Genomic DNA, 57320 nt, shown 5'->3' on the forward strand with positions numbered 1-57320 from the left:
GTCCACCGCACTCTCGCCAGGTATGCGATACTTGCGACCAGATCCATCCTCGCGGAGCAGCTCGAACTTCTCATACTTTGTCCGATGAGAACCCAACGAGACGAGTCCAGCTTTCTCCAGCTCGTCCAATGCTCGCTTTACGCGCTGCCGGCGAGCGCGGGGTCGCCCGCAGCTCGCTTCGTCGAAGGTCGGTTATCGGCCTCACACCCCTGTAGTCGCTCTGCGCGACTGATCCGCTACCCCGTGGGGGCGTGTCAGCCGCCGTGTTCCGACGACGCGCCTTCCCATCCGTTCGGGGGTTTGGAGGGACACCCGTGCTGAATACGTGCTGAAGTCCGGACTGCGGCACGCACCCACGCCGGGAATGGCCTGGTCACAGGCGCTCTTGCCAGCTCGTGAGCCCAGCCCTCCGGAGGCGGGAGCGCAGGTTCGAATCCTGCCGGGGGCACCAGCGCAGACCACGAGAGCGGCCCCTCACCTGGACCACACCCAGGCGAGGGGCCGATTTCGTCGTGTCCGGTGGCGACGTCGGCGGTCCCGCTTCTTGATCGCATGCGGCGGTTTGCCACTACACTCCGCCGCTCGATCTTGTGAAGACGCTCGATCGGACGAAGTCGGGGGGATCGACGATGGGACGGGGTGTGCCCGCGGTGAGGGTGGCTGCTGCGACCGCTGCGGCGGCCGTGCTGACGCTGATGACGCCGGCGTCGGCGGGCGCGCAGGAGAAGCTCACGTGCGAAACCAGGTATCCGAACAGCTCGACCATGGAGATGACGTGCAGCTTCCCCGGGCAGTACGCCGTGAGGGGGTTTGCGCACTTCGCCGCGAACAGCGAGCCTGAACTCCTCGAGGTCTGGGACGAGTACCGGGACGGCAAAGGCGTCACCGTCTACGTCCGCGGATCGGACGGCAAGTCGTTCGGCAAGCTCCGAGATGCCTCCGGGAGCAGCGGCACGCACGGGCACGTCTACGTCCCAGAAGGCCGCATCTACTACCTGCAGATGTGCCTCGACGGTGGCATCTGCGGCAGGGGCGACACCGGGAAGGCGTAGTCGACGCGGCGGTGGTCGAGCCGGGCATGCGCCCGGGTCCGGCGCCGTCTCCGGCTGGAGGCCGACGTTCAGGAAAGCCACATTCATGAAGCCCAGGTATGTGAATGTGGCTTTCCTGAAGCGGGCTCGCCCCGCTGCTGGTCGACCCGCGGGACGCGCTGCGGCAGGCGGTGGCCGGGCTGTCGGACGAGGCCTTCGAGCGGCCGTCGGGCTGCGCGGGCTGGCTCGTGCGGGACCTGGTGTGCCACCTCGTCATCGACGCCCAGGACGTCCTGATCACCCTCGCCACCCCCACCGACGCCGAGCCCACCCGCGACGCGGTGACCTGCTGGGAGGTCGTCGACACCCCGGCGGGCGACGACCCGCTCTCCGCGCTGACCGTGCGCCTCGCCGCCGCGTACGGGGAGCCGGAGCTGCTCGTGTTCCGCCTGGACGACGTGGGGTCCGCGGCCGGGCGCGCCGCACGGCTCGCCGACCCCGCCTGCCGGGTCGCCACGAAGGACCAGGTGCTCACCGTCGGCGACTACCTGTCCGCGTACGTGCTGGAGTGGACGCTGCACCACCTCGACCTGGTCACGCACTTGCCGGGGGTGGCGGGCCCCGCCCCGACGCGCTCGCCCACTCCCGGTCGACGCCGGATGCGCTCGCCGGAGCCCCGTTCCCCGCGACCTTCTCCGACGCCGACGCGCTGCGGGTCGGCACGGGGCGACGGGCCGCGACCGAGGCCGAGCGGAACGCGCTCGGCGCGCGGGCGGCGGCGCTCCCGCTCGTCCTGACCTGAGCCGGAGGAAATTCTCCCGGCCCGTGTCGATCCCGGCCGCTCCCGTTCGACCTCGAAGGTGAGAGGGTCCGCACGGGGCCCGCCGACGGCGAGGGGAACGACCGTGAAGTACATGCTGATCATGCGCGCGACCGACGAGAGCTACGCCGCGTTCGCCGAGATCGACTTCGAGACGGCCATCGAGAAGATGGGCCGGTTCAACCACGAGCTGATCCAGGCCGGCGTCCTCGTCGCCGCCGAGGGGCTCGACGACGCCAAGGACGGCGTGGTGGTCGACTACTCGGCGGACCCGCCCGTGGTGACCGACGGGCCGTACGGCGAGACCAAGGAGCTGTTCGGCGGGTTCTGGATCCTCGACGTCGCCTCCAAGGAGGAGGCTGTCGAGTGGGCCAAGCGGGTGCCGATGAGCGGTCCCGGGATGAAGACCGAGATCCGCCGGGTGGCCAGCATCGACGAGTTCCCGCAGGACAACGAGTGGATCCAGAAGGAGCGGGCGTGGCGGGAGGCCACCGGCCAGCTGTGAGCGGCAGCGGGCGGGGCGCCGTCGAGGCGGTGTGGCGGATCGAGTCCGCCCGGATCGTCGGCGCCCTCGCCCGCTACACCGGCGAATTCGCGCTCGCCGAGGACCTCGCCCAGGAGGCGCTGGCGGAGGCGCTCGTCACGTGGCCGCGCGACGGCGTCCCGCAGAACCCGGCGGGCTGGCTGCTCACCGTGGGCCGCCGCCGCGCCATCGACGGGTTCCGCCGCCGCGCCGCGCTCGACGACCGGTACGCCGCGCTCGCCCGCGAGCTCGCCGAGGCGGGACCGGCGTCCGACGCCGACCTGCTCCGCGATCCCGACCAGATCGACGACGACGTGCTGGCGCTGGCGTTCACCGCCTGCCACCCGGTGCTCTCCCGCGAGGCGCAGGTGGCGCTGACGCTGCGGGTGATCGGCGGCCTCACCAGCGACGAGATCGCGCGGGCCTTCCTCGTGCCGACGGCCACGGTGCAGGCGCGGATCACCCGCGCGAAGAAGACCATCGCCGCGGCGCGGGTGCGCTTCGAGGTGCCGCCGCCGCACGAGCGGCGCGAGCGGCTGGGTTCGGTGCTCAGCGTCGTCTACGTGATCTTCACGGAGGGTTCGACCGCGACGTCCGGGCCGGAGCTGATCCGCACCGACCTCGCCCACGAGGCGATCCGGCTGGCGCGGATCCTCGCCCGCCTCATGCCGGACGAGCCGGAGGTCCTCGGCCTGCTCGCGCTCGTGGAGCTCACCGCGGCGCGGTTCCCGGCCCGCACCGGCCCGAACGGCGAGGTGGTGCTGCTCGAGCAGCAGGACCGCCGCCGGTGGGACCGGGCCGCCATCCGCCGCGGGCGGGCGGCGCTCGCCCGCGCCGAGCGGGTCGGGCGCGGGCTCGGCGCCTACGGGCTGCAGGCCGCCATCGCCGAGTGCCACGCCACGGCGCCGTCGGTCGCCGAGACGGACTGGGAGCGCATCGTCCTGCTCTACGACGCGCTCGCCCGCATCGCGCCGTCCCCCGTCGTCGAGCTCAACCGCGCCGTCGCGGTCTCGATGGTCGAGGGCCCGGCCGCGGGGCTGCGCATCGTCGACGACCTGGCTGCCGGGGGCGCGCTCGCCCGCTCCCACCTCCTGCCGGGCGTGCGCGGGGAGCTGCTCGCCCGCCTCGGCCGCGTCGACCAGGCGCGGGCGGAGCTGGCGCGCGCCGCGGAGCTGTGCGGGAACGCGAAGGAGCGGGAGCTGCTGGAGCGCAAGCGGGAGGCGCTGCTCGAAGGTCGGACCGCCTCCTCCTGAGGTCGCAAGCGCGACTGGGTACCCGCGCCGGATGTGCGCGGGGCCCGTGCGGGACAGGCTCGGGGCATGACTTCGAAGGCCTCGCGCGTGCTCGCGGCGTTCGCCGCGGCGTGCGCCGTCGGGGTGCTCACCACCGGGTGCGGCGCCGCGGCCACCACCGCTCCCGCACCGGACGTCCCCGCCCCGCGCACCGCGGAGCTCACCGCGGCGGACGTCGACACCTGGTTGGACGGGCTGGTACCCGCCGCGCTCGAACGGTCCGGGATCCCCGGCGCCGCGGTCGCGGTCGTGCACGACGGGCAGGTCCTCACCGCCCGCGGCTACGGCTGGGCCGACACGGGCTCCGACGGGGGCGAGCCGCGGCCCGTCGACCCGGACCGGACGCTGTTCCGCGTCGGGTCGATCTCCAAGGTGTTCGTGGCGACCGCCGTCATGCAGCTGGTGGAGCAGGGCCGGATCGACCTGGACGCCGACGTCGAGCGTTACCTCGACTTCCCGCTGCCCCGCGCGTTCGCGCAACCCGTCACGATGCGCCACCTGCTCACGCACACGGCCGGGTTCGAGGAGCGGATCAAAGGCCTGATCGCGCTCGACGGGCCGGGCCCCGACCTGCGCGAGACCGTGGCCGTCGACCCGCCGGAGCAGGTGTTCGCGCCGGGCACCGTGCCCGCGTACTCGAACTACGGCTACGCGCTCGCCGGCTACGTCGTCGAGCGCGTGAGCGGCGTGCCGTTCGACGCCTACGTCGAACAGAACGTGATCCGGCGGGCCGGCATGACGTCGTCGACGTTCGCGCAGCCGCTTCCGGCGGAGCTCGCCGACCGGCTGGCCCGCGGGTACGCGTCCAGCTCGAGCCCGCCCGAGCCCTTCGAGGTGGTCGGGACCGCCCCCGCGGGCGCGCTGTCGGCCACGGCGACGGACATGGCGCGGTTCATGCTGGCGCAGCTGGGCGAGCTCGGTCCCGAGCACGACCTGCTCTCGCCCGACACGCGCGCGACGATGTGGCGGCCCGGGCTCGACGCGGCCGCGCTCGGCACGCTGGCCGCCGGCCCTCGCATGGCGCTCGGCCTGTTCGACGAGAGCCGGGGCGGGCTGCGCATCCTCGGCCACGGCGGGGACACCAACTACTTCCACTCGCACCTGCAGCTCTTCCCGGACGAGCGGACCGGCGTGTTCGTCACGCTCAACGGCACCGGCACCACCGCGGTGGAGACCCTCACGCTGCGGCGCTCGCTGCTGGAGGGCTTCGCCGACCGGTACTTCCCGTCGACCGCGCCCGAGCCGCCGACGGCACCCACGGCCGCGGGCCACGCCGCGATGGCCGAGGGCAGCTACGAGAGCGCGCGGGCCCCGTTCAGCACGTTCCTGCGCACGCTGGGGCTGCTCGGCCAGACCACGGTCGCCGCGCGCCCGGACGGGACGGTGCTGATCTCGCCCGCCCCCGGCGACCTGGACCCGGCCGTGTACCGGGAGGTCGAGCCGTGGGTCTGGCAGGAGGTCGGGGGTGAGCGGAGGATCGCGATGCGCCCCGACGGCGACCGGGTCGGGGCCATCGGGTTCGAGTCGGCGTTCACGCTCCTGCGCGCCCAGCCCGACCGCGACGCGCGCATCGTGCTGCCGGTGCTCATCGGCTCGGCGGCCGTGCTGCTCCTCGCGCTGCTGGCCTGGCCGATCGGCGCGATCGTCCGCCGCCGCTACCGGGTCCCGCCGCCCCCGCCGGTGAACCGGCTCGCGCGCACGCCGACCCGGGTCGCGGTGGCCGCGGCGGTGTTCGCGCTCGCGGGCTGGGCGGCGGTCGTCGTCACCATCGCGGGCCTGCAGGACGTGCCGGTCGCGCTGCTGCGCGCCCTGCAGGCGGCCCAGTGGGTGGCGCTGCTCGGCCTGGTCCCGGCGGCGGCCCTGCTCGTCGGCACGATCCGGCACCGCGCGGGCGCGCTGCGGGTGATCGGTAGCGTGTGCGTGCTGCTGGCGCTGGCGGGAACCGCCTGGTTCGCGCAGGCCTACGGCCTCCTCGCGCCCGACGTGTCCTACTGACTGGTGACCCGGATGACCCCGCTGGCGCCCGACCCGCCGCCCGGTTGGCCCGACCGGTTCGCGGCCCGGGCCGACGCCCGGCTCACGGCCGTGGGCCTGACCACCCCGCTGCGGCGGGACTGCGCGCTGGCCGTGGCGCTGTGCCTCGTCGAGACCGGGCTGGTGCTGCTGCTGTTGTTCGCCGACCAGGGGCAGGCCGCCGGGCTCTCCCTCGAACCGCCCCAGCTGACGGCGGCGCTCGTCGGGACGGGCGCCCAGACGCTCGTGCTGTGCATCCGGCGCCGCCGGCCGGTGCTGTGCATCGGGCTCGTCGCGGCGCTGCAGATCGCGCTGTTCGCCGCGCTGCCACCCGTCGCGGCGGTGCGCGGCGTCGCCCCGGTGATCGCCGCGTACGGCTGCGGCGCGCTGCTGCCCGCCCGCCGGGCGACCCGGGTCGTCGCCTGCGCCGTGGCCGCCGAGAGCGTCGGGCTCCTGGTCGCGACCGCCGTCCGGCTCGGCGTGGGGAGCGAGCAGGTGGGGTCGGTCGTCACGCCGGTCGCCGGGCAGCTGCTGTCCGGGGCGCTGACCTACGCCGGCGGCGCGCTGCTCGGCGCCTACATCGCCACCCGCAGGCAGTACGTCGAGCTGGTGCGGGTGCGCGCCGCGGAGGCGGTCGAGGCGCAGCGGGCCAGGGCCGACGCCGCCATCGGGCAGGAGCGCTCCCGGATGGCCCGCGAACTGCACGACATCGCCGCGCACCACCTGTCGGGGATGGTCGTGCAGTCGGCGGTGGTCGAGCGGCTCATCGACCGCGACCCGCAGGCGGCGAAGGAGGCGGCGGCCTGGATCAGGGCGCAGGGCAAGGAGACGCTGCACAACCTGCGCCTCGTCGTCGGCGCCCTGCGCGGGCCCGCGCACGGCGACGACGGCGAGCTGGGCGAGGGCGGGGCGCCCGTCCCCGGCCTCGCCGTCCTCGACCGCCTCGTGCAGGCGGCGCGCGACCTCGGAACCCCCGTCGAGCTGGTGCGCGACGACGGGCTGCCCGCCCTCCCGCCGATCGCCGACGTGAGCTTCTACCGGGTCGCCCAGGAGGCGCTCGCCAACGTCCGCGAGCACGCCCCCGGCGCGTCGGCGCGGGTCGTGCTGCGCCGCGACGGGTCCGCGGTCGTCCTCGAGGTCGAGAACTCCGCGGTCGGCTCCCGCCCGGACGGGGACGGCCGACGCCCCGGGCGCGGGTTCGGCCTGGCCGGGATGCGGGAGCGGGCCCAGCTGATCGGGGCGGCGTTTGAAGCGGGGCCGGCGCCGTCGGGCGGGTGGCGCGTGTCGCTGTCGCTGGAACAGCAGACCGCGTCCCCGCGCGCGGGGGCCGACGGGCGTGGTCCGACACTGGCGCCGTGATCAGAGTCGTGCTGGCCGACGACCAGTCCGTGGTCCGGGCCGGGTTCCGCGTCATCCTCGAGCTCGCGGGCGGCATCGAGGTCGTCGGCGAGTGCGGCGACGGCCCGTCGGCCGTGCGGCTCGCCCGCGACCTGTCCCCCGACGTCGTGTGCATGGACGTGCGGATGCCCGGTGGGGACGGGCTCGCCGCCACCCGCGAGATCACCGCGGGCGACCCGAACGGGTCCGGGCCCGCCGTGCTCGTGGTGACCACGTTCGACCTCGACGAGTACGTCTTCGGCGCCCTGGAGGCCGGGGCCAGCGGCTTCGTGCTGAAGGACTCCGAGCCCGACGACCTCGTCGACGCCGTCCGGCGGCTCGCCCGCGGGCAGGGCCTCGTCGACCAGGCCGTCACGCGGCGGGTGATCGCCGAGTTCGCCCGGCGCAAGCCCGCCCGGGCGCCCGTCGCCGAGGCGGAGCAGCTCACCGCGCGCGAGACCGACATCGTCCGGCTCCTCGCGCAGGGCATGTCCAACGCCGAGATCGCCCGCGAGCTCGTGATCGAGACGACCACGGTGAAGTCCCACCTCACGCGGGCGATGGCCAAGCTCGGCGTGCGGGACCGGCTGCAGCTCGTGGTCTGGGCCTACCGCAACGGGATGGCGGCGTAGGGACCCGGCGTGCCCGGCCACGAGCGCCGCCAGGAGTTGGGCGGGCTTCCTAGACTGGGGGCGTCGGTCTGCGAGACGCCCCGAGGTCGACGACGATGAAGATCCAGCTCCACAACCCGAGGCGCGAGGTCGAGATCCCAGGTCCGCTGCGGGCGAGTGACCTGTGCAAGCAGCTCGGGCTCAACCGCGAGTCCGTGCTCCTCATCCGTGGCGACGAGCTCGTCACGGGCGACGCCCTCCTCGAGGAGGGCGACACCGTCGAGGCGCGGCCGGTGATCTCGGGAGGCTGAGCGACGCGGTGAAGTGCCATCGTTGCGAGCAACAGGCCGCCGTCGAGGTGCGGCACGCCCGTGCCGCCTACTGCCCCGGCTGCTTCGTGCAGCGCTGCCGGGAGCAGGTGAGCCGGGCGATCAGCGAGCACCGCATGATCCGCCCCGGTGAGCGGGTGCTGGTCGCGGTCTCCGGGGGCAAGGACTCCCTGGCCGTGTGGGATCTGCTGCTGGACCTGGGGTACCAGGCGGACGGCGTGTACCTGGGCCTGGGCATCGGTGGCTACAGCGACCGCTCCGGCGCGTGCGCGCGGGCGTTCGCCGAACGGCGCGGGGCCCGGCTCCTCGAGGTCGATCTGGCCGACGAGGCCGGCTTCACGATCCCGCAGGCGGCCGCGACGCGACGCATCCCGTGCTCGGCGTGCGGCCTGTCCAAACGGCACCTGCTCAACGAGGTCGCGCTCGAACACGGCTTCGACGTGCTCGTCACCGGGCACAACCTCGACGACGAGGCCGCGGTGCTGTTCGGGAACACCGTGACCTGGAACCTGCCGTACCTGGCCCGGCAGCGCCCGGCCCTGCCCGAGTCGCCGGGGTTCGCCCGCCGGGTCAAGCCCCTGATCAGGCTGACCGAACGCGAGACGGCGGCCTACTGCGTCATCCGGCGCATCGACTACATCGTCGAGGAGTGCCCGCTCGCCGCCGGCAACCGCCACCTCGTCTACAAGGAGCTGCTCAACTCGCTGGAGGAGCGGTCCCCAGGGGCGAAGGCGGCCTTCCTCAACGGGTTCTCCGAGCGGCTGATGCCGCTGCTGGACGACCTGGCCGCGCGGGAACGCGAGGCCGTCGGCACCTGCTCCCGCTGCGGTTCGCCGACGACCGCGCACGTGTGCGCGTTCTGCCGGCTGCGCGACCAGGCCACGCGACCACCGCGTCGGCGGCGCACGACCCGGCGCGGCACCCGGCCGGCGCGGACCGGGGGCGGCGAGGTCGACCCACGGGTGAGCCTGCGCCCCTGAGCCGAGCGGCCCCCTACTCGGCCGAGCGGGCCGCGCCGCGTCAGCGGACCTCTTCGGGGCGCAGGCGTTCCAGGAGCTCGACCGCGGGCGCCGACGGCCGGGGCGGGTGCACGACGTGGACCTCGCGGACCGGGGAGCGCCCGCGCAGGTCCCGCAGGACCACCCCCGGGTGCCCCACCACCAGGCTCGCCGGCACGAAGGACACGCCCAACCCCGCCGCGACGAGCGCGAGGGTGACCTCGTAGTCCCGCGTCTCGTAGGCGACGTGCAACGGGCCGAGGCTCTCCAGGCAGATCCGGTTCGGCATCCCGGGCGCCCCGGACACCCAGTCCTCGTCGGCGAGGTCGGCGAGCGCGATCTCCGGGGCGGATGCGAGCCGGTGGTCGCGCGGCAGCACCAGGCGCAGCGGGTCCCGCAGGAGGAGCCTGCGCCGCAGGCCGCGCGCGGGCGGCAGGGACACGCCCGGGTACCGGTGCGTGAGGAGCAGGTCCAGCTCCCGGGCGGCGACCAGCCCGTACCCGTCGGGTGGCTCGATGTCGACCAGGGAGATCCGGATCCCGGGCCGCTCCCGTTTCAGGGCGGCGAGCGCCCGCGGCAGCAGCGTGCGGGCCGCGGTCGAGAACGCCCCGACGGCGATCCGCTGGGGCCCTGCGCCCGCGGCCGCGCGCACGGCCTGCTCGGCGGCGCGCAGCTCGCCGAGCACCCGCTCGCCGTGCTCCAGCAGCACCCGTCCCGGCCCGGTCAGCCGGGTGCCCGCCCGGCCCCGCTCGACGAGCGGTGCGCCGACTTCCCGCTCCAGTTTCGCGAGCTGCTGCGACACCGCCGACGGCGTGAACCCCAACCGCGCCGCGGCCGCCGCGATCGACCCGGCGTGGGCGACCTCGACGAGCACGCGGAGCCGGTCGGCGTCGAGTGCCATCAGCGTTCCTAATGGTCGTTCAGCAGATGGAACTACAGCTTAAGATCGCGAAGGAGCATCCTCGGCTCATGACGCCACTCCCGACGGCAGCCGACGTCGCCGCGGCCGCGGCCCGCGTGGCCCCGCACGTACGGCGCACCCCGACCCTGCGCACCGAGGTCGACGGCAGGCCGCTGGTGCTCAAGCTCGAGCACCTGCAGCGCAGCGGCTCGTTCAAGCTCCGCGGCGCGGTGAACGCGCTGCTGTCGGCGCGGGCTCCGGAACGGGTCGTCACGGCGTCGGGCGGCAACCACGGGCTCGCCGTCGCCACCGCGGCGGCCGTGCTCGGCCTCCCCGCCGTGGTCTACGTGCCGCGCACCGTGCCGGAGAGCAAGGCGACGCGGATCGAGGCGACCGGGGCGAAGCTGATCCGCCACGGCGAGACCTACGCCGAGGCGGCGGCCGCCGCCCGCGCCGAGGCCGGCACCTACGTGCACGCCTACGACGACCCCGTCGTCGTCGCCGGGCAGGGCACGGTCACCGCCGAGGCCGTCGCGGAGCACCCGGACGTCGACGCCGTCGTGCTCGCGGCGGGCGGCGGTGGGCTGGCCGCGGGTGCCGCGCTGGCCGCAGGGGGCCGCACGGTGGTGACCGTCGAGCCGACCGGCTGCCGGGCGGTGCACGCGGCGCTCGACGCCGGCGCGCCGGTGGACGTGGAGGTCGACTCGGTGGCCGCCTCCGCCCTCGGCGCCACCCGGATCGGCGAGGTGCCGTTCGCGGTGCTGCGCGCCGCGGGCGCGGTGCCGGTGCTCGTGACCGACGCCGAGATCCTCGCGGCGCAGGAGCGGCTGTGGGAGGAGTTCCGGCTGCGGGTCGAGCCCGCCGCCGCCGCGCCGTTCGCGGCCTGGCTCGCCGGGCGGGTCCCCGGTGAGCTCGCGTGCCTCGTGCTGTGCGGGGCGAACTCCTGACGGAGGCCTCGACGATCATGGCGGGGTGACCCCACGCGCCATCTCCGGCCCCCCGGTCGAGCCGGTCCCCGTCCCCGCCGCCGTCGCCCGCCTGGCGGGCGGCGACGAGATCGTCCCGGTGTGGCGCAACGAGCTGGGCGGGGTCACCTTCCGCCTCGACGGCGCGGACGGCCGCGTCCGCTACGCGAAGTGGATCGCCGCCGGCAGGCCGGGGATCGACCTCGAGGGCGAGGCGGCGCGGCTGGCGTGGGCCCACGGGCGGGTGCCGGTGCCGCGGGTGCTCGAGCAGGGCCGGGACGCGGACGGGTCCTGGCTGGTCACCGAGGCCGTGCCCGGCCGCTCGGCGGTGGACCCGCGGTGGGTCGCCGAGCCGGCGACCGCGGCCGCCGCGATCGGGCGCGGCCTGCGCCTGCTCCACGACGCGCTCCCCGTCGACGAGTGCCCGTTCGACTGGGGCGTCGAGCACCGGCTCGCCCGCAAGGGCTGCTGCGACCCGGATCTCCTCGCTCCGCCGCCGATCGACCGGCTCGTGGTCTGCCACGGCGACGCGTGCGCCCCGAACACGCTCCTGCACGACGACGGCACGTTCGCCGCGCACGTCGACCTCGGCTCGCTCGGCGTCGCCGACCGCTGGGCCGACCTCGCCGTGGCGGCGTGGAGCACGGAGTGGAACTTCGGGCCGGGCCACGAGGACGCGGTCCACGCCGGCTACGGGATCGCGCCCGACCCGGTGCGGATCGCCTACTACCGGCGGCTCTGGGACGCGACGTGACGCACCGTCACCCGGCCGCGGCCGGGTAGGTCGACGTCCGGACGAACCGGACCTCCGCCAGCGGCACCTCGCGGGGCGGAGTCGTCGACGGACTCGACGTGCACCGGGCGGCCGTCGGCCGTGCGGCGCACGACCGTGGGCCCCGGCTCGTACGGGCGGTGCTCGTCACCCCCTGCTGCGGCGCCCGGGGCACGACCCGCAGCTCGCGCGACGCGGGCCTGAGGTGGTAGCTGCCGCGCGCCGGGCACCCGGTAGGGGTTGGAGAGGGTGTCGGGCGCCACGCCGAGCCGGGCGCGGAGGTCGGCGAAGCGGGAGGTGTCCCACGGCGCCTCGCGCAGGATCAGGAACGTCCAGCGTTCGCCGAGCCTCCGGCGAGCGCGCGATCGAGCACGACTGCCGCGACAGCGCCATGCACCGGACTCGGCGGCCGCGGCCGCCACGGCGGCGGGCGAGGCGACCGTGCTCGTCAACGACGGCGGGTTCTCCACCCACGCCGGCACGCTGGGCACGGTCCGGGCGTTCGCGCCGGTCATCGAGGCGAACGGCGGCGGGGCGGTGCTCAACGTGCTGTCGGTCCTGTCCTGGCTCCCCTCTGCCGGCTCCGGCAGCCCGGCGTAGGCGGCCGGGTGGGCGATGACCGACGCGGTGCGCCTCGAGCCGGCGCCGCAGGGCATCACGACGACGGCGCGGCACGTCGGCTACCTGGACACCGACGTGGTCGCCCGGGTGGACGTGGTCGAGAGCCACCCGGCGGTGATCGGGGCTCGCGCTCGACGGCGTCGGCGACGGCGCGCCGGAGGTCGTCGCCGACGAGCTCAGCCGCACCGTCCGCGGCGCGCCGTCGCGCGAGCTGCCCGCCCTCCACCCCGAGCTCACGCCCGCTGGAAGTGCCAGATGAGCTCCACCGGGCTGCCGGCCTCCGCGGCCGCCGTCGCCTCCGGCACCATCGCCGCGAGCGACCACGGCCACGCCTCCCACGGCCCCGGTTCGGTCGCGGGCGGCGCGGGAGCCGGCGGCTCGGCGACGGGCTCCTCGCAGCGGCGCGGCTGCAAGCCCACGGCGAGCGCGGCGCGCAGGTAGTCGCCCACGAGGTGGCGGTGGCCCGGCAGCCGGCCGGGCCGCCCGTCCTGGTCGCGCACGGTCGGGACGGCACCGCGGGCGACGCGCTCGGGGTGGATGTCGGAGGTGACCAGGTGGCCACCGGGCCGCAGCACGCGCGCGAACTCCGCGAAGGCGGGGCGGAGATCCGGGACGTGGGTGAGCGCGAGCCCGCAGGTCACGAGGTCGACCGACGCGTCGGCCACCGGCAGCGCACCGAGGTGGCCCTCCCGGAACTCGCCGTCCGGGACGTTCCCGCGGGCCTTCGCGAGCATCTCCGGCGAGCTGTCCACGCCGATCACCCGGTGCCCGCGCGCGGCCAGCAGCGCCGCGAACCGGCCCGTGCCGCACGCCGCGTCCACCGCGTCGCCCGCGGGCAACGCGGCCACGATCTCCTCGGCGACCGGCCGGTCGAAGTCGAAGGCGGGGTTGTGGCCCGCGTCGTAGGTGGCCGACCAGATCCGGTAGCCGTCGACGGCATCGAGCCGCTCGACGGTCACCGCCGCGTCGGCGAGGGACTCGTCGGCGAGCAGCCGCCGGACCTCGGCGATGCGGGCGTCGACGAACTCGCGGTCGTGCTCGCCGACGAACGCGCGCAGCAGGGCGGTCCCCTCGATCCCGATCAGGTAGGCCAACGGGTGCTCGTAGATCACGACGCGCGACCGTAGGCGCCGACGCCCCGGTTCGGCCACCGGCTTCCGGGCCGGTGTCGGGCCCGGTTGTGCGCCGTTCGCCCGGGTTCAGCGCTGCCGACCGGGTTCACGCATTCCCCCGACCGGCCGTGACGGGTAGGTTGCGGGCTGTTCCGAGGGGGGATCACGGCCGTGAGAGCGGAGCCGGGAATCGATCCGCACCGGGTGGCCGAGGTCATCGTCACGAGTCGCGACGGCGCGGGTAGGCGGGGCTCCGGCTACCGGGTGCGCAGCCGCGTCGTCCTCACCGCCGCCCACGTCGTGGCCGGCGCCGGGGAAGTCGACGTGCGGTTCGCCGCCGACACCCCGCAGGAACGGACCCTCCGGGCGGCCGAGGTCCTGGCCGACCCCGAGGCGGACCTCGCGGCCGTGCTCGTCGACGCCCCGGACACCGTGCCCGACACCGCTTACGGCTTCGTCGGCGACGGCCCCGACGAGGTCGCCGTGCAGGCGGTGGGGTTCCCGCGGTTCAAGCTGAAGGACTACGCCGACCCGTCCCTCGGCGCCTACCGCGACTCGCACCAGGCGGTGGGCACGGTCGCGCCGCTGTCGAACCGGCGCTCGGGGCGCCTGGAGGTGACGGTCCGCCCGCCCGAGCACGACCCGGACCCGGTGGTCTCGCCGTGGGAGGGCATGTCCGGGGCGGCCGTGTGGGCGGGCCTGCGCGTCATCGGAGTGATCACCGACCACCACCGCTCCGACGGCCTGGGCCGGCTCGCGGCGGCCCGGATCACCGCCCTGTCCGACGGACCCGCGGGGCAGCGGCTGCGACACCTGCTCGGGCTGCCCGCATCCGGGCTGCCCGACGTCACAGCGCCGGACCGTGCGGCGCCGCCGCCCGCCCTGCTGCAGGTGCTCGACATCGCCCCGGAGCGCCTGCTCGACCGGGACGAGGAGCTCGCGGAGCTCGCGGCCTACGCCGAGCCGTACGGGTGGTGGGAGGGGCCGCCGTGGGCGGGCAAGACGGCCCTCATGGCGTGGTTCGCCGCCCACCCGCCCCCGGACGTCGACGTGGTCTCGTTCTTCGTCGGCGCGGGCCGCACCGGGAGCACCGACCGCGACGCCTTCCTCGACGCGGTCGGCGAGCAGCTCGCGCCGGCTTCGCCGCGCCACGACCGCGGGCGCTCCGCGCCGGGCGGCCCCCGCGACCTGCTCGCCCTGCTCGACGCCGCGGCGCGCCGGTGCCGGGCAGGCGGGCGCAGGCTGGTCCTCGTCGTCGACGGGATCGACGAGGACACCGGCCCGGCGGCCGGGAAGCCGAGCATCGCCGCCCTCCTCCCCCGGCACCCGCCGGCCGGGACCACGGTGCTGGTCACCAGCAGGCCGAACCGGCCGCTCCCGCTCGACGTGCCGGGCGACCACCCGCTGCACCGCTGCCCCCGCCGCGCGCTGTCGGTCTCCCCCCACGCGCGCGAGGTCGAGGGGTTCGCCCGGCAGGAGCTCGCCGACCGGCTGCGCGCCGGTTCCCTGCCCGAGGAGCTGATCGGGCTGCTCGCCGCCTCCGGCGGCGGGCTGACCCGCGACGACCTGGCCGAGCTCACCGGCGCGTCCCTGTCCGAGGTGGCCGACCTGCTGTCCGGCGCGTTCGGGCGCAGCATCGCCGTCCGGACGCGGCGGTCCGCGACCGCCGTCCCCGGCTACGCCCTCGCGCACCGCGAGCTGCGCGAGGCGGCCGAGCGCGAGCTGGGGCCGCGGCTCGACCGGTACCGCACCCGGCTGCACGCGTGGGCCGAGGACCACAAGCGGCGCGGCTGGCCGCCCGGCACGCCCGCCTACCTGCTCCACGACTACCCGCGGGTCCTGGCCGCCGCCGACGACGCGGTCCGCCTCGCCGACCTCGCCACCGACCCGGCGCGCCACGAACGGCTGCTGGAGGTGACCGGTGGCGACGGCGCCGCGCTCGGCGAGATCGCGCTCACCCAGCTGGTCGGGGCGCGGCAACCGACACCCGACCTGGTGACCGCCGTGCTGCTGGCGCTGCGCCGCGAGGAGCTGGCCGGCCGCAACCGACACGTGCCCGTGCGGCTGCCCGCGGTCTGGGCGGCGCTCGGCCGGGGCGAGCGGGCCGCCGCGCTCGCGCGGGGCCTGCCGAAACGCAAGCGGCGGGCCGCGCTCGCGGCGGCGGCCCTCGCCGCGGCCGAGGCGGGCCACCTCGACGACGCCGAGGCGCTCGCGCTCGGCGTGCCGGACCGGGACCGGCGCGACGCCGTCGTCGCCGGCATGGCCGCGGCGGCGGCCGCCCGCGACCCGGCGCGGGCCGAGCGGTGGGCACGCCGGTGGTGCACGCCGAACCGCCGGGTGGGGGCGCTCGCCCGCGTGGCCGCCGCGATCGCCGACAAGCACCCGCAGCGGGCCCGCGCGATCGTGCAGGAGCTCGTGTCGTCGCCGCAGGACACCCGCAACCGGCCCGCCGTCGTCGCGGCCGCGGTGGCGGTGGGCGAGGTCGAGCCGGCCGAGGCGGTCGTCGCCGGGACCGCGCGCGGCGGCGCCCGCACCCGGGTGCGTGCCGAGCTGGCGAAGGCGCTCTCCGCGGCGGGCGAGATCGGGCGTGCCGAGGAGGTCGCCGCGGGCATCCGCAGGCCGGGGGCGCGGCTGCCGGTGCTCGCCGCCATGCTCCGCGACGACGTCCTCCGCGGCGACGAGCAGGCCGTCCAACGGCACCTCGGCGCGCTGCGGGAGACCGCGCGCGCAGCCGCCGACTCCGGTAAGGCGCTGGGCGAGCTGGTCGCGCTCGTCGGCAGGGTCGCGGAGCGCGACCCCGAGGTGACGGCGGCACTGCTCGATGAGGCCGAACGGATCGTCGCGACCGGGATCCACGCGGACGGCCGCGACTGGGCGCTCGCCCGGCTCGCCGTCGCGCACGCCGCCGCGGGCGGCACCGCGCGGTCGGAGGCGTTGCTGGACCAGGTGGCCGACGCCGACCGCGCGGCGGGCGCGCTCGCCGCGATCGCCGAACGGGCCGCGCGGCGGGGCGACGCGCGGCGCGCCGACGCGGTCGTGCACCGGGCGGCGGGGGCGCGCCGGCGGATGCAGGCGCTCACCGACGTCGCCGCGGCGTTCGCGGCCGCGGGCGACCACCGACGAGCCGCGGCCCGCGCCGCGGAAGCGGAGGGCGTGGCCCGGCGCACGGCCGACCCGGAGCGCCTCACGGCGATGTGCTCGCGCGTGATCGACGGCCTGGTGGCGATCGACGCCCTCCCGGCGGCCGTCGAGGTGGCCGAGCAGATGAGCGACCCCGCGGCCAGGGCCGACGCCCTCACCCGCGTGGCCTGCGCGCTCGCCACGTACGGCGCGATCGACGACGCCGTCCGGCTGGCGGAGGCGCTCGACGAGCCGGAGCACCGGTCGTGGGCGCTCGTCGACATCTGCGAGGCGCAGGCCGCGGCCGGCCGCCGGGACGAGGCCGCCACCACGGCGGCCGCGGTGCTCGAGCGCCCGCCCGGCGACGGCTACACGCGGGTGGTCGCGTTCCTGCGGCTGTCGACGGCCCTGCACACCGCGGGTGCGACCGAGGACGCGCGGCGGCTGCGGAGCGCGGCGACGTCGCAGGTGGTCGAGGACGTCGCGGACCCGGGTCAGCGCGCCCGCGCGTTCGCGCACCTGTCGGTCACGCTCTCCGCGTCCGACGACGACGTGGGCGCCGCCGTGCTCGCCCGGCGCGCGGAGGCGGAGCTCCGCCGCGTCGCCGACCCCGTGCGGCAGGACCGGGCCCGCACCCGCGTGGTGGAGGTGTACGCCGCGGCGAGGCAGGTCGGGCGGGCCGAGGCTGTCGCGCGCCCGATCGTCGCCCCGGCGGCGCGGGTGCGGGCGCTCGCCGCGCTCGCCACGGCCGATGGGGACCCGGACCGCGCCTGGTCGCGGCTCGGGCGCGCCGAGGAGCTGCTCGGGGACATCCCGGGCCCGGAGGGCGGCTGGGCGGCGGCCGGGCGGTACGCGGTGGCCGCCGCGACGGTCCTCGCGGGCGCGGGCGACCCGGCCGACCCCCGCCGGCTCCGGGTCACCCGCCTCGTCGTGGAGCTGCTCGCGACCGACGGCTGGATCGAGGCCGTCCCCGCCGTCGCCCGGCTCGACTGGGAGGCGTTCGACGCCCTCGTCGACTGGATCGTGAGCCGCCGGACTTGATGTGGAATTCGGAATCCTTTAAGAGACACCGGAAGCGGCCCTCGCTACCCTGATCGCAAACCGCACGGCGACCGGATGGAGAGGGGGTGCACCGTGCACGAGCTTCGCAACTGGCCATGCGCCGCGATCGCGGGACGCGTCGGCGATCCCATGGGCCGGTCGAGCTCCACCGAGGTGACCCGCTCTCCCGGCCGGCCACCCCGATCCCGCGTGGGGATGGGTTATCCGCTGTGACAGGTGGACCGCCATCCCGACACCGGGTCGGGCGACCCGGCCGGGCGGGTGGGATCCTGCGCCTCGGCACGTCCTGATCACAGCGAGGAGCCGAAATGCCGTTGGCGCTCTCGGAAGTCATCGCGCAACTCCGCACCGAGCTCGCGGACGCGATGCGGGCCGGGGAGAACGAACAGTTGCGTTTCGAACTCGGCCCGGTCGAGGTCGAGCTCACCGTGGGCGTCGACAAAGAGGCCAAACCGGGCGCGAAAGCGAAGTTCTGGGTGCTCGAGATGGGTACCGAGACGCGTTTCGAGTCCACGTCCACGCAGCGGATCAAGCTGACACTCGAGCCCCGGCACGCATCCCGGCCCGGGCGGTCACCGCTGATCGCGGGCGCCGAGGCGCCGAACGAGCGGTAGCCGCGGCTCAGCCCGGGACGCGGGCCCGCATCGAGAGCACCATCGGGGCCGGCCCGCCGCTCTCGGCGAACCGCTCCGGCACCAGGCCCGCGTCGAGCACGGCGTTGAGCAGCTCGGCGAGCGGGAAGTGGGTGGCGCCGATCTTGTCCCGGAGGCCCCGGTCGGTCCAGGACTCGCGCGTCCAGTGGCGCTCGAGGTACCCGGGGCGGATCACCACGGCCTCCGGGTCGGTGCGGTCGGCGAACCCGCCGCAGAAGCACGGGTGCACGCCCACGTGCACGAACACCCCACCCGGCCGCAGCACCCGCGCGACCTCGCGGAGCACGGCCGGGTAGCCGGGCATGTCGGTGTGGACCATCATCGCGATCACCGCGTCCACGGCCCCGTCCGGCACCGGCAGGCGCTCCGCGTCGGCGCGGGCGCACGCGAGCCTGCCGCGCGCGTACCGCAGCATGCCCGCCGAGACGTCGACGCCGACCGGCGTCCAGCCGAGCACCCGCACGCTCGCCGCGTGCACCCCGGTGCCGCAGCCGATCTCGAGGCAGATCCCGTCCCCGGTCCCGAGCAGGTCGCGCAGGGAGCGGTCGACGCCCAGCGGATCGTCCGCCGAGTTGCGGGGCACGAACTCGGTCTCGTACCAGTCCGCGATCCGGTCGTACGCCGCCGGCGTCATCGTCGCCACCTCCCTCGCCTCGGCGCCGAGGCTAGCGGGGTACCCGCTCCGCCCGCCCACCTCGCGCCCCCGCCTCCCGCGGCCGGCGGCAGGCCCCAGGCGGCACCTGCGCTTCAGGAAAGCCACATTCACGAAGCTGCGCTTCAGGAAAGCCACATTCCTGAAGCCCACATTCCTGAAGCACAGAGGCCCCGGCCCCTGCCCCCGACACGCACACCGCCCGGGTGGACCACGTGGTGCCCGGGTGGTCGCCACGGATGCCCCCGACGCCCCGGTGCGCGCAGGCTGGTCGGCACCCGACGGGAGGAGCAGCCATGGGCAGGGTCGTCGTGCAGGCCACGATGTCGTTGGACGGGTTCATCGCCGACCCGTCCGGCGGGGTGGGGCCGCTGTTCGACTGGTACTTCAACGGCGAGGTCGAGTTCCGCGACAACGAGCGGACCTACCGCGTCTCGGCGGCCAGCGCGGAGTACCTGCGCTCGGCGTGGCGCGACGTCGGCCCCGGCGTCGTCGGCAGGCGCCTGTTCGACATCACCGACGGGTGGGGAGGGGTCCCGCCGGTCGGGGACGCGGCGTTCGTCGTGACCCACCGGGTGCCCACCGCGTGGGTCGACACGCACCCGGACGCCCCGTTCACGTTCGTCACCGACGGGGTGGAGAGCGCCATCGCGAGGGCGCAGGCGGTGGCGGGCGAGCGCGTCGTGTCGCTCACCGCGGGCGACCTCACCGGGCAGGCCCTCGCCGCCGGGCTGGTGGACGAGTTGCGCATCGACCTGGTGCCGGTGCTGCTCGGTGCCGGCGTGCGCTACTTCGGCGATTTCACCGGCGCCGCGCAGCTGCTGGAGAACCCCGAGGCCGTCCAGGGCGACCGCGTGACCCACCTGCACTACCGCATCCGGAGGGAAACGCCGTGAAGATGCTGCTGGAGCTCGTCCCGGTGCCGGTCGCCGACGTCGACCGCGCCAAGGAGTTCTACGTGAACGCCGGGTTCACCGTCGACGTCGATGTGCGGCCCGCCGACGGGGTCCGGATCTGCCAGCTGACCCCGCCTGGCTCGGCCTGCTCGATCGTGCTGTCAACCGGCCTGCCGGCGCTCGCCGACCAGGTGCCCGGTTCGCTGCGCGGCCTGCACCTGGTCGTCGCCGACGCGGCCGCAGCGCGCGATGAGCTCGCCCGCCGCGGCGTGCCCGTCGGCGGGATCGACGAGCACGACCGCGGCGTCAGGTACGTCCCGTTCGACGACCCGGACGGCAACACGTGGGTGCTGCAGGAGATGCCGTGGCGGGCGGGCGACTTCGCCACCGGCTGAACCGCCACCCGCGGACGGTGGGCGCGATCCGGAAGTCGCGCAGGTGGCCGAGGTTGTGCCGGTCTGCGGCCACGATCGCGCGCAGCGTTGGCAGCCGGGCGCGGGCGTCGTCCTCGGCGCTGAACGGGTGCGGGAGCTCGAGCTGCGGTTCGAGGCGCTTCACCTGCCCGACGACTCCGGCCGGCGCCTGCTCACGCGCACCGCGGCGCCCGGCAGGCCGTCGGAGGCGGCGCTGCGGCTGCCGGTGGACCACCGCGGCTGACCGACCCCGGTGGGTCAGCGCGCCTCGAGGTGCGGCAGGTCGTGGCCGAGCCGGTCGCGCTTCGCGGTGAGGTAGCGGATGTTGTGCTCGTCCACCGGCTCCAGCAGCGGGACGCGCCCGGTGACCTTGATGCCGTTGCCGGTGAGCGCCAGCACCTTGTCCTCGTTGTTGGACAGCAGCCGCACCGACTCGACGCCGAGGTGGTGCAGCACGCGCGCCGCCGGACCGAAGTCGCGGACGTCCACCGGCAGGCCCAGCGCGGTGGCCGAGTCGACGGTGTCGAGCCCCTGCTCGTCCTGCAGCACGTGGGTGCGGACCTTCGCGACGAGCCCGATCCCGCGGCCCTCGTGGCCGCGCAGGTAGACGAGCACCCCGCAGCCCGCGTCCGCGATGGCGTCGACCGCCGACTGCAGCTGCGCCCCGCACTCGCAGCGCAGCGCGCCGAACACGTCGCCGGTGAGGCACTCCGAGTGCACCCGGACCAGCACGTCCTTCTTGCCGCGCGGTTCACCGCGGACGAGGGCGAGGTGCTCGTTCCCGTCGTACGGGTCGCGGAAGGCGACGGCGCGGAACGGGCCCCGCCGCGTCACCAGGTCCGACTCCGCGACCTCGGTGAGTTCGCCGTCGCGCCTGTCCTCCATGAGCTGCCCCTCTCGTCCCCTGTCACGAACCGTGAGAAGGTCCACCGCGATGGACCTCCTCCCGGCCGACACCACGCTCGACGCCCGCGACGGCGGCGCCACCGTCGCGCTGCTGCCCGTCGGCAGCTTCGAACAGCACGGCCCCTACCTGCCGCTCACGACGGACACCCTCGTCGCGAGTGCGATAGCGGCCGAGCTCGCGTCCCGTTACCCGGTTCTCAGGCTGCCACCGATCACGATCTCCTGTTCCCACGAGCACGCGGCCTGGGCGGGCACGGTCAGCATCTCGGCGACCACGCTCGCCGCGATCGTGCGCGACGTCGCGGATTCCGTCCAGCGCGCGGGCGCCCGCACGCTGGTGCTGGTCAACGGCCATGGCGGCAACTACGTCCTCGGCAACGTCGTGCAGGAGGCGAGCCTCGACCCCGGACGCATGGCCCTGTTCCCCACCGAGCTCGACTGGGAGGACGCCCGCGCCGAGGCGGGCCTGACCACGAACGGCCTGACCGACATGCACGCCGGAGAGCTGGAGACATCGATCCTCCTGCATGCGTTCCCGGATGTGGTCAGGCCGGGGTACGAGCGAGCCGACCACGTGGCCGACGACCGGCGGTACCTGCTGTCGCGGGGGATGCAGGCGTACACGGAGTCGGGAGTGGTGGGCCGTCCATCACTGGCGTCCGCGGAGAAGGGACGCGCGGTGCTCGCGAGCCTCGCGCGCTCGTTCGCCGGTCACCTGTGACCCGCCTGTTCGCCAGGCGCAGCAGGAGCACGGCCCCGCCGGGCAGGCAGGCCACCATGCAGAGCACCCCGTAGGCGACGGCGGCGGCGAAGCCCTGGGCCGCGCCGAGGCCGACCGCGCCGAACCCGACCGCGGCCACGGCCTCGCGCGGCCCCCACCCGCCGACGTTGAGCGGCAGTGCCATCACCAGCAGCGCGAGCACCAGGAGCGGCAGCAGCTCGGAGACGGGCGCCGTGGCGCCGACGGCGCGGGCGGCCACCACGAACGTGGCGAGGTAGCCCCCGAGCGCCAGCACGGAGAGCCCGACGATCGCGGGCGCGGCTCCGGATCCGAGCACCGCCCGGACCTCGGCGGCCACCGGGCGCAGCCGTCCGCGCAGACACCAGCCGAGCACCGGCAGCGCGGCCAGCAGGCCGATGCCGAGCCACCCCGCCCCGGGCACGAGGTCGGCGAGCACGCCGAGCAGCGTCGGCTGCAGGGCGAGCACCACGGCGGCCACCGCCACCAGCACGACAAGACCGACCAGGCGTTCCAGGACGACCGCGCGCACGCCGCGCCCGACGTCGCCGTTGCGCCTGCCGTGCCCGATCGCCCGGTGCACGTCACCCAGCATCCCGGCGGGCAGCACCGCGTTGAGGAACAGGGCCTGGTAGCAGTCGGCGACCGCGGTGGGCAGCGACAGGCGCAGGCCGAGCCCGCGCGCCACGAGGCACCAGCGCCACGCGTTGGCCACCGTGGTGACCACGCCGAGCGCGAGCGCGGCGAGCACCGGGCCCGCCTGCAGGGCCGACAGCGCGTCGAGCAGCGCCTGCGGGCCCGACCACCACACGAGTGCACCGACGAGCACGGCGACGGCCAGCGGCCGCGCCACCCGGGCGGCCGTCACGGCCGGGGCTCCGGGTCCGCGGCACCGGGCAGGGCGAGCAGGTCGGCGTGCCCGACGACCACCCGCAGCTCGCCGCGTTCGGCCGCGGCGAGCCTGCGCCCGAGGTAGGCCTCCGCCTCCGCGACGAGCGCGGGCCGCTGCTCGCACGCGGCGGCGACCCACCCGCGCAGCCACTGCTCGATCAGCGGGGCCTCGTCCGGGCCCAGCCGCCACGGGCTCGGCGCGCGCACCACGGCCATGCCGTGCCGGTCGAACGCCGCCGCCGTCGCGGGCGCGGAGTCGGGGCCGAGCAGCCTGCGCCCGTCGACGGTGCGCCGCTGGTGGGCGTCGAAGGCCGAGGCGAAGGCGGCGTCGAACGGGTCGGCCGGGGTGATCAGCACGCTGCCGGTGACCGAGAGGGCGATCAGCGCGGCGCAGCCCGCGGCCGCGCACGCGGCGGCGAGGCGTTCCACCTCGCCGGCGGTGAGGAGATCCATCAGCGCCGACGCCGTGACCAGCGTGGTACCGGTGAGCTGGGCGGCGTCGAGGTCGGTGAGGTCGCCGATCCGCGGCTCGGCGGTGGCCGCCTCCGGCAGCTGCGCCATCGCCCGCTCGACGAGCACGGGGTCGCGGTCGTGCAGCAGCCAGTGCTGGCGGCGCGGCAGCCGGCCGGCGAGCCAGCGGGCCATCGACCCGGTGCCGCAGCCCAGGTCGCGCACCACGATCGGCTCGTCGGGCCGTTCCTGCAGCCACCCGCACAGCCGGTCGACCAGCTCCACCGCCCTCGCGGCGGCGTCGGCGGGCTCGCGCAGCGCCAGCCAGTCGGGCGTGACCGGGGAGCCCGGCGCGCTCACGTCAACGCGTCGGCCAAGCACCGCGCGGTCACCTCCCACCCGGTGAGATCCCCGCGCCGCTGCCGGGCGGCGGTGCGGGCGGCCTCCCGCAGCCGTGGCTCGTCGAGCCACCGGCGCAGCCCGTCGGCCAGCGCGTCGGCGTCGCCCGGGGCGACCAGCAGGCCGGGCACCGTGCCGTCGGGCGCGCGGCCGAGGGTTCCCGGGACCCCGTCGACGGCGGCGGCGAGCACCGGGATGCCCCTGGCCAGCGCCTCGGTCACGACCATCCCGTAGGACTCGGAGCGCGACGGCAGCACCAGCAGGTCGGTGGCGGCGTAGGCCGCGTCGAGCTCTCGCCCCGTCCGCGGGCCGGTGATCTCCACCCGGCCGTTGAGGCCGTGCCGCTCGACGAGCCCGCGCACGGTCTCGACGTGCGCGGGGTCGCGGACGACCGGGCCGACGAGCCGGCAGGTCCAGCCGCGGTCCGCGACCGCGGCGAGCGCCTCGACCAGCAGGTCCTGGCCCTTCGTCGGCGTGATCGAGCCGACGCACAGCAGCCGCGTGCCCGCCTCCTCGGTGGCCGCGAGCGGGGCCGGTTCGACCCCCGGCGGCACGACGTGGACCCCGTCGGCCGGGACGCCGTGCACCGCGGCGAGCCGGCGCGCCGTCCAGGCGCTGGTGGCCACGACGGCGGTGGCGAGCCGGAGGGTGGCGCGCTCGCGGGCGGTGCGGTCGGCGGCGACGGCCGGCGGCAGCCCCGCCTCGTCACCCAGCGGCAGGTGGACCAGCACGACCAGCCGCAGCCGCCGCGCGTGCGGGGCGAGCGCGTCGGGCGCCGCGCAGCCGACCAGCCCGTCGAGCAGCACGTCGGCGCCGTCCGGGACCTCGGCCAGGCGCCGGTCCAGCTCGGCGCGGTCCGCGGCGTCGGGCTCGGGCCACGCCCCGGCGACCGCGATCTCGTGCACCGCGCGGCCCGCCGCGGGGAGGGCGTGGCAGACCCGCCGGTCGTAGGCGTTGCCGCCGCTGGGGCGGGCTGGGTCGTCGATGTCCGCGGGGACGACCACGTGCAGCGGTCGCACGATCACGGGCGCCGTCACAGGGAACGCTCGTAGCTCGCCCACGCGACGTGCGACTCGTGCAGCGTCACCGCGATCGCGGCGATCCCCCGCGCGCTTTCGCCGAGCCTGCCGTCGCCGATCCGTTCGGCGAGCCGGTCGGCGACCCACTTGGCGAGGAACTCGGTGGAGGTGTTGACGCCGGCGAAGGCGGGCTCGTCGTCGAGGTTGCGGTAGTTCAGCTCGCCGAGCACCTCGCCGAGCTGCTGGGTGGCGAGCCCGATGTCGACCACGATGCCGTCGTCGTCGAGCTCGGGGCGGCGGAACGTCGCGTCCACCACGAAGGTCGCGCCGTGCAGTCGCTGTGCGGGACCGAAGACGTCGCCCCGGAAGCTGTGGGCGACCATCATGTGGTCCCGGACGGTGATGCTGAACACTCTCGCTCCCTCGCCGCGCCTGGATGCGTTCCTACCCCCACACGTGCCGCGGCCCCGGGAAGTTCACCGTGGTCGGTGTCGGGAGGACCCGTGCGGGGGAACGGGGTCCGCACGATCCCAGCACGGGGCCGGGCGGCCCCATCACCGGGGTAGCGGTCGCTGCGCCGGTCAGCGGGCTGCCGGGTAGCGCAGGCGCACGCACAGGGCGGGCAGCGCACCGCTCGCGAGGCGGGGCATCAGGGCGGGAAGCTCCTCGAACGGGTGCTCGGCGGTGATCAGCGCGTCGAAGCGCGGGTCGGCCAGCAGCCGCATCGCCACCGCCATGCGGCCCGCGTAGCCGCGGCGGGCCCGCCGCGGCGCGACCGTGCCGACCTGGCTGGACCGGATCGTCAGCCGCCTGGAGTGGAAGGCCTCGCCGAGCGGGACCGACACGGGCCGGTCCCCGTACCAGGACACCTCCACGACCTCGCCCTCCGCCGCCAGCAGCTCGAGCGACCGTGCGAGACCCGCCTCGGTGGCGCTGGCGTGCACGACGAGGTCGCGGTCACCGGTGGCGTCCTCCGGCGTGGCGAACGCCACGCCGAGCGCCTCGGCGACCGCAGCCCGGGCCGGGTCGGCGTCGACCAGCTCGACCTCGGCCCCGGGGATGCCTGCGAGCAGGGCGGCGACGCTGCAACCCACCATGCCGCCGCCGACCACGGCGATCCGATCGCCGACCAGCGGCGCGGCGTCCCACAGCGCGTTCACCGCCGTCTCCACCGTGCCGGCCAGCACGGCGCGGGCGGCGGGCACGTCGTCGGGGACCGGCGTCACGGCCGTCGCGGGCACCACGAAGCGGGTCTGGTGCGGGTGGAGGCAGAACACCGTCCTGCCGACGAGATCGGGTGGTCCGTGTTCGACCACGCCGACGGCGAGGTACCCGTACTTCACCGGGGCGGGGAACTCGCCCTCCTGGAAGGGAGCGCGCATCATCGTGTGCTGGCTTCGCGGCACGCCGCCGCGGAAGACGAGGGTCTCGGTGCCGCGGCTCACCCCGCTGTACACGGTGCGGACGACCACGTCGGCGGGGCCGGGATCGGGCAGCTCGACGGTCCTGATCTCGCCCTCGCCGGGGGCGCGGAGCCAGAACGCGCGGGCCGTGTGTCCCATCTCTCATTCCTTCCCGGAGTGAACCGATCGGCCCGCGCGGACGTGATGCGGAGGTGGAACGCGGAGTGGTCACCAGCACCTGCACAGTAGTGAAGGGGGGTCCGGAACAGGTGGCAGCGGCCGGTGTGCAGCTGCTGATCCTGGCCGGGCTCTCCGCCGCGTTCGGGCTCGGACCGCTCGGTGTGCTGGTCGGAGTGGTGTACGCGGCGGGCCTACTGGGGCTTCTGTCCACCGCGATGCACCGAGCCGGGCGGTCCGCGCTCGGGCCCGCCGACGTCGTCACGCTCGCGCGGGCGCTGCTCGTCGGCGGGGTCACCGCGATCGTGGTCGAAGGGCTGCTCACCGGGTGGACGTCGACCGTCGCGCTGGTGGTGCTCGCCTCCGTGGCCCTGGTGCTCGACGGCGTCGACGGGAAGGTGGCGCGCCGGACCGGGACCGCGTCGCCGGTGGGCGCCCGCTTCGACATGGAGGTCGACGCCTTCCTCATCCTCGTGCTGAGCGTGCACGTGGCGGGGATCGTCGGGCCGTGGGCGCTCGCGATCGGCGGGATGCGCTACGCGTTCGTCGTCGCCGGGTGGCTGCTGCCGTGGCTGCGCGGGCCGGTGCCGCCGAGCTACGCCGCCAAGACCGTCGCGGCCCTGCAGGGCGTGGTGCTCGTGGTCGCGTCGGCCGGGCTGCTCCCGCACGCGGTCACCGTCGCGCTGGTGGCCGGCGCGCTCGCGGCGCTGGCGTGGTCGTTCGGGCGGTCGGTGCGGCTGTTGTGGCGGGCCGAGCGGCTCGCGCTCGCCCACGGCTAACTCCGTGGCCGCCGTCGGAGTGGATCTGTAGCGTCGAGGAGCCCGTGACCCACAGGAGCTCTCGATGACCGCCCCCGCTACCGGCGACCCCGGTACCGAACCGCAGACCACCCCGACCGCGGGTGCGTCGCTGGTGATCTGGCTGCTGGTCGGCTCGGCGTTCGTGATGATCCTCAACGAGACGATCATGAGCGTCGCGCTGCCCGCGCTGATCGAGGACCTTCGCATCTCGGTGACCACCGCGCAGTGGTTGACCAGCGGTTTCCTGCTGACGATGGCCGTGGTCATCCCGATCACGGGGTTCCTGCTGCAGCGGTTCCCGCCGCGGCGGGTCTACCTCACCTCGATGCTGCTGTTCAGCACGGGCACACTGGTGAGCGCGCTCGCGCCCGGGTTCCCGGTGCTGCTCGCGGGCCGCATCGTGCAGGCCGCGGGCACCGCCGTGATGGTGCCGCTGCTCATGACCACCGTGCTGCGGCTGGTCCCCGCCGAGCGCAGGGGCGCCACGATGGGCACGATCACGATCGTCATCGCGGTCGCCCCCGCGGTGGGTCCCACGCTGTCGGGCGTGATCCTCAGCACCCTCGGCTGGCGGTTCATGTTCTGGGTCGTGCTACCGATCGCGCTCGTCGCGCTCGCGGCCGGGGCGCGGTGGCTGCACGTCGCGGCCGAGGTGCGCCCGGTCCCGCTCGACCTCGGCTCGGTCGCGCTCTCGGCGCTCGGGTTCGGCGGCCTCGTTTTCGGGCTCACGCTCGTCGGCGAGTCCGCCCGCGGGCACGCGCTCGTCACGCCGTGGGTGCCGGTCCTGGTCGGGGCGGCGGCGCTCGCGGTGTTCGTGGCGCGCCAGCTGCGGCTGCAGGACGACGGCAACGCCCTGCTCGACCTGCGGCCGTTCGGCCACCGCCCGTTCGTGCTGGCCATGGCGCTGGTCGTGCTCAGCATGATGTCGCTGTTCGGCGTGCTGATCCTGCTGCCGCTCTACCTGCAGGACGTGCTGGGCATCAGCCCGTTCGTCACGGGGCTCGCGGTGCTGCCGGGCGGGCTCGCGATGGGGCTCCTGGGCCCGGTGGTCGGCCGCCTCTACGACCGGCTGGGGCCGCGCAGGCTCGTCGTCCCGGGCGCGGCGGTGCTCACGTGCGCGCTCTGGGCGTTCACCACGCTCGGTACGACCTCGCCGCTGTGGATGGTCGTCGTCTTCCACGTGGTGCTCGTGCTCGGGATCTCGCTGATGCTCACCCCGCTCATGACCGACGCCCTCGGCCGGCTGCCCGGCCACCTCGACTCGCACGGCAGCGCGATCATGGCCACGCTCCAGCAGGTGGCCGGGGCGGCGGGCACGGCGCTGTTCGTCACCGTGATGGCCGTGGCGTCCGCGGGGGCCACGGCGGGCACCGACGTCGTCGGGGCGCGGGTTGCGTTCACGGTGGCGGCGATCATCGCGACGGCCGCCCTCCCCCTCACGCTCCTGGTCGGGCGCGGCAAGCACGAGGTCGCCGCGGAGCCGGCGGCGGGCTGAGGCGCGAGGAGCCTGCCGGCGGCGCGCGCGGCGCCACCAGCAGGCGGCCGCACACGCGCCGGCCCACGTCAGGGCGATTTCACCAACCGTGGGTGTGCTGCACGCACCGCCGGCGCTGTGCGCGGTGCACCCGAGGTGTGTGGGGTCGGCACCCCGGCCCGGCTAGGCGCGGCGGTAGTGCAGCGACACGGCGCCGTGCGCCAGCGCGGCCGAGCTGGCGAGGGTCCACCGCGAGGACGGCAGGCCCTCGGGGAACAGCCGCAGGCCACCGCCGAGGATCACCGGCACGACCGAGAAGCGCACGTCGTCGACGAGGTCGGCCGCGAGCAGCGCCTGGATGACGCTGGCGCTGTTGAGCACGAGGATGTCGCGCCCCGGCTCGTCGATGAGCCGCTTGACCTCGCCCTCGAGGTCGCGGGTGATCCGCGAGTTCTCCCAGGGCGCCTCCTGCAGCGTGCGGGAGGCCACCACCTTCTCGACCGAGTCCAACCAGCGGCCCAGCTCGCGGGTGCGCGGGTCGGTGGCCGGGTCGCGGGTGATCCCCGGCCACACGGCGTGGAAGCCCTCGTAGTTCGTGCGGCCCAGCACCGCGGTGTCGGCGCCGCGCCACACGCCCTCGAAGTACTCGGCCGACTCCTTCTTCGTCGCGTGTTCGTACAGCCACGTGTCCTGCTCGGGCCCACCCGGCCCGCTGGTGTAGCCGTCGATGCTGATGCTGGCCCAGGTGACCACTCGCCTGCTCATCTGCGACCTCCGTTCATCGTCGCCGGCGACGGTATTGATCGGCGCGGCCCCCGGAATCCGCATCGGTATCAGAACTTGCGGTGCCCGCGCCGAACGTGCCGTCCGGCGGCGGGGGTGAGGCGACCGCGGTGGCGTCGTGGACGGGGCGGGCGCCGGCGCGGAACCGGTCGAGCTCGGGTCCGTGCAGAAGCCGGCCCGAGGACCGGTCGCCGGCGGCCCGGGCGGCGAGGCGGTCGAGCGGCAGCGGGCCGCGGCTCGCGACGACGAGCAGGTTGCCGAACCGCCGCCCCCGCAGCACCGCCGGGTCGGCGACCACGCAGGCGTGCGGGAACACCGAGCGCACCGTCGCCACCTGACCGCGGGCGAAGGCGAGCGCCCCGCCGTCGGTGAGGTTCGCCGCGTACGTCCCGGTCGGGGCCATCACCTCGGCCACGGCCTGCACGAACTCCGTCGACGCGAGGTGGGCGGGGGTGCGGGCGTCGGCGAACACGTCGAGGACGACCAGGTCGAACGCGCCGCGCGGGAGCCTGCCGACCACGTCCCGGGCGTCGCCGGTGCGCACCCGAACCCGCCAGGTCCGGTCGAGCGGCAGCTCCCGGCGCACCAGCTCGGCCAGCGCCCCGTCCCGCTCCACGACCTGCTGGGTCGAGCGGGGCCGGGTCGCCGCCACGTACCGGGCGAGGGTGAACGCGCCGCCGCCGAGGTGCAGCACGCGCAGCGGCCGCCGCGGCTCGGCGGCGAGGTCGACGACGTGGCCGAGCCTGCGGATGTAGTCGAACTCGAGGTGGGTCGGATCGTCCAGGTCGACGTGCGACTGGGGCGTGCCGTCGAGCAGGAGGGTCCAGCCGGCCCTCCGGTCCGGGTCGGGGCGCAGCTGGGCGGTGCCGGAGGCGACCTGCGCCCTGATCCCGTCGCGCCCCAGCCGCCCGGCCACGGTCCCCAGTATCGACGGCGCGGTATCGACGCACCCAGAGCACGACTCGCCCGCACTCACAGCGCGACTCGCCGGGGTGGGGAGCGCGACTCGCCCGCACCGAGACCGCGACTCGCCGAAGGCCACGCGAGTCGCGCTGTGGGTGTGTGCAAGTCGTGGGCTGGGCGCGGGTCAGCGCGGGGTCAGCACCACGACCACGGGGTGGGCGCCGAACAGGCTCACCGGGAGCACGCGCTGGACCTCCAGCCCTGCGGGCGGGCGCGGGTCGGGCAGCAGGGCGACGATCCGCCCGCCGGGCGCCAGCACGCGGCGGGCCTCCCGCCACAGCGCGTCGGGCGCGGCCGCGAGCCGCCCGCGCGGCGCGACCTGGCGCGCCCACGGCGGGTTCACCGCGATCCGGTCCACGCTCCCGTCGGGGAGCGGCAGCGCACCGGCGTCGGCCACCGCCCAGGCGACGCCCGTCCCGCGCCCGTTCCCGACGGCGGCGGCCACCGCGGCCGGGTCGGCGTCGCACCCGATCGCGTCGGCGCCGTGGCCCGCCGCCTCGATCGGCAGGGTGCCCGCGCCGCAGCACGGGTCGAGCAGCAGCTGTCCGGCGCCGACGCCCGCGAGCCGCAGCATCGCCGCGGCGAGCGGCGGGTGCAGGGTGCCCGGCACGGACGCTTCCTTGTACGGCCTGCGGTGCAGGGGCCGGGCCGGGACGCGCAGCGCGAGCGTCGCGCGGTCGTCGACCACGGTGACCCGCCAGCTCAGGCCCCCCACCGGCGGTCGGCCGCCCGCCCGCCGCGAGCGGTAGGGCAGCCCGAGCCGCCGGGCGAGCACCTCGCCCGCGGCGTCCTCCAGGTCGTAGCGGTTGAAGGCGCGCCTGCCGAGCACCGACGCCGACACGTCGAGCGTCCGCGCGCCGGGCGGGCCGCCGCAGCGGTCCCGCACCCGCAGCACGCGGTCGAGGTCGGCGGCGGCCACCGCACGCCTCAGCCGCTGCAGGTCGGCCCGCGCGCGGCCGATCCCGCCCACCTCGGAAGCGATCACGAACACGTCGTCGGCCGTGGCGAGGCTCAGCACGGCCGGCCCGGGACGGGCGGTGAAGCGCACCTCGCGGTGCCCCACCGCCCCCACGGTGCCGAGCCGGCCGACCTCGTCGGCCAGGAGTTCCTCGATGCCCCGCACGCACCGCGCCACCAGGCGCGCCGCCGTCACCGGACGACGGCACGACCGGGACGCGAAGCGGCGGGGCCGACGCGCGAAGCTGCGCGTGGCACGTGTCCACCATCCCCACGTCGCGACCCGGGACGGCGCTGCGCCGTCCCGCATCGCCGGCGGCGGGGAAGCCCTGGGGCCGCCGGCGGGTCAGCGGCGTCGGAAGTTCATGAACACGGCGGCAACGCTAGATCACCCGCGGGGCCGGTGCACCCGATTTCCGTTCACACCCAGAGGCCGACGGCCAACAGCGCCGTCGCCGCGGTGCACGCGAGGGCGCGCACGTGGTTCCAGGCCGTCCAGCGCCGCAGGTAGTGGGCCCAGATCGCGGCGCCGTCGTCGGTGAGGGGGTTGATCGTGTCGAGGCGGTTGTTCATCGGGACGTTGACGATCGCCGTCACCGCGATGTTGCCCAGCAGGTACAGCACGCCGCCGAGCGCGATCCACCACGCGCCCGGGCCGCCGCTCAGCGCGGCGCCGACCACGAGCAGCAGGCTGACCAGCCCCGTGCCAAGGAACACGAGCAGGAACAGCGGGTTCAGGATCACGCGGTTGACCTGTTGCATCGCCTCGGTGCCCCAGGCGGGCCGCATCCGGCCCAGCGCGGGCATCACCGCCGTGGAGAAGGCGAAGTACAGCCCGGCCATGAGGCCCGAGCCGACGACGCCGACCAACGCGACGACGGGCAGGACGGTGGCGATCACGATGCCTCCTCGAGAAGCTCGGACACGACGTCCTCGAAGCGGGTGGGGGTCGTGTTGCGATGGGTGCGTCCCCCCTGCGGGGTGATCGTGCCCGACGAGATCGCCTCGCCCATCTCCACCTGCAGGGCGGCGGTGTCGGGCGAGAAGCCGGCCTGCACGAGCGCGGCGGCCATCTCGGCGCCGGGCAGCTGGACGTACTCGAGGTCCGGGCGCCCCATCGCGGCCCCGAGGATCCGCGCGGCCTCCGGGTAGGTGAGGTCGCGCGGGCCGAGCAGCTCGCGGACCTCGCCGTGGGTCCAGTCCCGCGCGCGCAGGGCCTCGACCGCGGCCGCGGCGACGTCGCGGGTGGAGATCATCGGCACCGGGACGTCCGGGGCGATCACGTCGGCGTAGACGCCCGTCGCCTCGACGCCGGCCGCCCCGGCGACGACGCTCTCGAAGAACAGCGTCGGCCGCAGGAGCAGCACGTCGACGCCGTCGAGCGCGCGCAGGCGCCGCTCGTGGGGGTGCAGGCTCGCGGCGATGAAGCCGGTGCCCTCCGCCAGCTCCGCCCCGAGGCTGCTCTGCGCCACCACCTTGCGCACTCCCGACTCCCGGACCGCGGTGGCGATCGCGGTCCCCAGCGCCGCCTGCTCCGCGCGGAAGTCCGGCGCGGTCGCGCTGTAGGGCAGCATCGTGTGCACCGCGTCGGCGCCGCGGAAGGCTGCGGTGAGGAACGCGGCGTCGCCCGCGTCGCCCGCGACGGGCTCCGCCCCGGCGGCGGCGAGCTCCGCAAGGACCCGCTCGTTGCGCCCGACGGCGCGGACGGGCTCACCCGCGGCCAGCAGCCCCTGCACGATCTTGCGTCCGACGTTCCCGGTCGCACCCATCACCGTGATCATCTCGTTCTCCCTTCCTCGCCATCCAGGCTGCCGGTGCGATCCGGGACGGACCATCGCAGTTGATCCAGAGTTCTTGCTCGTTCGTCCAGCAACTGTGGACGCGCGGTCATCGACGGCGGAGACTGGCGACCATGACCGCCGCCCCCGTGCAGACCGACGACCCGCTCGGCGAAGCGCTGCACCACCTGCGGGTGACCGGCGCCTTCTACTGCCGCTCGGAGCTCACGGCACCGTGGGGCCTGTCGATGCCGAACTGGCCGGACTCCATGTGGTTCCACATCGTCACCAGCGGCCGGCTCGAGCTGGTGGTGGACGGCACGGAGCGGGTGATGCAGGCCGGGGACCTGGCCCTCGTCCCGCACGGCAACGGGCACGTGCTGCGCAGCGAGCCCGGGGTGCTCACGCCGGACGTGGTGACGCTCGAGCACGAGTTCCACAACCGCTACGCGATCCTGCGCCACGGTGGCGGCGGCGCGGTCACCACCCTCATCTGCGGCGCGGTGCGGCTCGACCACCCCGTCGCGCACCAGATCGTCCCGCTGCTCCCCGGGATCATCTGCGTCGAGCCGGGCGGCGGACCGCAGGCGGAGTGGATGCAGAGCACCCTGCGGTTGATCGCCGCGGAGGCGGCCGCGGTGCGCCCCGGCGGGGAGGCCGTGCTCACGCGGCTGTCGGACATCCTCGTGATCCAGACCCTCCGCGGCTGGATCGAGCACGACCCGGCCGCCCAGCGCGGCTGGCTCGGCGCGCTGCGCGACCCCCAGATCGGCCGCGCGATCTCGCTGATCCACCGCGAACCGGCCCGGGACTGGACGGTCGCCGCACTGGCGAACGAGCTCGCGATGTCCCGGTCGGCATTCGCGGCGCGGTTCACCGAGCTCGTGCGCGAACCCGCCATGCACTACGTCACGCGCTGGCGCATGCAGGTGGCGCGCCACTGGCTCGCCGAGGGCGACGCCACCGTGAGCGAGGTGGCCGGGCGGCTCGGCTACCAGTCCGAGGCCGCGTTCAGCCGCGCGTTCAAGCGGGTGACCGGGGTGTCACCGGGAACCCTCACGCGGCGCTGATCACCGCTCGCGCCGTCGCGCGCGATCCGGCTCGCGGCCTCGGCGACGAGCCACAGCGAACACGGCGACGGGACGTGCGGCGTGCCCGTGCCCGGGAAGCCGCAGCCGCGGCAGCGCCCTCGGGCGTCCGGCACGTGCTCGGCGAGCAGCCGCGCCACGACGTCCGGCATCCACGCCAGCTGCCCCGCGATACCGTCCAGCACTGGTCCGCACCTGCTTTCTCCAGGTCGGATCGAGGCCCTCGGCCGGTGTGCCCGCACCGGCCGAGGGCCGCCTTCTTTTCGAGGGAAGGCAACCGGAGCCTAGCAGAAAATCGGACAACTGACTCAGTCGACCCTGACGACCTAGACGCGACGGGTGGCGCGATGCACAAGCTTCGTCCCGGTTGACGCACCTACCGTCGATGGGTGCCCACCGCGAAGCTCCTCACCACCGCACAGGCTGCGGAGCACCTGGGCATCGACCGGCGCACGCTCGCCCGGTACGCGCGACAGGGCCTGCTCACCCCGACGCTGACGCTGCCCACCGGACACCACCGCTGGGACCTCGAGGACATCCGCCGCCAGCTCCGCGAGCTGCGCGAGCGCGGCGAGGACACGTAGCGCCCACCCACCGGGCAGCCGAGGGCCGGCCAGGACGAGCGTGCCGCGGCGATGCCGAACAACGCGACGAAGCCCGGCACCCCCGCCACCACGACGCGACCGACCGGAGGGCGGAGCGGGCCGGCACGGTCGCGCAGCTCGCCGAGATCTTCGGCGAGGCGGGCGCCCACGGATGCCCTCGCCCGCCGTGCTGCGGGTGCCGCCGGCGGCCGGCCCGTAGGGGCCTGTCCCCCGAGCGAGCTACCCGGGGTGTCCACGCGGCGGTGACGCCCCGGGGCCTCCCGACCCCTAGGTTTGGATCATGAGGTTGATCGGACAGCTCGTCGCGGTGGCGCTGGTCGCGTTCGCCGGGGCCCAGCTGATCGGCGCGGTGGGCGACGGCGGGCTGCTCACGCTCGTCATCGGGGTGGCGACGGCCGTGCTCGCGGTCGCGGCGTACACGTGGGTCGTGCGGTGGACCGAGCGCCGCCGACCGGTCGAGGTGGGCGCGGCCGGCGCCGCCGGCGCGCTCGGCCGGGGCGTGCTGGTGGGCGTCGGGATGTTCGCGTTCGTGATCGCCAACATCGCGCTCCTCGGCGGCTACGGGGTGGACGGCGTCGGCTCGGTCGCGAGCGCGGCCGGGCTGGTCGGGTTCATGGCCGCCGCAGCGGTCACCGAGGAGCTGATGTTCCGCGGCATCCTGTTCCGGCTGCTCGAGAAGTGGGCGGGCACGTGGATCGCGCTGGCGCTGACCGCGGTGCTGTTCGGCGCGTCGCACCTGCTCAACCCGCACGCGAGCCTGTGGGGCGCGATCGCGATCGCGGTGGAGGCCGGCGGCATGCTCGCCGCCGCGTACGCCGCCACCCGCACCCTGTGGCTGCCGATCGGCCTGCACTTCGGGTGGAACTTCGCCGCCGCCGGGATCTTCGGCACCGAGGTGTCCGGGAACGGCACGCCGGACGGCCTGCTGCGCGGGGAGACGTCGGGCCCGCTGCTGGTCAGCGGTGGGGAGTTCGGGCCGGAGGGGAGCCTGTTCGCCGTGCTGGCCGGTGTGGTGCTGACGGTGGTGTTCCTGTGGCTGGCCCGCAGGCGCGGTCACCTGGTACCCCGCGGCGGGCGGGCGCCGGGGGCGGTGACCACCACGCTCGCGCGGTGATCGCGGACCGGTGGCGGCGAGCGGACGTCGTGGTCCGGGACCTCCCGCTCGCGCTGCTGCTCGTCGTCACGTCCTTCCTGCCGCCGTTCGAGGGCCACGAGACCCAGGTCGGTGACCTCCCGGCACGCCCGTTCGACACGGTGGCCGCCGTGGTGCTCGTGCTCGAGACCCTCCCGCTCGCGCTGCGCAGGCGGGCACCCGCGTGGTGCCTCGGCCTCGTGTCGCTCGGCTTCCTGGTGGGCGAGCTGGGCAGCTACCACCTGGTGGCGGCCACGGGCCCGGCTTTCGCGCTGATGAGCGCGGGGGCCCACCTGGAGCACCACCGGCGGGTCGCGGCCGTCGCGCTCTCCGCGGCGTACGGGGCGCTCGCCGTGGCACTCCACCTGCTCGGGGCCCCGAGCCGGTGGGCGGGTTCGTGGTGTTCTACCTGCTCGCCGTGGCCGCATGGGGCGCCGGGGCCTGGTTGCGCTCCACCCGGGCGGCCGAGACCGAGCGCCGCCGCCGCGTGGCCGAGGCCACCCGCGCCGCCGAACGCACCCGCATCGCCCGGGAGCTGCACGACGTGGTGACCCACCACGTCACCGCGATGGTGGTGCAGGCCGAGGCGGCCCGGTACCTGACGGGCGCGCCCGAGCGGCTCGACGAGACCCTGTCCGCGGTGGCCGACACCGGACGGCGGGCCGTGGGCGACCTGCGGCACCTGCTGGACGTGCTCGACCCCGGCTCGGGGGCGGCGCCCCCGGCGGGTCCGCGTGCCATCGTGGAGCAGGTCCGCCGGGCCGGACAGCCCGTTGAGCTCACCGAGGAGGGTCGGCCGGCCGATGCGGCGGGCGCCGCCGCGCTCACCGCCCACCGCGTGGTGCAGGAGTCGCTGACCAACGCCCTCAAGCACGCCCGCGGCAGCCGCACCGTGGTCTGCGTCCGGTACGGGGAGCGTGGGATCGCGGTCGAGGTCGGCACCGACGGGCCGGGACGGCCGGCCGCGGTGGCGAGCGTGAGCGGCCGCGGCCTGGCGGGGCTGCGGGAACGGGTCGGGGCGCTGGGCGGCGAGTTCAGCGCCGACCGGCAGGCGGGCGGCGGGTTCCTCGTGCGGGCGCACATCCCCACCGGGGAACCGTCGTGAGCGCTCCGATCCGGGTGCTGGTGTGCGACGACCAGGAGCTGGTCCGCACCGGGTTCACCACGATCATCGCCGCCCAGCCCGACCTCGAGCCGGTGGGCGGGTGCGGCGACGGGCGCACCGCGGTCGACCTCGCCCGGCGGCTGCGCCCGGACGTCGTGGTGATGGACGTGCGGATGCCGGTGCTCGACGGCATCGAGGCCACCCGGATGCTGGCGGGCTCAGGCGTCGCCGACCCGGTGAAGGTGCTCGTGGTGACCACGTTCAACCTGGACGAGTACGTGTACGAGGCGTTGCGCGCCGGTGCGAGCGGGTTCCTGCTCAAGGACGCGCCGCCCGCCCAGCTGCTGCACGGCATCCGCACCGTGGCGAGCGGGGCGGCGTTGCTCGCCCCCGAGGTCACCCGGCAGCTCGTGGGGCGGTTCGCGGCGCGGATCCGCCCCGCCGAGCAGGTGCAGGCCGACGACGCGCTCACCCCGCGCGAGCTGGAGGTGCTGCGGCTGGTCGCCGACGGCCTGTCCAACAGCGAGATCGCCGCGAGGTTGGTGATCAGCCAGGAGACCGTCAAGACGTACGTTCCGCGCATCCTCGCCGAGCTCGACCTGCGCGACCGCGTGCAGGCCGCCGTCTACGCCTACCGCCGGGGCATCGTGGAGTGGTGACCGGCCCGGCCACCGGCACGCGGCGGTCGGGTGCCCGGCGCCCCACCTCGTTCAGCTGGTCGGGCAGGTCGATGCGCACATCGCCGTCGTCGCCGTCACCGGAGGTGAGCGGTGGCGGGAGCGCTTCCTCGCCGCGCTCGCACCCGGACGCGGGCGCGTGGCGGGTGCCGCGGCGGCGCGCCGCCGGCGCATCTGCGCACAGCTCACCGGTCGGGGCGACACGACGGGCCCGCCGGCAGCCGAGCCGGCGCAGGCCGTCATCGACGTCTGCAGCGAACGGTTCGACGTCCCCCGCCCCGGGATCTGCGCCCACCCGTCGTTCACCGTCGGTGTGCGGCACCCGCGCCGTCGGCGACGACCGCCGCTGAGGGGCCGCGACCGGTGACCGGCAGCCGCTCCCCCGAACGGGGCAAGACGGGCACCGCTCGCCGCTCGCCGCCGCGCTCTCATCCGCCCCAACAGGTCACTGACGTGCGGCGATCGCGGAGGTTGCTTACGTTGCCTCTCGGATCCATGACGGCACGGTCACGAAAAGGACACGGGCTCCCCACCCACCGGCGCCCCGACGCCGGGTTCCTTACCGGTCCGTCGATCCGAAAGGCAGGTCGTGGCTCGGCATCGCTCCCCCCGGGGCCGAGGCGCGCACCAGCACCCGACGTTCACGGTGGCCGCCCCCCGCCACCGCCGACGAGCGGGTGCCCGCGCGCTGCGGTCCGTCCCGACCCCGCTGCGGCGGGGTGCCGCCGCCTTCGCCGTGACGGGCAGCGCGTTCTCGCTGGTCGGCGGCGGCTCAGCACCAGAACCGGAGACCCGCCCCGGCGAGGCGGTCGTCCCCGTCGCGCAGGCGAGCCCGGACGACGACCCGGTCACCGAGGTCTTCGAGACGGCCGTGGAGCCGATCGACCCGGAGCCGGTCATCGCCGACGCGGCGGCGCTCGTGAAGGCCGCTCAGCTCGCGGAGCAGGAGGCCGCCCGCGCCGCCGAGCGGGCGGCCGCGGAGGCCAAGGCCGCCCAGGAGCGCGCGGCGGCCGAGGCGAAGGCAGCGGAGGAGGCCGCGCGCGGGCCGGTGGACTGCGACCTCCCCACCCGCGGGCTCGGCCCGGTCAAGTCCAACGTGCGCAGCGCCGCGGTGCAGCTCGGCTGCACGTTCGGCGAGCCGACGATGCACGGAGTGGCCGGGCGCGCCGGCACCTCCGACCACCCGGGCGGCCTCGCCGTCGACTTCATGGTCGACCGCGCCACCGGCGACCGCCTCGCCGCGTGCGCGTTGGAGAACATGGACGCCCTCGGCATCAAGTACGTGATCTGGCGCCAACGGATCAACCACGGCAACGGCTGGAAGCGGATGGAGGACCGCGGCGGCGCCACCGCGAACCACTTCGACCACGTCCACATCTCGTTCAAGCGGGGCGCGGGCGGCGGCACCTTGCGCGGCTGTTGAGACACGCAGGGTGACGGGTCGCCTTCGGTCCGTGACCGATCCGCTATCGTGTGCCGCGGACCGAGGCGCGTCCCGGCTCCCCTGCGGGCCGATACCCCGGAAAGCCCGCACGGGTCGCGCGGTCCGGAAGGCAGGTCGTGGCTCGGCACCGCTCCCCCGGCGGCCGGAAAGCGCACCAGGGCCCCGTTCTCAACGTGGCCGGTGCGCAGGCCCCTCGTCCAGCGCGCCACCGCGCGCCACGCGAGTCCGCCCTGCGCAACGGGATGGCTGCGGCCGCCGCAACGGGCGGCGCCCTCGCCGTGACCGTCCCGGCGGCGAACGCGCCCGCGCCCCCGGCGGTCGCCGAGGACACCTACGTGCAGGCCGCGGCGGCGTCGGCCACCGACGACGTGCGGCTGATCGCGAGCGTCGTGCCCGTGGCGGCCTCCCACCAGCCCGAGCCGCCGGAGGTCAAGGTCTCCGACCTCGTGAAGGCCGCCGGCCTGTTCGAGGAGGCCCGGGCGCTCGCCGAACGGCAGGCGAGGGCGAACTGCGACGCCGACCTCGGCGGCATCGGCCCCGTCAAGCCGTGGGTGCGCAGCGCGGCCCGCTTCCTGTCCTGCCTCTACGACCAGCCCGACCTGATCGGAGTGGCCCGCCGCGCCCGCGCCTCCGAGCACCCGCGCGGGCTCGCGCTCGACCTCATGGCCCGCGGCGCGAAGGGCGACCGGATCGCCCAGTGCGCGCTCGCCAACCAGGAGGAGCTCGGCGTCGAGTACGTGATCTGGAAGCAGCGGATCAACTACGGCGACGGTTGGGAGCGCATGGCCGACCGCGGCGGGATCACCGAGAACCACTACGACCACGTGCACATCTCGTTCAAGCGCAGCGCGGGCGCCGGTACCCCGCTGGTCGAACGCTGCAGCTGATCAGGCGCCGATGCGGCCGGGTTGCCCGGCCCGGCCGGTCCGCCAGATGTTCACCACCGAGGGGCGCGGCTGTGTGCCCGGGCCGCCCGGCCACGTGCTCGCGGGCGTGTCCGGGCTCGCGTCGTCGAGGTCGCCGGGGTGCTGCGCCGAGATCAGCACGAAGTTCTCCGTGACCACCGGTCCGCAGCACTCGGCCCCCACCGGCACGCTCGCGAACAGCGTGGTCTTCCCGCGCGTCTCCCCTTCCAGCGACACCGCGTACAGGCCGTCGTTGATGCCCAGCTCCATCCCGGAGTCGGTGGAGATCCAGAGGTTGCCGTACGGGTCGAAGGCGAGGTTGTCCGGCGAGGTGATCGGGCTGACCTGGGACTTGTCGAACCCGCCGAAGTAGGTGCCCGGGTCGTTCGGGTCGCCGCACACCAGCAGGATCGACCAGCGGAACGACGTCGCGGTCGGGTCGCCGCCCTCCTCGACCAGCTCGATGACGTGGCCGTGCTTGTTGTCCACGCGCGGGTTGGCCTCGTCCGGGCCCGCGGTGCGGGTGGCGTCGGCCTTGCCGCGGTCGGTGTTGTTGGTGAGCGCGATGTAGACGTGGCCCGTGCGCGGGTTGGCCTCGACGTCCTCGGGGCGGTCCATCTTCGTGGCGCCGACCTTGTCGGCTGCCTCCCGGGTGAAGACGTAGACCTCGGCGGCGGTCATGCCGTCCACGAAGGACCGGTCGCCCGAGGCCAGCGGGATCCACTCACCGGTCCCGTCGAACCGGCCGTCCGCGGGCAGCCGGCCGGTGCCGTCGATCTCGCCGTCGGGGCTCGCCCCGGTGAAGCGGGCGACGTAGAGCGTGCCCCGACTGAGCAGCGTGCGGTTGTGCTCGCGGGCGGCGCGGGTCTGGCCATCGGCCATCGGCTCGTCGGAGACGTACTTGTAGACGTAGTCGAACCGCTCGTCGTCGCCCATGTACGCGACCGCGCGCCGGTCGGGCGCGAGCCGGATGGTGGCGCCCTCGTGCTTGAAGCGGCCGAGTGCGGTGTGCTTGACGGGCGGGGCCTCCGGGTCGAACGGGTCGACCTCGACGATCCAGCCGAACCGGTTCACCTCGTTCGGCTCCTCGGTCACGTCGAAGCGGCGGTCGAACCGCTCCCAGCGCCGCTCGGTGGCCTCCTCCTCGACGCCGTAGCGGGCGAGGCGGGCCGCGACGACCGGGTCGGTCACCTCCCCGGCGTTGGCGAAGTAGCCGTGGAAGTTCTCCTCGCCGGACAGGAACGTTCCCCACGGGGTGACCCCGCCGGAGCAGTTGTTGAGCGTGCCGAGCACGCGGGTGCCGGTCGGGTCGGCGGACGTGCGCAGCCACTCCGAGCCCGCCGCGGGGCCATCGAGCACGAACTCCGACGTGCCGGTGTAGCGGCGGTTGTACCGCTCGTCGAGCACCGGCGTGATCCGCCCCGTGCCGGGGTCGCGCTCCACCACGACGACGGTGAGGCCGTGCGCCGCGAGCCCGATGCGGTACTGCTCCTCGGTGGGGTCGTCCGGGTCGTAGCCGCGGAACATCAGCGGCTCGGTCGTGTACTCGTGGTTGCAGAACATCACGTACCGCTCGCCCGGTCCGGGCAGCGGCAGCAGGCCGCAGAAGTCGTTGTTGTAGCCGAACTGGACGGCCTGTGCCTCCGCGGTCTGGTTGTCGAAGTCGAAGTCGGGCGCGCCGGGCACGACCGGGTCGCCCCAGGAGATCACGACGTCGCTCTCGTAGCCCGGCGGCACCGTGATCGCGTCGGTGGTGTTGGGGGCGACCGGCTCGAAGTCGAGCCCGTGGGGCTCGGCCGGCGCGCCTCCCGTGCCCCCGGCCCCGGGGGTGCACGCCGCGAGGGCGGTGCCCGCGCCGGCCGCGAGGGTCAGGACGGCGCCCGCGCGCAGCACACCGCGGCGGGTGACGGCGCGCGCGAGGACGTCTCCGAAGTACTCGTTGTCCGAGGTGTTCGGCTCGTCGTGGGCGCACGCGTTGGCGCAGCGGTAGCGGCACGCGAGGCCCTGTCGCCCGCGGTGGATCGGGGTCAGCAGCGGGAGCGTGATGCGGCCGGACGGGCGCGGCTGGGCCACGTCATCCTCCAGGGTGGGGTTCGGGGAACGCGCCGACCCTAGGCAGCCACGGCGAGGCTGCGATGGCGTCCAGGTGGAGCAGAGGTGAACGGGCCGGCCGGGTGGAGAGGCGTTGCTCACCCTCGGCGAACACAGCGGCCCACGGCGAACGCGGCACCCCGGACGCCCGGGACCGGCCTAGCGTCGGGCACCGCCGAGGAGAGGAGTCCCGATGACCGTCCGACACACCGTCCACCATGCCGTTCACCAGCCGCAGCCACCGCTGCCGCCGTACCCGCCGCTGCCGCCGCAGCGCCCCGCCCCGCCGCCCGCGCAGCCGCGGCCGCCGGTGGCGGGGCCGGTGCTGCACGCCGAGATCCCGATCCCCGCGGGCGCCGACCCGCTGCTTCCCGAGCTGCTCGGGGAGCGCATCGTCTACATCGGGCGCGAGATCGACGACGAGGTCGCCACGCTGGTCAACGAGCAGCTCCTCCTGCTCGCGGCGCAGGACCCGGACCGCGACGTCGCGCTCTACCTCAACGCGCCGGGCGGCTCGGTCACCGCGGCGTTGGCCGTCTACGACACGATGCGGTCGATCCGCCCGGACGTGGCCACCTGGGCGGTTGGGATCACCGCCTCCGCGGGCCAGTTCCTGCTCTCGGCGGGCACCCCCGGCAAGCGGTACGCCATGCCGCACGCCCGCATCCTCATGAGCAGGCCGACGGCGGGCGGCGGGGGCCGGGCCGTCGACGTCGCGATGCGGGCGGGCGTGCACGCGGAGCTGAAGCGGGAGATCGCCGAGCTCACGGCGCGCCACACCGGCCAGACCGTCGAGGCGGTCGTCGCCGACTGCGACCGGGAGCGCTGGTTCACCGCGGAGCAGGCGCGGGAGTACGGGCTGGTCGATCACGTCGTCGAGGGGTGACAGCGCCGATCACCGGGTCGTGAGCGGGAAGGTGGCGAGCAGCGAGGTGCCCTCCCCCGGCCGGCTGGTGATCCGCAGCTCCCCGCCCGCCGCCTCCACCCGGTCGACGAGCCCGATCAGCCCCGACCCGCGCCGGATGTCCGCCCCGCCGACCCCGTCGTCGCGCACGGCGATGCGCGCCACCCCGTCGGTGGCCTCGACGTCGATGTCCACGACGGACGCCTGGGCGTGCTTCGCGGCGTTCGTGAGCGCCTCGGAGACGATGTAGTAGGCGGGCACCTCGATCCGCTCGGGCAGGCGGTCGGGGACGCGCACGTGCAGCGTGGTGGGCACCGCGGAGCGGCGGGCGAGCGAGCGGAGCGCGTACGCGAGGCCGCCCTCGGACAGCAGCGCCGGGTGCAGCCCGCGCGAGATCTCCCGGAGCTCGTCGAGCACCGCGGTCAGCCCGTCCACGACCCGCCCGATCGTCGTCCGGAGCTCGGGCGGGTCGGCCGGCGCCAGCGACTCCGCCTCCCGCAGCGCGAGCGCCAGCGACACCAGCCCCTGCTGGACGCCGTCGTGCAGGTTCCGCTCGAGCCGCCGCCGCGCCTCGTCCGACGCGGCCACCACCCGCGCCCGGGACGCGGTGAGCTGCGCGCGGGCGTCGGCGTTGGAGATCGCGATCGCCACCAGGTCGGCGAGCTCGCGGATGCGCGCCTCGGACTCGGCCGACATCCCGGACTCGGCGTCGGCCGCCGGCGCGGGCCGCATCCGCGTCATCGCGCTGACGGCGCCCCACAGCCGGTCCCTGAGGACGACCGGGGCGGCGACGGTCGAGAACACGGTATCGGGTGCAGCGTTCGTGAGCGGCGCGGACACGGCGCGGTAGTCGTCGATGCGGGCCGGCCTGCCGGTGCGGTACACCGCGGTGACCACGTTGTCGTCGGTGGCCAGCGGCCACTTGGTGCCCACGAGGGCCGGCAGCTCGATGCGGCCGGTGGCCGCGAGGACGGTCGCCGCATCGTCGGGTTCGTACCGCAGGACGACCCCGATGTCGACGTCCGGGATCCGGGCGATCTCCTCGGCGACCCGGGTGAAGATGATCTCGGGCCGTTCCCCCTGCGCGACGAGCGTCGCCACCCGGCGCAGCGCGGCCTGGGTGTCGGCGAGCCGCTCCACCTCGGCGCGCGCGTGGGCGTTCGAGATCGCCGTGGCGGCCAGCCGGGCGAACTCGACGATGCGCGACTCCGCGTCCGCCGGTGGCTCGTGCGAGGACCAGGCGGCGACCATCACGCCCCACAGCCGACCCTCGACCTCGATCGGGCTGGCCGTCGCCGAGCGGAGCCCGCTGCGGCCGACGTGCGCGGCGATCGGGCCGCCGTCCGCCAGCGACGCGTTCCCCATCCGGGTGGCGCGGCGCTCGCGCACGACGACGCCGACGAGGGCGTCGCCGTCGACCTCGAACCGGGTGCCGAGCGCGATCTCCCGGCCGGACGCGTCCGCTTCGGCCCACCCGGCCGCCACCGTGACCGTGCCCGGGCCGTCGCAGCGCAACATCTGCGTCGACCCCGCGCGCAGCAACCGCCCGACCTCCTCGGTGACGTGCGCGAGGACCTGCGCCGGCGCGGGCTGGGAGGCGACGAGCGTGGCCACCCGGCGCAGGGCCGCCTGCTCCTTGGCCAGCCGCTCGAGCAGCACCTGGTGGGCCGTGAGGCTCGCCAGCAGCTGGGCGTTCTCCGCGCTCTGCCGCTGGCTCTCCTCGCGCAGGGCGCGTTCGTCGTCGATGAAGCGGCGCATGCGCAGCGTCATCGAGGTCACGCGGGCCATGGCGTGCAGCAGGCTCAGCTCGTCCGCGCTCAGCGGATCCGGGCCCGCCCGGGCCACCACGAGGCTCGCCCCCCGCGGGTGCTCGAGCGGTACGACGGTGGCCGGGTACCGGCCGTGACCGGGAACGGTGACGTCCCCGCCCCGCGCCGCGGCGACGGCGGCGAGCTCCCCCGCCATCCCCTCGGAGCAACCGACGGCGGCCACGACGGCGTCACCGGCCACGATCGCGACGACGTCGGCGTCGAGCGACTCCGCCACCCGCTCGACCGCACCGTCGGCGGTCTCGGCCTCGGTGGCGTACGACGACACCTCGGCCAGGAACTCGGCGAGCTTCTGGGCGGACCACCCGGACGGGACCGACATCTCAGGCCGTCGGCACGCGCGCGAGGCGGGCCGGCACCCCGTCGCAGGTTCCCCCGGCTCGTTCGACGGCGAGCCACCGCTGCGTACCCATAGCCACCCCGGTTCGCGGAATCCCACCACGCTACTCGCCGCCACGGCGCGCCGCCGGTTCACACCGCCGGGGGCTCCGACGACAGCAGGGTGGTGGCGCCGTCGCGGCGAACCGGCGCTGCCGATAGCGTGACGCACTCGCCACCTTCTGCATCGATGGAGAGGTACCGAGCCATGCGCGTCGGCGTGCTCACCGGGGGCGGGGACTGCCCCGGACTCAACGCTGTCATCCGGGCCATCGTCCGCAAGGGCGTGCCGGAGTACGGGTACTCGTTCCTCGGCTTCCGCGACGGCTGGCGGGGGCCCCTCGAGGCCCTGACGCGGCCGCTCGACATCCCCAGCGTGCGCGGCATCCTGCCCCGCGGCGGCACCATCCTCGGGTCGTCGCGCACGAACCCGTTCGCGGTGGAGGACGGGGTCGAGAAGATCCGCCGCAACCTGCAGAACCTCGGCGTCGACGCGCTCATCGCGATCGGCGGCGAGGACACCCTCGGGGTCGCCACCAAGCTGCACGAGATGGGCGTCAACGTCGTCGGCGTGCCGAAGACGATCGACAACGACCTGAACGGCACCGACTACACGTTCGGCTTCGACACCGCCGTCAACATCGCCACGGAGGCCATCGACCGGCTGCACACCACGGCCGAGTCGCACCACCGAGCGCTGATCGTCGAGGTGATGGGTCGGCACGCGGGCTGGATCGCGCTGCACTCCGGGATGGCGGGCGGCGCCAACGCGATCCTCATCCCCGAGGTGCGGTTCGACCTCGACCAGGTCTGCAAGTGGGTCGAGTCGCGGTTCCAGCTCGACTACGCGCCGATCATCGTCGTCGCCGAGGGCGCCAAGCCCAAGGAGGGCGAGGAGGTGCTGCAGAGCACCGAGAAGGACGCCTTCGGCCACGTCCGGCTCGGCGGCATCGGCGACTGGCTCGCCCACCGCATCGAGGAGCGCACCGGCAAGGAGGCGCGCACCACGGTGCTCGGGCACGTCCAGCGCGGCGGCACCCCGACCGCGCGCGACCGGTGGCTCGCCACCCGCTTCGGCCTGCACGCCATCGACGCCGTGCACGAGGGCAAGTGGGGGCAGATGACCGCGCTGCGCGGCACCGACATCGTCACCGTGCCGCTGTCGGAGGCGACCAAGGAGCTCAAGCTCGTCGACCCGGAGCTGTACGCCGAGGCCGCGGTCTTCTTCGGCTGAGGGCCGCACCGAGCCCGCGACTCGCCCGGGCCAAGGGCACGACTCGCGCACACCCAGAGCGCGACTCGCGGGCACTCACACCGCGACTCGCGGAACGGGGGGCTGCGCCCCTTCCGCGAGTCGCGGTCTCGGTGCGCGCGTGTCGCGCTGTGAGTAGCGGCGCACCACGCCGGCGGCCGAACCGATCGCCGTACCGATCGACAGGCTCACCGCAAGCGCGACGAGCGGGTCGTCGGCCAGCGCCGCGCCGCCGAGGAACCCCAGGAGCGCGACGTACGCAGCCGACATCGTGGCCCCGAGCGCGCTGAGCCCCACGTACCGGCGGACCGGGAAGCGGCTCGCGCCCGCCGCGAGCGCCGCCACCGTGCGCCCGGCGGGGATGTAGCGCGCGGTGAGCAGGATGAGCCCGCCCCGCGTGGCCAGCGTGCGCTCGACGCGGGCGAACAGCTCGGCCCGCGGGCCGCCCGGCGCGAGCCTGCCCCGCACCGACGCCCCGAACCCGCGGCCGAGGGCGAAGGCCGTGCACTCGCCGACGAACGAGCCGAGCGACGCCGCCCCGATCACGGCGACCAGGCTCTGGTCGCCCGCCGCCGCGCCCACCCCGGCCGCGATGATCAGGGCCTCGCTGGGCACCATCGGGACCAGCGCGTCGACCACGGCCAGGCCGAGGATCACCAACAGCAACCAGGGCGAGGCCAGCGCCCCCTCCAGCAACAGCCGCAGCCCGTCGAACACCCGACCAGGCTATGGAGGGCACGGCCCGGTCCACATCGGTCGAACAGACCCACGCTCCCCGGATTTCGGATCAGGGTCTACCCCTAGATGACCGACCGCCGTCTAGACGATGCCCTGCCGCGTGGCCGTGTAGACGATCTCGGTGCGGCGGCGCACGTCGAGCTTGTCGCGCAGGTTCCGCACGTGGAACTTCACGGTGGCCTCGCTGATCATCAGCCGCTTGCCGATCTCGCGGTTGGACATGCCGACCGCGAGCAGGCGCAGCACCTGGTTCTCGCGCTCGGTCAGCATCGCGCCGCCGAGCCCGCGCACGGGAGGGCGGTCCTCGTCGCGCAGCACGTCCGCGACGGCGGCGCCGGCGGGCCCGCCGGTGTCGAACACGCTCTCGCCGCGCAGCAGCCGGTGCACGGCACGGACGATGTCGGTGGTGTCGGCGCTCTTGCGCACGTAGCCGTGCACGCCGAGGCGCACGGTCCGCAGCATGACGTCGCGGTCGCGGCAGCCGGTCAGCACGAGCACCCGCACGCCGCGGTGGCGTTCCAGCAGCATCCGGGCGAGCTCGACGCCGGCCGCGTCGCCTCGGCCGAGCGCGACGTCGAGGATCACCAGATCCGGTGGACACCGGTCGGCGATCACGAGGGCGTCGCGCGGGGTGGCGGCCTCTCCGATCACGGAGACGAGGGGGTCGGGGGCGAACAGCTGGCGGAGCCCGAACCGGACGATCGCCTCGTCGTCGACGACGAGGATGCGGGCGGTGCGCCGTGCCGTGGTGGCGGGTGCGCCGCTTACCGTGTCGAGCACGGGGCGGCGGTCGAGCAGTGCGTCAGCGGTCATCATGCCTCCCTCCCTCGCGGTGGTCGGGTGCGAGGAGGCTAGGAAGGGTGACGTTGCCTGTACGTTGCACGCGCAACGTCTGGCGCGCTTGCCGCCCGCGCCCCGCTGGGTGATGATGGCCGGGTCCTGGGGCGATGACGCTCGGAGTACAGATGACCACCGATGGAGTGTTCGACCCCACGGCCCACGCCCGCCTGATGCAACAGGTGTTCGAGGCCGTGCTCGCCGGCGACCGGGCACCCGTCGCGCCGCGCACCCTCGTGTCCGAGTCGTGGCAGCGCAGCCTCGCCGCCCACGTCGACCCGGACCGGCGCACGCCGCCCGTCGTCCTCGGCGAGGAGGACGTCCCGCCCCTGCGGGAGGCGCACCCGCTCAACGCGGTGATGCCGCTGCTGCGCAGCACGCTCGTGAGCATCGCCGACGAGGCGATGCACGTCATGATCGTCACCGACGCCGACGGCCTGATCCTGTGGCGCGAGGGCGCCGCGTCGGTGCTCAGCTCGGCCGACGAGGTGGGCCTGATCCCGGGCACCCGTTGGACCGAGGACGCCATCGGCACCAACGCGATGGGCACCACGCTCGCCGTGGACGCGCCGGTCGCGATCCACTCGGCCGAGCACCTGGTGCGCACCTACCACACGTGGACCTGCGCCGCCGCGCCGGTGCACGACCCGGACACCGGCACGATCCTGGGCGCCATCGACATCTCGGGCCCCCTGCACACGGTGCACCCGGCGATGAAGCAGCTGGTCGCGGCCACCGCCCAGCTCGCCGAGCACCAGCTGCGGGTGCGTCTCGCCCTCGAGGACGAGCGGCTGCGCCTGCGCAACATGCCCCACCTCGCGAGCCTCCGTGGCCAGGCCGGCGCGCTGGTCACCTCCACCGGCCGGATCGTGGCGAGCGAGCCGTACGGGGTGTGGCCGGAGCGGGTGGCCGTGCAGCCCGGCGTCGACCGGGTGGTGCTCGACGACGGCCGCGAGGTGATCGTCGAGCAGCTCGCGGAGGGCTACCTGCTGCGCGCGCCGCACCGCGGCACGCCCGCCAAGCCGCGCTCGGCGCTGTCGCTGCGCTTCACCGGCGAGGGCTCGCCCACGGCCGTCCTCGACGGCCGGTCGATCCCGCTGACGCTCCGCCCCGCCGAGCTGCTCGCCGTGCTCGCGCTGCACCCGGACGGGCTCACCGCCGAGCAGCTCGCGCTCATGCTCTACGGCGAGGAGGGCAACCCGACGACGGTGCGCGGCGAGATCCTGCGGCTGCGCGGCCTCATCGGCTCCGATGTGCTGCGCACCCGCCCGTACCGGCTCGACGCGATCGTCGACACCGACTTCGAGGCGGTCCGCCGCGCGCTCCGCGCCCGCCGCCCCGCCGACGCGCTGCGCTCCTGCGCGGGCCCGCTGCTGCCCCGCTCGGACGCCCCCGCGATCCGGGAGCTGCGCGCGGAGCTGGAGGTCGGGCTGCGCAGCATCGTGCTGGAGAGCGACGACGTCGACCTGCTCGCCGAGTTCGCCACGCACCCCCTCGGCCGCGACGACCTCGAGGTCCACGACCGCCTCATGGCGCTGCTGCCGCCGTCGGATCCCCGGCGCGCGGGGATCGCGGCCCGGCGCGTGCACCTGCTCTTCTAGCCGCGGGCGCCGGCCGGGCGCGCGATCCCCGGCCGGCTACTCGACCGTGACGCTCTTGGCGAGGTTGCGCGGCTTGTCCACGTCCCGGTCCAGCGCGACCGCGGCGTGGTAGGCGAGGATCTGCAGCGGGATCGACAGCAGGATCGGGTCCAGCTCCGGCTCGTTGCGCGGAACGACGATCGTGCGGTCGGCGAGATCCGGGGGCAGCTCCCGGTGCGCCACCGCGATCACCGGACCCTTGCGCGCCTTGATCTCCGACAGCGTCGAGGTGTTCTTGTCCAGGAGGTCGTCGTCCGGGACGATCGCGACCGTCGGCATCTCCGGGCTGATCAGCGCCAGCGGGCCGTGCTTGAGCTCGGCCGAGGGGTAGGCCTCGGCGTGGACGTAGGAGATCTCCTTCAGCTTCTGCGCGCCCTCGCGGGCCACCGGCCAGCCCCGGCGGCGGCCGACGAACATCACGCTGTGGCTCTTCGCGACCTCAGCGGCGATCTCGGCGATCGGGTCGGCCGCGTCGAGGATCTGCGTGATCTGCTCGGGCAGCGCGTTGAGGCCCGCGATGATGCGCCTGCCCTGCTCGGGCGAGAGGTCGCGGATGCGGCCCATGTGCAGCGCGAGCAGCGCGAACGCCGCCACCGTCGAGGTGAACGACTTCGTGGCCGCCACCGACATCTCCGGGCCCGCGTGCAGGTAGATGCCGCCGTCGACCTGGCGGGCGATCGTCGAGCCGACGACGTTCACGATCCCGATCACCCGGCCGCCCTTGCGCTGCAGCTCCTGCACCGCCGCCAGGGTGTCGATCGTCTCGCCGGACTGGCTGACCGCGACGTAGAGGGTGTCGGGCTCCACCACCGGGTTGCGGTAGCGGAACTCCGAGGCGGGCTCCGCGCTCGCCGGGACGCGCGCGAGGTCCTCGATCAGCTGTGCTCCGAGCTCACCCGCGTAGCAGGCCGAGCCGCAGCCGAGGATCTTCACCCGGCGGAACTCCCGCGCCTCGCGGACCGACATGTTGAGGCCCCCGAGGTGCGCGGTGGCGAAGCGCTCGTCGATGCGGCCCTTGAGCGCCCGCTCGATCGTCCGAGGCTGCTCCTGGATCTCCTTGGCCAGGAAGTGCGCGTGGTCGCCGATCTCGGCGCCGACGACGTCCCAGTCGATGGTGGACGGGCTCTTGGCCACCGCGCGGTCGTCGAGGGTGAACGTGCGGTAGCCACCGGCCGTGATCGTCGCCAGCTCGCCGTCGTCGAGGTAGACGACCTGGCGGGTGTAGCCGATCAGCGCGGCGACGTCGGAGGCGACGAACATCTCCTTCTCGCCGACCCCCAGCAGCACCGGGCTGCCGTTGCGGGCGACGACGATCCGGTCCGGGTGCTCGGCGTCGAGGATGGCGAGGCCGTAGGCGCCGACCACCTGCCGCAGCGCCTGGCGGACGGCCTGCTCCAGGTCCTCCGCGCCGGCGGCGAAGGCGGCCGCGACGAGGTGCGCCACCGTCTCGGTGTCGGTCTGGGAGGCGAACTCGACCCCGTCGGCGGCGAGCTTCGCGCGCAGCTCGTCGGCGTTTTCGATGATGCCGTTGTGGACCACCGCGATGCGGCCCGCCGTGTCGGTCTGCGGGTGGGCGTTGGTCTCGCTCGGCTCGCCGTGCGTCGCCCACCGGGTGTGCCCGATGCCGGGTGACCCTTTGAAGCGCGGCGGCAGGTCGGCGGCCAGCTCCGCGACCCGCCCGCTCACCTTGCGGACCTTGAGCCCGTTCCGGCCGCGCACAGCGATGCCGGCGCTGTCGTACCCGCGGTATTCGAGGCGCCCCAACCCCTCCAGCAGGATCGGGGCAGCGTCCTGGGGACCGACGTATCCGACGATGCCGCACATGGGAGTCCCTTCACGTTCAGCCGTAGACGATGCGTCGCAGCTGCCGGGCCGACAGCGGCGGGGGTGCCACCCGCCGCGTCGCCAGCTCCGCGCTCAGCGCCGCGAATATCTGCTCGTTCGTCAGCCCGCGGCGTTTCAGCTCCGCGTGCCTGCGCCGGACGAACTCCGGTAGCTGCTCGGAGAAGTAGCCGAGGACCTCGTCCACCACACGGGCCGCCTCGCCCGCGTCCAGCGGCGTGCTGCGGACCAGGTGCGCGATGAGGTCGTCGTACGGTCCGGTGGGCACGACCTGATAGTGCCCCGTCCACGCGCGAAGCGACAAATTCCTGCCCGATATCGGGCAGGATCGGGGTCGAAGCGCCCCCGATCGGGCGCCGAAGGGCGTCCGGCAGCCCGCTCGCGGGTTCTCGTCCGGGTGACACCAGTTGCGCGCGAGTCGCGGTCTGCGTTCGCGCGAGTCGCGGTCTGAGTGTCGGCGAGTCGCGGTCTGGGTGTCGGCGAGTCGCGGGCTCGGTGCCCGCGAGTCGCGAGCCCGGTGTGGCCGAGTCGCGGCCGCGGCGCGTGCTCGGTCGCGCGAGTCGCGGGCTCGGTCGCGCGAGTCGCGGGTCCGGGGGCGACGGGGCGCGGGTGCCAGACCGCTCAGGCCGCGGGCTCCATCTCGCCGGCCTGCCAGAGCCGCGCGTAGTGGCCGCCCGCCGCGAGCAGCTCGGCGTGCGAGCCCACCTCGACGATCCGCCCCGCATCGAGCACGACGATCCGGTCGGCCCGGGCAGCGGTGCCGAGCCGGTGCGCCACGACGAACGCGGTGCGGCGGGCCGTGACCCGGTCGCCCGCGGCGTGCACGGCCGCCTCCGTGGCGGGGTCGAGGGCGGCGGTGGCCTCGTCGAGCAGCAGGATGTCGGGGTCGGCCAGCTCGGCGCGGGCGAGCGCGATGAGCTGGCGCTGCCCCGCCGACAGGCCCTGCCCACGCTCCCCGACCGGGTGGCGGAACCCGCCGGGCAGCGAGCGCACCACGTCGAGCGCGCCGACGGCGCGGGCGGCGGCCTCGATCTCGGCCGGGGTCGCGTCGGGGCGGGCGTAGGCGATGTTCGCGGCGACGTCGCCGGTGAACAGGTGGGGCTCCTGCGGCACGATGCCCAGCCGCTGCCGGTAGGCGGCGAGCGGGTACCGCCGGACGTCGACCCCGTCGACGAGCACGGCGCCGGTGTCGGCGTCGTAGAACCGGGCGAGCAGCTTGACCACCGTGGACTTGCCCGCGCCGGTGGCCCCGACCAGCGCGATCGTCTCGCCGGGCGCGACCCGCAGCGAGACGCCGTCGAGGGCGGGCGACGAGGCGCCGGGGTAGGTGAAGCCGACGTCGCGCAGCTCCACCTCGCCGCGCAACCGTCCGGGCACCGCCACGGGCTCCCCGATCGGCTCCGGCGGCACCGAGGTGGGCGTGCGCAGCAGGTCACCGATGCGGGACAGCCCGATGCGGGCCTGCTGGTAGCCGTCGAAGACCTGGGAGAGCTGCTGGACGGGCGTGAAGAACAACCCGAGGTAGAGCAGGAACGCGGTGAGCACGCCCGGCGTGAGGTCGCCCGCGGCCACCCGCGCCGAACCGACGCCGAGGACGGCGGCGGTGGCGATGTCGGACAGGAGCGCGACGCCGGGGAAGTACGTGGCGATGTAGCGCTGCGCACGCAGCCGGGTCTGTCGGTAGGCGGCGCTGCGCTCGGCGAACCGGCTCGCGCTGCGCTCCTCGCGCACGTAGGCCTGCGCCACCCGCACCCCGGTGACGTTCTCCTGGAAGTCGGCGTTGACCGCGCTCACCTTCTCGCGGGCCTCCGCGTACGCCGCCGACGACAGCCTGCGGAACACGACCGTGGCGACGGCGAGCACCGGCACCACCGCGAGCGCGACCAGCGCGAGCTCGACGTCGGTGACGAGCAGCGCGACCGCGACGCCGCCGATCGTGAGCACGCTGACCACGGCCTGCACGAGCCCGGTCTGCAGGAACGTCGACAGCGCGTCGACGTCGGTGGTCATCCGGGTCATGATCCGGCCGGACAGCTCGCGCTCGAAGTAGTCCAGCCCGAGCCGCTGCAGGTGGGCGTAGCTGCGCACGCGCAGCAGGTAGAGCAGGGTCTCGCCGGCGCGCGCGGTGACCACGGTCTGCGCGGCCACCACGAGCCAGCCCGCGGCGACCAGCCCGATGCCCAGCAGCGAGGCCGTGACGAGCACGTCGGGCGCGCCCGCGGTGATGCCGCCGTCGATCGCGAACCTGGTGACGGCGGGGAACGCGAGGCTCGCCAGCGCGTCGAGTGCGACCAGTGCGATCCCGACGACCAGCGCCCAGCGCACCGGGCGCAGCAGGCGCGCGAGCCGGAACCCCGGATCGGGGGCGCGCGGGTCCTCCCCGGCGACGCGGGGGACGTCGGTGGCGGGTGGCAATGCCTCGACCGCGGCCAGGAGCTCCGGCGTGGGCGCGAGGTCGCCGGCGGCGCCCATCCGTCCGCCACCGCGGGGCGCGGCCGCGTCGACCCGCGGGGCCGACCGGGGCTCGGGCACGGTGCCCGCGGACCCCGGATCGGGCCACAGCCGGCCCCGGTCGGCCTCCCCGACGCCGTCGGTGGCGCGTTCGTGCAGCTCGTCCGGCACGGCGAGCAGGTCGCGGAACAGCGGGCAGCGCGCCATGAGCTCGGCCTCGGTGCCGACGTCGACGACGCGGCCCTTGTCGAGCACGGCGATGCGGTCGGCCAGCGCAAGGCTGGAGCGGCGGTGCGCGACGAGCAGGGTGGTGCGCCCGGCGGTGAGGGAGCGCAGCGTGTCGTGGATGGCGGCCTCGGTGGCGGTGTCGACGGCCGACGTGGCGTCGTCGAGCACCAGCACCCGCGGGTCGGTGAGCACGGCCCTGGCCAGGGCGATGCGCTGGCGCTGCCCGCCCGAGAGCGTGAGGCCGCGCTCGCCGACGAGGGTGTCGTAGCCGTCGGGGAGGCTCTCGACGAACGCGTCGACCTGCGCCGCGCGCGCCGCGGCCCGCACCTCCTCGTCGCTCGCGTCGGGGCGGCCGTAGGCGATGTTGGCGCGGATGGTGTCGGAGAACAGGAACGCCTCCTCGAACACCACCCCGAGCTCGCGGCGCAGGTCGGCCAGCCGCAGCCGCGGCAGCGGCACCCCGCCGAGGCGCAGCTCGCCCCGCTGCGGGTCGTAGAAGCGCGGCAGGAGCAGCGCGATCGTCGACTTGCCCGATCCCGCCGTGCCGACGACGGCGAGCGTCTCGCCCGGCTCCACGCGCAGGCTGACGCCCTCGAGCACCGGGTCGTGCCGCGAGTAGCCGAACGTGACGTCGTCCAGCTCCACCGACAGCGGCCCCTCCGGCAGGGTCTCCGGGTCGTCCGGGTCGACGACGTCGGGCTGCGAGTCGATGAGGTCGTGCACCCGCTCCACGCCCGCGCGGGCCAGCTGTGCGCTCACCACCACCGACCCGAGCAGGCGGGCCGGCCCGACCAACTGGGACAGGTAGGTGGAGAACGCGAGGAACGTTCCGATGCTGATCGAGCCGTGCAGCGCGAGCCAGCCGCCCACCGCGATGACGCCGACCTGCCCGATCGTGGGCAGCGCGAGCAGGGTGGGGTTGAGCCGGGCGGTGAGCCGCGCGGCCCGCATCCGCTCGGCGAACAGCCGCGCCGCGCCCCGCTCGAGCGCCGCGACCTCGCGGGCCTCCTGGCCGAAGCCCTTGACCACCCGCACCCCGGTGACGGTCTCCTCGACGTGCTGGGCGATGTCGGCCGCCCGCTGCTGGGCCGACCACGTCGCCGGGAACAGCTTCGCCCGTGTGCGCAGCGCGATCCAGGCGACCGACGGCACGACGACGAGCGCGACGAGCGTGAGCAGCGGCGACAGCCACAGCATCGCCGCGACCGAGGCGACGACGAGCACCACCGCGCCGAGCGCGAGCGGCGCCATGGACAACAGCGACTGCACCAGCTGCAGGTCGGTGATCGCGCGCGAGACGACCTGGCCGGTGCGCAGCGCGTCCTGCCGTTCGCCGTCGAGGCGCTGCATCGCGGCGAACACCTGCCTGCGCAGGTCGTGCTGCACGTCGAGGGCGAGCCTGCCGGCGAGGTAGCGGCGCAGGAACGCGGCCGCGAACCGCACGACGGCGAGCGCGACCACGGCGGCGACGACCGGGGCGAGCACGGCCGTGGAACCGGCGACGGCGTCGTCGACCACCACGCGGGTGAGCAGCGGCCCGACCGCCTCCAGGCTGACCCCGAACACCGACGCCACGAGCGCGCCCACGGCCACGGCGCGGTGGCGCAGGCAGGCGCGGACGAGTCGGCGGATCCATCCTGGGGAGCGGGAGTCGGGCACCTCTCCACGTTAAGCCGCCGCACCGACGGGCGAGCGGTGATCACGAATCGGTGACCGTTGCGCCCGGATCGGAACACCGCCGCAGGCACGCGCGCTGCACCGGGTACTTCGTGCCAAGCTGACCGCCGGTCGAGGCGGCCCGACCGACAGGAGATCCCGGTGCGTTCCACGATCATCACAGCGGCCACCGCGCTGCTGGCCGTCCTCGCCGTCGCCGGGTGCGGGGGTGGCGGCTCGGACGAGAACACGCTGCGGGTCGGCACGGAGGGCACCTACAGCCCCTTCAGCTTCCAGGGCACCGACGGCGAGCTCACCGGCTACGACGTCGAGATCGCGCGGGCCGTCGGCGAGAAGCTCGGCAAGCAGGTCGAGTTCGTGCAGACGCCGTGGGACGCGATCTTCGCCGGGCTCGAGTCGGGGCGGTTCGACCTGGTCGCCAACCAGGTGGCGATCAACGACGAGCGCAAGGCCAAGTACGACCTCTCCGAGCCGTACACGGTGTCGGAGGGCGTGATCGTCACCCGCGCCGACAACACCGACATCACGAGCCTCGCCGACCTCGCCGGCAGGACCACCGCGCAGTCGGCCACCAGCAACTGGGCCGACGTGGCCCGCGGGGCGGGCGCCGACGTCGAGGCCGTCGAGGGCTTCGTGCAGGCCGTCCAGCTGCTCAAGGACGGCCGGGTGGACGCCACGGTCAACGACTCGCTCGCGGTGGCCGAGTACCAGAAGGTGCAGGGCGACGCGGGCGTGAAGGTCGCGGGCACCACCGGTGACACGAGCGAGCAGGCGTTCGCGGCGCGCAGGGACAGCGGTCTCATCGCCGACGTCAACCGCGCCCTCGACGAGCTGCGCGCCGACGGGACGCTGAAGCGCATCTCCGAGCAGTACTTCGGCGTCGACGTCAGCGGTTCGTAGTGGATGCGAGCACCTGGGGCCTGATCTGGCGGAACCTGTGGCCGATGCTGCAGGCCACGGTCACGACGACCCTGCCGCTCACGGCCATCAGCTTCGTGCTCGGCCTGGTGCTCGCGCTCTTCGTCGCGCTCGCCCGGATCTCGCCGATCCGGCCGCTGTCGCTCGCGGCGCGCGGGTACATCTCGGTCATCCGGGGCACGCCGCTGCTGGTCCAGCTGTTCATCGTGTTCTACGCGCTGCCGCAGCTGAACATCGTGATCGACCCCTTCCCGGCCGCGGTCATCGCGTTCAGCCTGAACGTCGGCGGCTACGCGGCCGAGGTGATCCGCGCGGCGATCCTCAGCATCCCGAAGGGCCAGTGGGAGGCGGCGCAGACCATCGGCATGGGCTACGCCACGACGCTGCGCCGCATCATCCTGCCGCAGGCGGCCCGCACCGCGGTGCCGCCGCTTTCGAACACGCTGATCTCGCTGGTGAAGGACACGTCGCTGGCCTCGACGATCCTCGTCACCGAGCTGCTGCGGGTCGCCCAGCTGGCCGCGGCGCCGACGTTCGACTTCTTCGCGCTGTACGGGGTGGCCGCGGTCTACTACTGGGTGATCTGCTTCGTGCTGTCCTTCGGCCAGATCCGGCTGGAGACGAGGCTGGAGAGGTACGTGGCGAAGTGACCGACCTGCTGACCGTTCGCGACGTCGAG

General features: G+C 75.2%; 52 protein-coding genes, 1 tRNA gene and 2 pseudogenes (1 of these 55 running past the window's edge). 34 read left to right on the forward strand and 21 right to left on the reverse strand.

Annotation, left to right across the window (positions count from 1 at the left end; all coding sequences use genetic code 11):
- The first annotated feature begins 387 nt into the window (after positions 1–387).
- The 10 genes and pseudogenes from VKZ81_RS01765 to VKZ81_RS01810 all read left to right on the forward strand — a co-directional run bounded on the left by VKZ81_RS01765 (position 388) and on the right by VKZ81_RS01810 (position 8976).
- A tRNA-Arg gene (locus tag VKZ81_RS01765) sits at positions 388–451 on the forward strand.
- A 139-nt stretch (positions 452–590) separates the two neighbouring features.
- Positions 591–1052, forward strand: a complete 462-nt coding sequence (locus VKZ81_RS01770) for a hypothetical protein (RefSeq protein ID WP_324239589.1) — start codon at positions 591–593, stop codon at positions 1050–1052.
- A gap of 158 nt (positions 1053–1210) precedes the next feature.
- Positions 1211–1833, forward strand: a pseudogene (locus VKZ81_RS01775) (maleylpyruvate isomerase N-terminal domain-containing protein).
- Between the two features lie 103 nt (positions 1834–1936).
- The gene (locus VKZ81_RS01780) at positions 1937–2356 is read left to right on the forward strand and encodes a YciI family protein (RefSeq protein ID WP_324239590.1); all 420 of its coding nucleotides are present in this window, start codon (positions 1937–1939) and stop codon (positions 2354–2356) included.
- A complete protein-coding gene (locus VKZ81_RS01785) occupies positions 2329–3627 on the forward strand; it encodes an RNA polymerase sigma factor (RefSeq protein WP_324239591.1) in 1299 nt (432 codons plus the stop codon). Before VKZ81_RS01780 ends, VKZ81_RS01785 begins: the two co-directional genes overlap by 28 nt.
- Positions 3628–3693: 66 nt before the next feature.
- Entirely contained in the window at positions 3694–5661 is a 1968-nt protein-coding gene (locus VKZ81_RS01790; RefSeq protein WP_324239592.1) for a serine hydrolase domain-containing protein, read from the forward strand.
- Between the two features lie 12 nt (positions 5662–5673).
- A complete protein-coding gene (locus VKZ81_RS01795; protein WP_324239593.1) occupies positions 5674–7038 on the forward strand; it encodes a sensor histidine kinase in 1365 nt (454 codons plus the stop codon).
- Entirely contained in the window at positions 7035–7688 is a 654-nt protein-coding gene (locus tag VKZ81_RS01800) for a response regulator transcription factor (RefSeq protein ID WP_324239594.1), read from the forward strand. The genes VKZ81_RS01795 and VKZ81_RS01800 overlap by 4 nt, the downstream gene beginning before the upstream one ends.
- A gap of 95 nt (positions 7689–7783) precedes the next feature.
- Positions 7784–7978 (forward strand): MoaD/ThiS family protein, encoded by a 195-nt coding sequence (locus tag VKZ81_RS01805; protein ID WP_324239595.1) that lies wholly within the window; start codon positions 7784–7786, stop codon positions 7976–7978.
- An 8-nt stretch (positions 7979–7986) separates the two neighbouring features.
- A complete protein-coding gene (locus VKZ81_RS01810; protein WP_324239596.1) occupies positions 7987–8976 on the forward strand; it encodes a TIGR00269 family protein in 990 nt (329 codons plus the stop codon).
- Positions 8977–9016: 40 nt separating this feature from the next.
- Here the strand turns inward: VKZ81_RS01810 and VKZ81_RS01815 are convergent, their stop codons facing one another.
- On the reverse strand, positions 9017–9895 hold the full coding sequence (locus VKZ81_RS01815; RefSeq protein WP_324239597.1) for a LysR family transcriptional regulator: 879 nt from the start codon (positions 9893–9895) through the stop codon (positions 9017–9019).
- 68 nt (positions 9896–9963) lie between these two features.
- On the opposite strand from VKZ81_RS01815, the gene VKZ81_RS01820 reads away from it, so the two are divergent.
- The 3 genes from VKZ81_RS01820 (at position 9964) to VKZ81_RS01830 (ending at position 12232) form a co-directional block, all read left to right on the forward strand.
- Positions 9964–10842, forward strand: coding sequence for a serine/threonine dehydratase (locus VKZ81_RS01820; RefSeq protein WP_324239598.1), 879 nt, complete (start codon positions 9964–9966; stop codon positions 10840–10842).
- 25 nt (positions 10843–10867) lie between these two features.
- Positions 10868–11614 (forward strand): aminoglycoside 3'-phosphotransferase, encoded by a 747-nt coding sequence (locus tag VKZ81_RS01825; protein ID WP_324239599.1) that lies wholly within the window; start codon positions 10868–10870, stop codon positions 11612–11614.
- Between the two features lie 459 nt (positions 11615–12073).
- On the forward strand, positions 12074–12232 hold the full coding sequence (locus tag VKZ81_RS01830; RefSeq protein WP_324239600.1) for a hypothetical protein: 159 nt from the start codon (positions 12074–12076) through the stop codon (positions 12230–12232).
- A gap of 254 nt (positions 12233–12486) precedes the next feature.
- Here the strand turns inward: VKZ81_RS01830 and VKZ81_RS01835 are convergent, their stop codons facing one another.
- A complete protein-coding gene (locus VKZ81_RS01835; RefSeq protein ID WP_324239601.1) occupies positions 12487–13365 on the reverse strand; it encodes a class I SAM-dependent methyltransferase in 879 nt (292 codons plus the stop codon).
- A gap of 171 nt (positions 13366–13536) precedes the next feature.
- Here VKZ81_RS01835 and VKZ81_RS01840 point away from each other — a divergent pair, with 171 nt between their 5' ends.
- Positions 13537–17526: a trypsin-like peptidase domain-containing protein gene (locus tag VKZ81_RS01840; RefSeq protein WP_324239602.1), complete on the forward strand. Its 3990-nt coding sequence runs from the start codon at positions 13537–13539 to the stop codon at positions 17524–17526.
- A 329-nt stretch (positions 17527–17855) separates the two neighbouring features.
- Positions 17856–18161, forward strand: coding sequence for a trypco2 family protein (locus tag VKZ81_RS01845; RefSeq protein WP_324239603.1), 306 nt, complete (start codon positions 17856–17858; stop codon positions 18159–18161).
- A 7-nt stretch (positions 18162–18168) separates the two neighbouring features.
- On the opposite strand, the gene VKZ81_RS01850 is transcribed toward VKZ81_RS01845, so the two are convergent.
- Positions 18169–18834, reverse strand: coding sequence for a class I SAM-dependent methyltransferase (locus VKZ81_RS01850; RefSeq protein WP_324239604.1), 666 nt, complete (start codon positions 18832–18834; stop codon positions 18169–18171).
- A gap of 314 nt (positions 18835–19148) precedes the next feature.
- On the opposite strand from VKZ81_RS01850, the gene VKZ81_RS01855 reads away from it, so the two are divergent.
- Genes VKZ81_RS01855 through VKZ81_RS01865 form a run of 3 tightly spaced genes read left to right on the forward strand, consistent with a single transcriptional unit; the run spans position 19149 to position 20405 of the window.
- Complete coding sequence (locus VKZ81_RS01855; RefSeq protein WP_324239605.1) at positions 19149–19748, forward strand: dihydrofolate reductase family protein; 600 nt, start codon at positions 19149–19151, stop codon at positions 19746–19748.
- A 2-nt stretch (positions 19749–19750) separates the two neighbouring features.
- On the forward strand, positions 19751–20143 hold the full coding sequence (locus VKZ81_RS01860) for a VOC family protein (RefSeq protein WP_324239654.1): 393 nt from the start codon (positions 19751–19753) through the stop codon (positions 20141–20143).
- Positions 20144–20186: 43 nt separating this feature from the next.
- Complete coding sequence (locus VKZ81_RS01865) at positions 20187–20405, forward strand: MmyB family transcriptional regulator (RefSeq protein WP_324239606.1); 219 nt, start codon at positions 20187–20189, stop codon at positions 20403–20405.
- Positions 20406–20419: 14 nt separating this feature from the next.
- Here VKZ81_RS01865 and VKZ81_RS01870 read toward each other — a convergent pair whose 3' ends face one another.
- Positions 20420–21046 (reverse strand): GTP cyclohydrolase II, encoded by a 627-nt coding sequence (locus tag VKZ81_RS01870; RefSeq protein WP_324239607.1) that lies wholly within the window; start codon positions 21044–21046, stop codon positions 20420–20422.
- A 49-nt stretch (positions 21047–21095) separates the two neighbouring features.
- Between VKZ81_RS01870 and VKZ81_RS01875 the strand changes: the two genes are divergently transcribed.
- The gene (locus VKZ81_RS01875; protein ID WP_324239608.1) at positions 21096–21788 is read left to right on the forward strand and encodes a creatininase family protein; all 693 of its coding nucleotides are present in this window, start codon (positions 21096–21098) and stop codon (positions 21786–21788) included.
- A 73-nt stretch (positions 21789–21861) separates the two neighbouring features.
- On the opposite strand, the pseudogene VKZ81_RS01880 reads toward VKZ81_RS01875, so the two are convergent.
- The 5 genes and pseudogenes from VKZ81_RS01880 to VKZ81_RS01900 all read right to left on the reverse strand — a co-directional run.
- A pseudogene (locus tag VKZ81_RS01880) lies at positions 21862–22674 on the reverse strand (lysylphosphatidylglycerol synthase domain-containing protein); the annotation flags it as partial.
- Positions 22671–23507 carry a class I SAM-dependent methyltransferase gene (locus VKZ81_RS01885; protein WP_324239609.1) on the reverse strand — a complete coding sequence of 279 codons (837 nt, stop codon included), beginning with the start codon at positions 23505–23507 and terminating at the stop codon, positions 22671–22673. The gene VKZ81_RS01885 and the pseudogene VKZ81_RS01880, both read right to left, overlap by 4 nt.
- On the reverse strand, positions 23504–24565 hold the full coding sequence (locus tag VKZ81_RS01890) for a glycosyltransferase family 4 protein (protein ID WP_324239655.1): 1062 nt from the start codon (positions 24563–24565) through the stop codon (positions 23504–23506). The genes VKZ81_RS01885 and VKZ81_RS01890 overlap by 4 nt, the downstream gene beginning before the upstream one ends.
- Positions 24566–24579: 14 nt before the next feature.
- The gene (locus tag VKZ81_RS01895) at positions 24580–24978 is read right to left on the reverse strand and encodes a 6-pyruvoyl trahydropterin synthase family protein (protein ID WP_324239610.1); all 399 of its coding nucleotides are present in this window, start codon (positions 24976–24978) and stop codon (positions 24580–24582) included.
- 168 nt (positions 24979–25146) lie between these two features.
- Positions 25147–26127 carry a zinc-dependent alcohol dehydrogenase gene (locus tag VKZ81_RS01900; protein WP_324239611.1) on the reverse strand — a complete coding sequence of 327 codons (981 nt, stop codon included), beginning with the start codon at positions 26125–26127 and terminating at the stop codon, positions 25147–25149.
- Positions 26128–26237: 110 nt separating this feature from the next.
- On the opposite strand from VKZ81_RS01900, the gene VKZ81_RS01905 reads away from it, so the two are divergent.
- Complete coding sequence (locus VKZ81_RS01905) at positions 26238–26924, forward strand: CDP-alcohol phosphatidyltransferase family protein (protein WP_324239612.1); 687 nt, start codon at positions 26238–26240, stop codon at positions 26922–26924.
- 64 nt (positions 26925–26988) lie between these two features.
- A complete protein-coding gene (locus VKZ81_RS01910) occupies positions 26989–28440 on the forward strand; it encodes an MDR family MFS transporter (RefSeq protein WP_324239613.1) in 1452 nt (483 codons plus the stop codon).
- Positions 28441–28602: 162 nt separating this feature from the next.
- On the opposite strand, the gene VKZ81_RS01915 is transcribed toward VKZ81_RS01910, so the two are convergent.
- The 5 genes from VKZ81_RS01915 to VKZ81_RS01935 form a co-directional block, all read right to left on the reverse strand.
- On the reverse strand, positions 28603–29184 hold the full coding sequence (locus tag VKZ81_RS01915; protein ID WP_324239614.1) for a dihydrofolate reductase family protein: 582 nt from the start codon (positions 29182–29184) through the stop codon (positions 28603–28605).
- 13 nt (positions 29185–29197) lie between these two features.
- Positions 29198–30118 (reverse strand): spermidine synthase, encoded by a 921-nt coding sequence (locus VKZ81_RS01920; RefSeq protein ID WP_324239615.1) that lies wholly within the window; start codon positions 30116–30118, stop codon positions 29198–29200.
- Between the two features lie 171 nt (positions 30119–30289).
- Complete coding sequence (locus VKZ81_RS01925; protein ID WP_324239616.1) at positions 30290–31318, reverse strand: methyltransferase domain-containing protein; 1029 nt, start codon at positions 31316–31318, stop codon at positions 30290–30292.
- A 224-nt stretch (positions 31319–31542) separates the two neighbouring features.
- Complete coding sequence (locus tag VKZ81_RS01930; RefSeq protein ID WP_324239617.1) at positions 31543–32022, reverse strand: anthrone oxygenase family protein; 480 nt, start codon at positions 32020–32022, stop codon at positions 31543–31545.
- On the reverse strand, positions 32019–32957 hold the full coding sequence (locus tag VKZ81_RS01935) for an NmrA family NAD(P)-binding protein (RefSeq protein WP_491723605.1): 939 nt from the start codon (positions 32955–32957) through the stop codon (positions 32019–32021). Before VKZ81_RS01935 ends, VKZ81_RS01930 begins: the two co-directional genes overlap by 4 nt.
- 77 nt (positions 32958–33034) lie before the next feature.
- On the opposite strand from VKZ81_RS01935, the gene VKZ81_RS01940 reads away from it, so the two are divergent.
- The 7 genes from VKZ81_RS01940 to VKZ81_RS01970 all read left to right on the forward strand — a co-directional run bounded on the left by VKZ81_RS01940 (position 33035) and on the right by VKZ81_RS01970 (position 39838).
- On the forward strand, positions 33035–33970 hold the full coding sequence (locus VKZ81_RS01940; RefSeq protein WP_324239619.1) for an AraC family transcriptional regulator: 936 nt from the start codon (positions 33035–33037) through the stop codon (positions 33968–33970).
- Positions 33971–34377: 407 nt separating this feature from the next.
- A complete protein-coding gene (locus VKZ81_RS01945; protein ID WP_324239620.1) occupies positions 34378–34572 on the forward strand; it encodes a helix-turn-helix domain-containing protein in 195 nt (64 codons plus the stop codon).
- Between the two features lie 301 nt (positions 34573–34873).
- A complete protein-coding gene (locus VKZ81_RS01950) occupies positions 34874–35707 on the forward strand; it encodes a CPBP family intramembrane glutamic endopeptidase (RefSeq protein WP_324239621.1) in 834 nt (277 codons plus the stop codon).
- Between the two features lie 403 nt (positions 35708–36110).
- Positions 36111–36830: a sensor histidine kinase gene (locus VKZ81_RS01955; RefSeq protein WP_324239622.1), complete on the forward strand. Its 720-nt coding sequence runs from the start codon at positions 36111–36113 to the stop codon at positions 36828–36830.
- A complete protein-coding gene (locus tag VKZ81_RS01960; RefSeq protein WP_324239623.1) occupies positions 36827–37489 on the forward strand; it encodes a response regulator transcription factor in 663 nt (220 codons plus the stop codon). Before VKZ81_RS01955 ends, VKZ81_RS01960 begins: the two co-directional genes overlap by 4 nt.
- A 754-nt stretch (positions 37490–38243) precedes the next feature.
- A complete protein-coding gene (locus VKZ81_RS01965; protein WP_324239624.1) occupies positions 38244–38930 on the forward strand; it encodes a VldE C-terminal domain-containing protein in 687 nt (228 codons plus the stop codon).
- A gap of 299 nt (positions 38931–39229) precedes the next feature.
- The gene (locus VKZ81_RS01970; protein ID WP_324239625.1) at positions 39230–39838 is read left to right on the forward strand and encodes a VldE C-terminal domain-containing protein; all 609 of its coding nucleotides are present in this window, start codon (positions 39230–39232) and stop codon (positions 39836–39838) included.
- Here VKZ81_RS01970 and VKZ81_RS01975 read toward each other — a convergent pair whose 3' ends face one another.
- Positions 39839–41929 (reverse strand): PhoX family protein, encoded by a 2091-nt coding sequence (locus VKZ81_RS01975; RefSeq protein WP_324239626.1) that lies wholly within the window; start codon positions 41927–41929, stop codon positions 39839–39841.
- A gap of 211 nt (positions 41930–42140) precedes the next feature.
- Here VKZ81_RS01975 and VKZ81_RS01980 point away from each other — a divergent pair, with 211 nt between their 5' ends.
- On the forward strand, positions 42141–42833 hold the full coding sequence (locus VKZ81_RS01980; protein ID WP_324239627.1) for a ClpP family protease: 693 nt from the start codon (positions 42141–42143) through the stop codon (positions 42831–42833).
- Between the two features lie 9 nt (positions 42834–42842).
- Here VKZ81_RS01980 and VKZ81_RS01985 read toward each other — a convergent pair whose 3' ends face one another.
- A complete protein-coding gene (locus tag VKZ81_RS01985; RefSeq protein ID WP_324239628.1) occupies positions 42843–45002 on the reverse strand; it encodes a sensor histidine kinase in 2160 nt (719 codons plus the stop codon).
- A 264-nt stretch (positions 45003–45266) separates the two neighbouring features.
- Here VKZ81_RS01985 and VKZ81_RS01990 point away from each other — a divergent pair, with 264 nt between their 5' ends.
- Positions 45267–46292, forward strand: a complete 1026-nt coding sequence (locus VKZ81_RS01990; protein ID WP_324239656.1) for a 6-phosphofructokinase — start codon at positions 45267–45269, stop codon at positions 46290–46292.
- Positions 46293–46367: 75 nt separating this feature from the next.
- Here the strand turns inward: VKZ81_RS01990 and VKZ81_RS01995 are convergent, their stop codons facing one another.
- Entirely contained in the window at positions 46368–47027 is a 660-nt protein-coding gene (locus VKZ81_RS01995; RefSeq protein WP_324239629.1) for a DedA family protein, read from the reverse strand.
- A 102-nt stretch (positions 47028–47129) separates the two neighbouring features.
- Entirely contained in the window at positions 47130–47861 is a 732-nt protein-coding gene (locus tag VKZ81_RS02000) for a response regulator transcription factor (RefSeq protein WP_324239630.1), read from the reverse strand.
- Between the two features lie 152 nt (positions 47862–48013).
- Here VKZ81_RS02000 and VKZ81_RS02005 point away from each other — a divergent pair, with 152 nt between their 5' ends.
- A complete protein-coding gene (locus VKZ81_RS02005) occupies positions 48014–49486 on the forward strand; it encodes a helix-turn-helix domain-containing protein (RefSeq protein WP_324239631.1) in 1473 nt (490 codons plus the stop codon).
- Positions 49487–49522: 36 nt separating this feature from the next.
- Here the strand turns inward: VKZ81_RS02005 and glmS are convergent, their stop codons facing one another.
- The 3 genes from glmS to VKZ81_RS02020 form a co-directional block, all read right to left on the reverse strand.
- Positions 49523–51349 carry a glutamine--fructose-6-phosphate transaminase (isomerizing) gene (glmS, locus tag VKZ81_RS02010; protein ID WP_324239632.1) on the reverse strand — a complete coding sequence of 609 codons (1827 nt, stop codon included), beginning with the start codon at positions 51347–51349 and terminating at the stop codon, positions 49523–49525.
- Positions 51350–51365: 16 nt separating this feature from the next.
- On the reverse strand, positions 51366–51635 hold the full coding sequence (locus tag VKZ81_RS02015) for a hypothetical protein (protein WP_324239633.1): 270 nt from the start codon (positions 51633–51635) through the stop codon (positions 51366–51368).
- Positions 51636–51988: 353 nt separating this feature from the next.
- On the reverse strand, positions 51989–55705 hold the full coding sequence (locus tag VKZ81_RS02020; RefSeq protein WP_324239634.1) for an ABC transporter ATP-binding protein: 3717 nt from the start codon (positions 55703–55705) through the stop codon (positions 51989–51991).
- A gap of 159 nt (positions 55706–55864) precedes the next feature.
- Here VKZ81_RS02020 and VKZ81_RS02025 point away from each other — a divergent pair, with 159 nt between their 5' ends.
- The 3 genes in view from VKZ81_RS02025 to VKZ81_RS02035 are tightly spaced (each overlapping or abutting the next) and all read left to right on the forward strand, a layout consistent with a single transcriptional unit that may run on beyond the window.
- On the forward strand, positions 55865–56623 hold the full coding sequence (locus VKZ81_RS02025) for an amino acid ABC transporter substrate-binding protein (RefSeq protein ID WP_324239635.1): 759 nt from the start codon (positions 55865–55867) through the stop codon (positions 56621–56623).
- Positions 56623–57291 (forward strand): amino acid ABC transporter permease, encoded by a 669-nt coding sequence (locus VKZ81_RS02030; RefSeq protein ID WP_324239636.1) that lies wholly within the window; start codon positions 56623–56625, stop codon positions 57289–57291. The genes VKZ81_RS02025 and VKZ81_RS02030 overlap by 1 nt, the downstream gene beginning before the upstream one ends.
- Positions 57288–57320, forward strand: the 5' portion of a protein-coding gene (locus VKZ81_RS02035) for an amino acid ABC transporter ATP-binding protein (protein WP_324239637.1). It continues 720 nt past the right edge of the window; only the first 33 of its 753 coding nucleotides appear in the window; its start codon is at positions 57288–57290; its stop codon lies beyond the right edge, outside the window. The genes VKZ81_RS02030 and VKZ81_RS02035 overlap by 4 nt, the downstream gene beginning before the upstream one ends.

This window comes from Pseudonocardia sp. (genome assembly GCF_035305885.1).
GTDB lineage: Bacteria > Actinomycetota > Actinomycetes > Mycobacteriales > Pseudonocardiaceae > Pseudonocardia.

Coding starts and splice junctions, on each gene's coding strand:
- VKZ81_RS01790 (WP_324239592.1), top strand. CDS start 3,694: ATGACTTCGAAGGCCTCGCGCGTGCTCGCGGCGTTCGCCGCGGCGTGC.
- VKZ81_RS01795 (WP_324239593.1), top strand. CDS start 5,674: ATGACCCCGCTGGCGCCCGACCCGCCGCCCGGTTGGCCCGACCGGTTC.
- VKZ81_RS01805 (WP_324239595.1), top strand. CDS start 7,784: ATGAAGATCCAGCTCCACAACCCGAGGCGCGAGGTCGAGATCCCAGGT.
- VKZ81_RS01815 (WP_324239597.1), bottom strand. CDS start 9,895: ATGGCACTCGACGCCGACCGGCTCCGCGTGCTCGTCGAGGTCGCCCAC.
- VKZ81_RS01820 (WP_324239598.1), top strand. CDS start 9,964: ATGACGCCACTCCCGACGGCAGCCGACGTCGCCGCGGCCGCGGCCCGC.
- VKZ81_RS01845 (WP_324239603.1), top strand. CDS start 17,856: ATGCCGTTGGCGCTCTCGGAAGTCATCGCGCAACTCCGCACCGAGCTC.
- VKZ81_RS01850 (WP_324239604.1), bottom strand. CDS start 18,834: ATGACGCCGGCGGCGTACGACCGGATCGCGGACTGGTACGAGACCGAG.
- VKZ81_RS01855 (WP_324239605.1), top strand. CDS start 19,149: ATGGGCAGGGTCGTCGTGCAGGCCACGATGTCGTTGGACGGGTTCATC.
- VKZ81_RS01860 (WP_324239654.1), top strand. CDS start 19,751: ATGCTGCTGGAGCTCGTCCCGGTGCCGGTCGCCGACGTCGACCGCGCC.
- VKZ81_RS01870 (WP_324239607.1), bottom strand. CDS start 21,046: ATGGAGGACAGGCGCGACGGCGAACTCACCGAGGTCGCGGAGTCGGAC.
- VKZ81_RS01875 (WP_324239608.1), top strand. CDS start 21,096: ATGGACCTCCTCCCGGCCGACACCACGCTCGACGCCCGCGACGGCGGC.
- VKZ81_RS01900 (WP_324239611.1), bottom strand. CDS start 26,127: ATGGGACACACGGCCCGCGCGTTCTGGCTCCGCGCCCCCGGCGAGGGC.
- VKZ81_RS01910 (WP_324239613.1), top strand. CDS start 26,989: ATGACCGCCCCCGCTACCGGCGACCCCGGTACCGAACCGCAGACCACC.
- VKZ81_RS01915 (WP_324239614.1), bottom strand. CDS start 29,184: ATGAGCAGGCGAGTGGTCACCTGGGCCAGCATCAGCATCGACGGCTAC.
- VKZ81_RS01935 (WP_491723605.1), bottom strand. CDS start 32,957: ATGGTCCGTCCCGGATCGCACCGGCAGCCTGGATGGCGAGGAAGGGAG.
- VKZ81_RS01940 (WP_324239619.1), top strand. CDS start 33,035: ATGACCGCCGCCCCCGTGCAGACCGACGACCCGCTCGGCGAAGCGCTG.
- VKZ81_RS01950 (WP_324239621.1), top strand. CDS start 34,874: ATGAGGTTGATCGGACAGCTCGTCGCGGTGGCGCTGGTCGCGTTCGCC.
- VKZ81_RS01980 (WP_324239627.1), top strand. CDS start 42,141: ATGACCGTCCGACACACCGTCCACCATGCCGTTCACCAGCCGCAGCCA.
- VKZ81_RS01985 (WP_324239628.1), bottom strand. CDS start 45,002: ATGTCGGTCCCGTCCGGGTGGTCCGCCCAGAAGCTCGCCGAGTTCCTG.
- VKZ81_RS01990 (WP_324239656.1), top strand. CDS start 45,267: ATGCGCGTCGGCGTGCTCACCGGGGGCGGGGACTGCCCCGGACTCAAC.
- VKZ81_RS02000 (WP_324239630.1), bottom strand. CDS start 47,861: ATGACCGCTGACGCACTGCTCGACCGCCGCCCCGTGCTCGACACGGTA.
- VKZ81_RS02005 (WP_324239631.1), top strand. CDS start 48,014: ATGACCACCGATGGAGTGTTCGACCCCACGGCCCACGCCCGCCTGATG.
- glmS (WP_324239632.1), bottom strand. CDS start 51,349: ATGTGCGGCATCGTCGGATACGTCGGTCCCCAGGACGCTGCCCCGATC.